Source organism: Sediminihaliea albiluteola (assembly GCF_014077625.1).
Classification (GTDB): domain Bacteria; phylum Pseudomonadota; class Gammaproteobacteria; order Pseudomonadales; family Halieaceae; genus Sediminihaliea; species Sediminihaliea albiluteola.
Window position 1 is genome coordinate 288,358 of sequence record NZ_JACFXU010000013.1, and the last position, 57,671, is coordinate 346,028.

At 52.0% G+C, this 57,671-nt stretch carries 46 protein-coding genes and 3 tRNA genes (2 of these 49 only partly in view); 28 read left to right on the top strand and 21 right to left on the bottom strand.

The annotated features are described in order from the left end of the window. From ribB to H2508_RS02385, 3 genes are all read right to left on the bottom strand, one after another. Positions 1–568: the 5' portion of a 3,4-dihydroxy-2-butanone-4-phosphate synthase gene (gene ribB / locus H2508_RS02375; protein ID WP_182168795.1), read on the bottom strand. It extends 554 nt beyond the left edge of the window; the window shows 568 of its 1,122 coding nt (coding positions 1–568); the start codon lies at positions 566–568; the stop codon falls past the left edge of the window. An 8-nt stretch (positions 569–576) separates the two neighbouring features. After that, complete coding sequence (locus H2508_RS02380; RefSeq protein ID WP_182168796.1) at positions 577–1,761, bottom strand: thiolase family protein; 1,185 nt, start codon at positions 1,759–1,761, stop codon at positions 577–579. A gap of 121 nt (positions 1,762–1,882) precedes the next feature. Next, complete coding sequence (locus H2508_RS02385; RefSeq protein WP_182168797.1) at positions 1,883–2,890, bottom strand: GlxA family transcriptional regulator; 1,008 nt, start codon at positions 2,888–2,890, stop codon at positions 1,883–1,885. Between the two features lie 118 nt (positions 2,891–3,008). Between H2508_RS02385 and H2508_RS02390 the strand changes: the two genes are divergently transcribed. Next, positions 3,009–4,868, top strand: a complete 1,860-nt coding sequence (locus tag H2508_RS02390) for a beta-ketoacyl synthase (protein ID WP_182168798.1) — start codon at positions 3,009–3,011, stop codon at positions 4,866–4,868. Positions 4,869–4,959: 91 nt separating this feature from the next. On the opposite strand, the gene H2508_RS02395 is transcribed toward H2508_RS02390, so the two are convergent. After that, the gene (locus tag H2508_RS02395) at positions 4,960–7,254 is read right to left on the bottom strand and encodes a TonB-dependent receptor (RefSeq protein WP_182168799.1); all 2,295 of its coding nucleotides are present in this window, start codon (positions 7,252–7,254) and stop codon (positions 4,960–4,962) included. Positions 7,255–7,601: 347 nt separating this feature from the next. Between H2508_RS02395 and H2508_RS02400 the strand changes: the two genes are divergently transcribed. The 5 genes from H2508_RS02400 to H2508_RS02420 all read left to right on the top strand — a co-directional run bounded on the left by H2508_RS02400 (position 7,602) and on the right by H2508_RS02420 (position 11,948). Then, complete coding sequence (locus H2508_RS02400) at positions 7,602–8,480, top strand: FkbM family methyltransferase (protein ID WP_235964700.1); 879 nt, start codon at positions 7,602–7,604, stop codon at positions 8,478–8,480. A gap of 69 nt (positions 8,481–8,549) precedes the next feature. Next, a complete protein-coding gene (locus H2508_RS02405; protein WP_220463557.1) occupies positions 8,550–9,116 on the top strand; it encodes a nitroreductase family protein in 567 nt (188 codons plus the stop codon). A 49-nt stretch (positions 9,117–9,165) separates the two neighbouring features. Next, positions 9,166–9,978 carry a crotonase/enoyl-CoA hydratase family protein gene (locus tag H2508_RS02410; RefSeq protein ID WP_182168800.1) on the top strand — a complete coding sequence of 271 codons (813 nt, stop codon included), beginning with the start codon at positions 9,166–9,168 and terminating at the stop codon, positions 9,976–9,978. Between the two features lie 42 nt (positions 9,979–10,020). After that, positions 10,021–10,953, top strand: a complete 933-nt coding sequence (locus tag H2508_RS02415; protein WP_182168801.1) for a peptidyl-prolyl cis-trans isomerase — start codon at positions 10,021–10,023, stop codon at positions 10,951–10,953. Beyond that, positions 10,950–11,948 (top strand): HupE/UreJ family protein, encoded by a 999-nt coding sequence (locus tag H2508_RS02420; protein ID WP_182168802.1) that lies wholly within the window; start codon positions 10,950–10,952, stop codon positions 11,946–11,948. The genes H2508_RS02415 and H2508_RS02420 overlap by 4 nt, the downstream gene beginning before the upstream one ends. Before the next feature lie 31 nt (positions 11,949–11,979). On the opposite strand, the gene H2508_RS02425 is transcribed toward H2508_RS02420, so the two are convergent. Beyond that, on the bottom strand, positions 11,980–12,771 hold the full coding sequence (locus tag H2508_RS02425) for a hypothetical protein (RefSeq protein WP_182168803.1): 792 nt from the start codon (positions 12,769–12,771) through the stop codon (positions 11,980–11,982). Positions 12,772–12,836: 65 nt separating this feature from the next. On the opposite strand from H2508_RS02425, the gene H2508_RS02430 reads away from it, so the two are divergent. Beyond that, positions 12,837–13,622: an alpha/beta fold hydrolase gene (locus H2508_RS02430; RefSeq protein ID WP_182168804.1), complete on the top strand. Its 786-nt coding sequence runs from the start codon at positions 12,837–12,839 to the stop codon at positions 13,620–13,622. A 139-nt stretch (positions 13,623–13,761) separates the two neighbouring features. Next, positions 13,762–14,088 (top strand): DUF3301 domain-containing protein, encoded by a 327-nt coding sequence (locus H2508_RS02435; protein WP_182168805.1) that lies wholly within the window; start codon positions 13,762–13,764, stop codon positions 14,086–14,088. 18 nt (positions 14,089–14,106) lie between these two features. On the opposite strand, the gene H2508_RS02440 is transcribed toward H2508_RS02435, so the two are convergent. Both H2508_RS02440 and queD read right to left on the bottom strand, forming a co-directional pair. Then, entirely contained in the window at positions 14,107–14,739 is a 633-nt protein-coding gene (locus H2508_RS02440) for a LysE family translocator (RefSeq protein ID WP_182168806.1), read from the bottom strand. A 1,243-nt stretch (positions 14,740–15,982) separates the two neighbouring features. Further along, positions 15,983–16,339, bottom strand: a complete 357-nt coding sequence (queD, locus tag H2508_RS02445; protein ID WP_182168807.1) for a 6-carboxytetrahydropterin synthase QueD — start codon at positions 16,337–16,339, stop codon at positions 15,983–15,985. Between the two features lie 194 nt (positions 16,340–16,533). On the opposite strand from queD, the gene H2508_RS02450 reads away from it, so the two are divergent. The 4 genes from H2508_RS02450 (at position 16,534) to H2508_RS02465 (ending at position 20,961) form a co-directional block, all read left to right on the top strand. Further along, positions 16,534–16,609 (top strand) — tRNA-Val (locus H2508_RS02450). Between the two features lie 60 nt (positions 16,610–16,669). After that, positions 16,670–16,746 (top strand) — tRNA-Asp (locus tag H2508_RS02455). A gap of 390 nt (positions 16,747–17,136) precedes the next feature. After that, on the top strand, positions 17,137–18,117 hold the full coding sequence (locus H2508_RS14960; protein WP_235964718.1) for a PEP-CTERM sorting domain-containing protein: 981 nt from the start codon (positions 17,137–17,139) through the stop codon (positions 18,115–18,117). 324 nt (positions 18,118–18,441) lie between these two features. Then, positions 18,442–20,961, top strand: coding sequence for a TonB-dependent receptor (locus tag H2508_RS02465; protein ID WP_182168808.1), 2,520 nt, complete (start codon positions 18,442–18,444; stop codon positions 20,959–20,961). Positions 20,962–21,110: 149 nt separating this feature from the next. On the opposite strand, the gene H2508_RS02470 is transcribed toward H2508_RS02465, so the two are convergent. Further along, entirely contained in the window at positions 21,111–23,639 is a 2,529-nt protein-coding gene (locus H2508_RS02470; protein ID WP_182168809.1) for a TonB-dependent receptor, read from the bottom strand. Positions 23,640–24,097: 458 nt separating this feature from the next. On the opposite strand from H2508_RS02470, the gene lipA reads away from it, so the two are divergent. Next, a complete protein-coding gene (lipA, locus tag H2508_RS02475; RefSeq protein ID WP_182168810.1) occupies positions 24,098–25,084 on the top strand; it encodes a lipoyl synthase in 987 nt (328 codons plus the stop codon). Between the two features lie 27 nt (positions 25,085–25,111). Further along, positions 25,112–26,038, top strand: coding sequence for a 1-aminocyclopropane-1-carboxylate deaminase/D-cysteine desulfhydrase (locus H2508_RS02480; protein WP_182168811.1), 927 nt, complete (start codon positions 25,112–25,114; stop codon positions 26,036–26,038). A 20-nt stretch (positions 26,039–26,058) separates the two neighbouring features. Here the strand turns inward: H2508_RS02480 and H2508_RS02485 are convergent, their stop codons facing one another. Next, complete coding sequence (locus tag H2508_RS02485) at positions 26,059–27,000, bottom strand: DUF1853 family protein (protein WP_182168812.1); 942 nt, start codon at positions 26,998–27,000, stop codon at positions 26,059–26,061. Positions 27,001–27,036: 36 nt separating this feature from the next. Here H2508_RS02485 and H2508_RS02490 point away from each other — a divergent pair, with 36 nt between their 5' ends. The 5 genes from H2508_RS02490 to pepN are packed head-to-tail and all read left to right on the top strand — an operon-like array spanning position 27,037 to position 32,608. Beyond that, on the top strand, positions 27,037–27,921 hold the full coding sequence (locus H2508_RS02490) for an NAD(+) kinase (RefSeq protein ID WP_182168813.1): 885 nt from the start codon (positions 27,037–27,039) through the stop codon (positions 27,919–27,921). Further along, positions 27,921–28,778 (top strand): rhomboid family intramembrane serine protease, encoded by an 858-nt coding sequence (locus H2508_RS02495; protein WP_182168814.1) that lies wholly within the window; start codon positions 27,921–27,923, stop codon positions 28,776–28,778. The genes H2508_RS02490 and H2508_RS02495 overlap by 1 nt, the downstream gene beginning before the upstream one ends. A 54-nt stretch (positions 28,779–28,832) precedes the next feature. Beyond that, positions 28,833–29,087, top strand: a complete 255-nt coding sequence (locus H2508_RS02500) for a YeaC family protein (RefSeq protein WP_182168815.1) — start codon at positions 28,833–28,835, stop codon at positions 29,085–29,087. 17 nt (positions 29,088–29,104) lie between these two features. Continuing rightward, a complete protein-coding gene (locus tag H2508_RS02505) occupies positions 29,105–29,938 on the top strand; it encodes a DUF2797 domain-containing protein (RefSeq protein WP_328799293.1) in 834 nt (277 codons plus the stop codon). Positions 29,939–29,947: 9 nt separating this feature from the next. Further along, the gene (gene pepN, locus H2508_RS02510; protein ID WP_182168816.1) at positions 29,948–32,608 is read left to right on the top strand and encodes an aminopeptidase N; all 2,661 of its coding nucleotides are present in this window, start codon (positions 29,948–29,950) and stop codon (positions 32,606–32,608) included. A gap of 29 nt (positions 32,609–32,637) precedes the next feature. Here the strand turns inward: pepN and H2508_RS02515 are convergent, their stop codons facing one another. From H2508_RS02515 to H2508_RS02540, 6 genes are read right to left on the bottom strand one after another with little or no spacing between them, the layout of a single operon-like run. After that, on the bottom strand, positions 32,638–34,350 hold the full coding sequence (locus tag H2508_RS02515) for a BatD family protein (protein ID WP_182168817.1): 1,713 nt from the start codon (positions 34,348–34,350) through the stop codon (positions 32,638–32,640). Continuing rightward, complete coding sequence (locus H2508_RS02520) at positions 34,334–36,175, bottom strand: VWA domain-containing protein (RefSeq protein ID WP_235964721.1); 1,842 nt, start codon at positions 36,173–36,175, stop codon at positions 34,334–34,336. Before H2508_RS02520 ends, H2508_RS02515 begins: the two co-directional genes overlap by 17 nt. Beyond that, on the bottom strand, positions 36,172–37,209 hold the full coding sequence (locus tag H2508_RS02525; protein ID WP_182168818.1) for a vWA domain-containing protein: 1,038 nt from the start codon (positions 37,207–37,209) through the stop codon (positions 36,172–36,174). Before H2508_RS02525 ends, H2508_RS02520 begins: the two co-directional genes overlap by 4 nt. Continuing rightward, positions 37,206–37,691, bottom strand: coding sequence for a DUF4381 domain-containing protein (locus H2508_RS02530; protein ID WP_182168819.1), 486 nt, complete (start codon positions 37,689–37,691; stop codon positions 37,206–37,208). The genes H2508_RS02525 and H2508_RS02530 overlap by 4 nt, the downstream gene beginning before the upstream one ends. Before the next feature lies 1 nt (position 37,692). Beyond that, positions 37,693–38,634 carry a DUF58 domain-containing protein gene (locus H2508_RS02535; protein ID WP_182168820.1) on the bottom strand — a complete coding sequence of 314 codons (942 nt, stop codon included), beginning with the start codon at positions 38,632–38,634 and terminating at the stop codon, positions 37,693–37,695. Between the two features lie 10 nt (positions 38,635–38,644). Continuing rightward, positions 38,645–39,601: an AAA family ATPase gene (locus tag H2508_RS02540; RefSeq protein ID WP_182168821.1), complete on the bottom strand. Its 957-nt coding sequence runs from the start codon at positions 39,599–39,601 to the stop codon at positions 38,645–38,647. Positions 39,602–39,903: 302 nt separating this feature from the next. Here H2508_RS02540 and H2508_RS02545 point away from each other — a divergent pair, with 302 nt between their 5' ends. After that, complete coding sequence (locus H2508_RS02545) at positions 39,904–44,748, top strand: NAD-glutamate dehydrogenase (protein ID WP_182168822.1); 4,845 nt, start codon at positions 39,904–39,906, stop codon at positions 44,746–44,748. Positions 44,749–44,808: 60 nt separating this feature from the next. On the opposite strand, the gene rmf is transcribed toward H2508_RS02545, so the two are convergent. Together rmf and H2508_RS02555 are read right to left on the bottom strand one after the other, a co-directional pair. After that, positions 44,809–45,012: a ribosome modulation factor gene (gene rmf, locus H2508_RS02550; protein ID WP_182168823.1), complete on the bottom strand. Its 204-nt coding sequence runs from the start codon at positions 45,010–45,012 to the stop codon at positions 44,809–44,811. Between the two features lie 234 nt (positions 45,013–45,246). Then, on the bottom strand, positions 45,247–45,651 hold the full coding sequence (locus H2508_RS02555) for a secondary thiamine-phosphate synthase enzyme YjbQ (protein WP_182168824.1): 405 nt from the start codon (positions 45,649–45,651) through the stop codon (positions 45,247–45,249). Positions 45,652–45,854: 203 nt separating this feature from the next. Between H2508_RS02555 and H2508_RS02560 the strand changes: the two genes are divergently transcribed. The 3 genes from H2508_RS02560 to H2508_RS15285 all read left to right on the top strand — a co-directional run bounded on the left by H2508_RS02560 (position 45,855) and on the right by H2508_RS15285 (position 46,807). Beyond that, positions 45,855–46,307, top strand: coding sequence for a nitroreductase family deazaflavin-dependent oxidoreductase (locus H2508_RS02560; protein WP_182168825.1), 453 nt, complete (start codon positions 45,855–45,857; stop codon positions 46,305–46,307). Positions 46,308–46,484: 177 nt separating this feature from the next. Next, positions 46,485–46,561, top strand: a tRNA-Arg gene (locus tag H2508_RS02565). A gap of 81 nt (positions 46,562–46,642) precedes the next feature. After that, on the top strand, positions 46,643–46,807 hold the full coding sequence (locus tag H2508_RS15285; protein ID WP_182168826.1) for a diguanylate cyclase domain-containing protein: 165 nt from the start codon (positions 46,643–46,645) through the stop codon (positions 46,805–46,807). 48 nt (positions 46,808–46,855) lie between these two features. Here the strand turns inward: H2508_RS15285 and ilvB are convergent, their stop codons facing one another. Both ilvB and H2508_RS02580 read right to left on the bottom strand, forming a co-directional pair. Further along, complete coding sequence (ilvB, locus tag H2508_RS02575; protein WP_182168827.1) at positions 46,856–48,724, bottom strand: biosynthetic-type acetolactate synthase large subunit; 1,869 nt, start codon at positions 48,722–48,724, stop codon at positions 46,856–46,858. A 235-nt stretch (positions 48,725–48,959) separates the two neighbouring features. After that, positions 48,960–49,679: an SIMPL domain-containing protein gene (locus H2508_RS02580; RefSeq protein WP_182168828.1), complete on the bottom strand. Its 720-nt coding sequence runs from the start codon at positions 49,677–49,679 to the stop codon at positions 48,960–48,962. Positions 49,680–49,934: 255 nt separating this feature from the next. On the opposite strand from H2508_RS02580, the gene H2508_RS02585 reads away from it, so the two are divergent. Further along, a complete protein-coding gene (locus H2508_RS02585) occupies positions 49,935–51,386 on the top strand; it encodes a catalase (RefSeq protein ID WP_182168829.1) in 1,452 nt (483 codons plus the stop codon). A gap of 99 nt (positions 51,387–51,485) precedes the next feature. Here H2508_RS02585 and H2508_RS02590 read toward each other — a convergent pair whose 3' ends face one another. Further along, positions 51,486–51,695 (bottom strand): cold-shock protein, encoded by a 210-nt coding sequence (locus tag H2508_RS02590; RefSeq protein WP_182168830.1) that lies wholly within the window; start codon positions 51,693–51,695, stop codon positions 51,486–51,488. Between the two features lie 727 nt (positions 51,696–52,422). Between H2508_RS02590 and H2508_RS02595 the strand changes: the two genes are divergently transcribed. Then, complete coding sequence (locus H2508_RS02595; protein ID WP_182168831.1) at positions 52,423–54,093, top strand: sodium:solute symporter family protein; 1,671 nt, start codon at positions 52,423–52,425, stop codon at positions 54,091–54,093. Further along, complete coding sequence (locus H2508_RS15290; RefSeq protein ID WP_220463558.1) at positions 54,093–54,227, top strand: putative transporter small subunit; 135 nt, start codon at positions 54,093–54,095, stop codon at positions 54,225–54,227. Before H2508_RS02595 ends, H2508_RS15290 begins: the two co-directional genes overlap by 1 nt. 191 nt (positions 54,228–54,418) lie before the next feature. On the opposite strand, the gene H2508_RS02600 is transcribed toward H2508_RS15290, so the two are convergent. After that, positions 54,419–55,075, bottom strand: coding sequence for a peroxiredoxin (locus tag H2508_RS02600; protein WP_182168832.1), 657 nt, complete (start codon positions 55,073–55,075; stop codon positions 54,419–54,421). 389 nt (positions 55,076–55,464) lie between these two features. Between H2508_RS02600 and H2508_RS02605 the strand changes: the two genes are divergently transcribed. Both H2508_RS02605 and H2508_RS02610 read left to right on the top strand, forming a co-directional pair. Further along, complete coding sequence (locus H2508_RS02605; protein ID WP_235965019.1) at positions 55,465–57,390, top strand: transglycosylase SLT domain-containing protein; 1,926 nt, start codon at positions 55,465–55,467, stop codon at positions 57,388–57,390. After that, positions 57,390–57,671 carry the beginning of a TIGR04283 family arsenosugar biosynthesis glycosyltransferase gene (locus H2508_RS02610; RefSeq protein ID WP_220463559.1) on the top strand. 471 nt of this gene lie beyond the right edge of the window, so the window shows 282 of its 753 coding nt (coding positions 1–282); the start codon lies at positions 57,390–57,392; the stop codon falls past the right edge of the window. Before H2508_RS02605 ends, H2508_RS02610 begins: the two co-directional genes overlap by 1 nt.

Below are 57,671 nucleotides of genomic sequence, written 5' to 3' on the forward strand. Positions count from 1 at the left end.
CCATTCGCAGCTGGTGTTTGGCGGCAAACTTTTCCAGCTGAGGACGGCGCGCCATCGTGCCATCTTCATTCATGATTTCGACTATCAGCGCAGCGGGCTCAAAGCCTGCCATGCGTGCTAGGTCAACGCCGGCTTCGGTGTGTCCAGCGCGGCGCAGAACGCCGCCGGGTTTAGCGACCAGCGGGAAGATATGGCCAGGCTGCACTAGGTCGGAGGGCTGGGCTTTTGCCGCCACTGCCTGGCGCACTGTGTGGGCGCGCTGCACCGAGCTGATACCAGGGCCTTTGCGCTCAGCTGCGTCTATCGATACCGTAAAGTTGGTTTCGTGCTGTGAGCGGTTGTCTCGCACCATTAATGGCAACTGCAGCTGCCGAGCGCGCTCCTCAGTGATCGGCATGCAAATCAAACCGCAGGCTTCACTGGAGAAAAATGTGATGATCTCGGGGCTTACTGCCTCTGCAGCGATGATCAGATCGCCCTCGTTCTCACGGTCTTCGTCATCCATCAAGATGACCATTTTTCCGGCGCGTATGTCGTCCAGAATGTCTGGTATGCTGCTCAGTGCCATAGTCAGGATTACCCGATTAACTCAATGCCGATGGCGGTGGCTTCGCCACCACCGATGCACAGAGCGGCTACGCCGCGCTGTTTGCCCAACTGTTGCAGGGCGTACATCAAGCTGACAATGATGCGCGAGCCAGTGGAGCCAATAGGGTGGCCTTGGGCGCAGGCGCCGCCGTGAATGTTAACCTTAGCGTGATCTAGGCCCAGTTCTTGTATGGCCAGCATGGTCACCATGGCGAAAGCTTCGTTGATTTCAAACAGGTCGACATCCGCTGCGCTCCAACCGGTCTTCTCGAACAGTTTGTTTATCGCGCCGATGGGTGCAATGGTGAACTCCGAGGGCTCTTGGCTGTGGCGACTATGGGCCACAATGCGGGCCATCGGGTTGAGGCCACGTTCTTTGGCTTCTTTTTCACTCATCAGGATCAATGCGCTGGCGCCGTCTGAAATAGAGCTGGCGTTGGCTGCAGTGATGGTGCCATCTTTAGCAAAAGCAGGGCGCAGTGTGGGGATTTTTTCTGGTATGGCTTTGTGCGGCTGTTCGTCGTCTTCTACAACTACTTCGCCTTTACGTGTTTTGATGGTTACGGGGGCTGTTTCAGCTTTCAGAGCACCTTCTTCGATTGCTCGCTTAGCGCGAGACAGTGATTCGATAGCGAAGGCGTCCATCTGTTCGCGAGTTAGGCCGCGCTCGTCAGCGGTTTCCTGAGCAAAACTGCCCATAGCTCGGCCTGTGTAAGCGTCTTCCAAACCGTCTAAAAACATGTGGTCGTAGAGCGTCTTGTGGCCAGTGCGAACACCGCCGCGAGCGCCGGGGAGTATGTGCGGTGCATTGCTCATGCTTTCCATACCGCCACAGACGACAACCTTATTGGTACCGGCAACAATGCTGTCATAGCCGAAGATCGTCGCTTGCATACCACTGCCGCAAAGCTTGTTTAAGGTTACGGCGCCGGCGTTTTTAGGAATGCCTGCACCGATAGCGGCCTGGCGCGCAGGGCCCTGCTTTAGGGCCGCGGGCAGCACACAGCCCATAAAGACTTCATCGATTTCTGCCGCATCTACACCACTGCGAGTAATGGCTTCAGCAATAGCAATAGAGCCCAGTTCGGTGGCGGAGACTTCTGAAAGGCTGCCCTGTAGGCCACCCATGGGGGTGCGGGCACCAGCGACGATTACGACTGCGTCATTACTCATAATAGGGGTCCGTTAGCTAGGTTGACTTGAGCGTGAGAACCGGCGAAATATGGCGGCCACGCCTTAGAAATAGGGCGATCATTTAGCCACAGAACAGGGGTTTTCTCAAGTTGAGAGCGCACTAAAGCGAGGCCTTGCTGGTCTCTTGCGGATCGAACAATTTGCCTCTCGCCGCTTCGCGGTAACGCATTGGGCTGACACCGGTATGGCGCCGGAATAACTGCGAAAAATAACTGGCATCTTGTAGGCCTACTTGCCAGCTGACTTCACCCACCGATAAGTTGCTGCGGCGCAGCAAATCTTTGGCGGTGGCAATGCGTAAACTAGTTAAATAATCCTGGGGGCTGTTGCCAGTGGCTTCGCGAAAGCGTCTATTCAGCGTGCGGGTACTGATCTGTAAGCGCTGTGCTAGCTGCGGAAAGTTAATCCCTGTTGCCATTTGCTCCTGTATCGCTTGCTGGGCCTGCAGGACAGTTTCATCATGATGTGTGTTGGACTGTGTATTTTGATAGGCGGCGGCGCGAAATGATTGCCGTATCTCGGGCGAGAATTGCTGCTCGACTGCTCGGGAAATGCGCGGGCCAAACCAAATTTCGACTAAATGGACCATCAAGTCAGCGATCGAGTTAACGCTGCCAGCGCAGTAAATATTGTCGCTTTGGGTAATTAGGTGACGAGTCTTTAATTGCACTAGCGGGTAGCGCCGAGCAAAGCGCTCAAAGAAATTCCAATGGGTCGTCGCCGGTTGATGATCTAATAGACCGGCTTCGGCAAGTAGGGTGCTAGCCGTACCCACTGAGCAGATTCGCGTGCCGCGGCTGGCAATATCGGCCAGTAAAGGGAGCCAGGGCTCGGCGCTGCGTATAGTGGGCAAGGGATTGCGCCAAATGGCCGGCAAAAGGAGCAGATCCAGTGGCGGCAGCTGGTCAAAGCTGATGCTGGGCTGCAGCTCGACACCACTGGCTAGGCGTATTGGTTCAAGGTCGGGGCCTGCCAACAGAAAGCGTAGCTGGGTTTGGCCGCGACAGCTGACACTGGCCAACTGGCTGGCGGCTTGTAGAATTTCCATTGGCAAGGTGACGCTGGTGGCAAGTGCGTCAGGATATAACAGTGCGGCGGCAGTAAGCATCGATAAGTTCCTTTGATCATTAGGCCAAAATACCACATAAAATGTCTTAAATAACATATTCACTCCTGAGCGCTAGGCGTACACTTGGCGTCTTTAAATTTTGTGATGGGTGGTGGTAATGAGTACTCAGCGCTTGCCGGTAATTGTCGGCTTTGGTGGTATCAATGGCGCGGGGCGCGCATCGGGGCATCACGCCTACCGGCGTATGGTGCAGTCCGCTTTGCCAAGTAAAGAGCGAGAGAAAACTTTCGCCGCTTTGGCGCAGCTAATGGGCTTGCCGGACAGTAGTGAGCAGCAGTTTATTCTCGATCACACTTTAGTGCGCCGTATTGAGCAGGGACATTTTGATGTCGATGCGGTGCCCTGGAATAAGCGTTTTCCGACCAAGGGCGAGGGCAATACAGCCCGCTTTGAGATTAAGCGTCAGTACTTGCCTGATGTGATTCCCCCCACTTGGACAGTGACACCTATATCCGTGACTGATGTATCAGTGGAGATCAGTGGGCCGCAGGATTTCCTATTGCCCACTGAGCGAGAGTTTGAAGTTAAAGCCGCTGGACAGTTACCCACAGGCTTTGAACCCGGCAAGCTCTATCAGTCTCGCAATCACCCACGTGGCCTGCAAATGATGGTTTACGCTGCTTCCGATGCCTTGGGCAGCTTGGGCCTTGATTGGCAGTATGTGGCCAGCAAAGTAGCGGTAGACCAGGTCAGTGTTTATGCCGGTAGTGCCATGGGTCAGCTCGATGGCGCTGGCGCTGGGGGGATGCTTAAGGCGCGCTACAACGGCCAGCGCATCACCTCAAAGTTTTGCCCTTTGAGTTTGGCTGAAATGCCGGCTGACTTTGTTAACGCCTACGTCTTGGGTAGCCTGGGTTCTACTGGTGCCTCGCTTGGGGCCTGCGCGTCTTTCCTCTATAACCTGCGTCAGGGTATCCATGATATTCGCAGTGGCCGTGCTCGCATTGCTTTTATCGGTTCAGCCGAAGCGCCGATAAACCCAGAAGTCATGGAAGGTTACGCAGCAATGGGTGCCCTGGCGAGCGACAAGGGCTTGCGTGAACTGGATGGCATTGCCGCTGGCACTGAGCCCGATCACCGCCGTGCTTGTCGTCCTTTTGCTGAAAACTGTGGCTTTACCATCGCCGAATCAGCGCAGATGTTGGTGTTGTTTGATGATGAGCTGGCTATGGAGCTCGGTGCCACCGTATTTGGTGCTGCCACTGATGTGTTTGTTAACGCCGACGGCTACAAAAAATCCATTTCTGGCCCCGGAGTCGGCAATTACATCACGATGGCCAAGGCCACGGCTGCGGTGCGGGCTATTATCGGAGATAAAGCTTTACGCAGTGGCGGTTTGGTGCAGGCTCATGGTACCGGAACACCGCAAAACCGAGTCACTGAATCACGAATTTTGAGCGAGACCGCCAAAGCCTTTGGCATCGATCGCTGGGCGGTTGCCGCGATGAAGAGCTATTTAGGCCATTCACTGGGTTCGGCTTCAGGTGATCAAGTGACAGCAACCTTGGGGGTGTGGCAGCACGGTCAGATACCAGGCATTTCCACTATCGAACGCCTAGCTGATGATGTTTGTAGTGATCATTTGGACTTTGCTATCGAGCACCGAGCTATCGATCCAGCTCAATTGCATTACACTTTAATAAACTCCAAGGGCTTTGGTGGCAATAACGCTACGGCTACTTTGCTCAGCCCAGATCTGACTCGTCGTATGCTCAAGGCACGTTATGGCAAGAGCCAGTGGCAGCGTTGGGAAGCGGCTAACGCCGAGGTCTTAGAGCGTCAGGATGAGTATGATGAAGCGATGATTGCTGGTCAGATTGCACCAACCTATCGCTTTGACCACGGTGTTTTAGAAGACGAAGACGTGGTTTACGCTCAAGGTGAAATGCATGTTGGGGGCCATCGAGTAGACTTAAATCCCGAGTCGCCTTTTGCGGACATGCGCTTAGAAGAGTAGTCCCTAGTAAACGCAGCGGGCTTAAAGAGTAGCAAAACCAAAACGGCGACCCTAGGGTCGCCGTTTTTAGTTGTGGCTTAAGGCAGCAGTGTTATAGCTTGTAGGTGACCTCCAAGCCTACGCGACGGCCCGCTGTTAGCGGAGAGAAAGCCCCGCCTAAAGGGATGCCCGCGATATCATCGGGTAGCTGAGTATCCCCGCCCTGTTTCACGGTATTGAGCAGGTTGTCGCCATAGATGGAGAACACCCAGTGACCGCCGGCAGTGTGGAAGTCAAAGCCCAAATTCAGGATTTTTTGCTCATCGATTTCACCGAGGTTGTTATCGGTGAAGTAAGATTTATCCCGATACGAGTAGCTAATCCGCGAGGTCAGGTAGCCCAAGTCAGCAATGGAGAGGTCGTGGTTTAGGCCAAGGGTATAGGTTAGCTCCGCGGCGCGGGGCATATCCAGTTTCTTGTCCAGCGAGTTGATCACGCCATCGCCATTCAAGTCATAAGTGACTTTATCGTATTTAGGATCGAGTACGCCGAGTGAGGCAAAGCCAACCAAGCTATCGGTGATGGCGTAAGTGCCATCAATTTCTAGCCCGAGTATGGTGGCTTCGGCAGTGTTGCGGATTAACTGAATTACTCCGATTGGGCCGGGCAGGTTGATTTCCCGCTGCATGTCATCGACTTCGTTGTAGAAGGCAGCGACGTTTAATTTACCGCGTCCAAAGCTCGACTTGTAACCCACCTCAAAACTGGTGACCGTTTCCTGATCAAAAGGTCCTGGGGTGTCAGCGGGGTCAAAAGAGGTGTTGCGCATATTGTAACCGCCGGAGCGCGTTGCTTTACTCCAATGGGAATAGAGGTGCGCCTCATCGGAGAGGTTGTAGGTCACGCCGACTTTGGGTGAGAGGCTGTTCCAGCTGTCATCGTCCCGGAAATCATAGAAGCAGTCCCCTGTGGTCACGATATTACAGGGGCTGTTGATGTTCTTACTTAAAGAAGCAATTTTTGCTTCCTTGTCTTCTTCGGAGTAGCGCAGGCCGGCGGTCAGGGTCCAGGTTTCATCCAAGTCATAGTCTACCTGGCCGAAAATAGCTCGAGTGTCGACTTTCATTATGCCACCACCGTCAAACTGGGCGCCTGGGGCTACGCCACCGGTAGCGATCCCGGCCAGTTCGCGGCGCTCATGGTAGGCAATGTCGTTAGTGAACCAATAGGCGCCGACGGTGACGTGAGCTTTATCAGCAAACAGGCCGTTATAGCGCAGTTCGTTCGAGTACTGCTCAGTTTCAATCCAAGCGGGTGCGTGGAACAGCCACACTGGCTGTGAGTCGATGTCACTTCGGCTCAGTGCTTCGTTATCGCGCCAGCCAAAGATATTGGTGATAGTACCGTTACCAAAGCCGATATCCCAGTTCACTTCTGCGGTAAAGGAGTTGGTTTCGCTGTCTTGAGAACCTTTCTCGTCGATCGACACGTTAAATTTATCGCGCTTGCTCTCATAATAAGCCGGTGCCACACCGGAGCCGTTGACGTGGCTTTGTGAGACCGGGCCATCGCCTTTGATATCGGTGTGCTCGTAGCGCAAGGTCACAATAACATCATCGCTAGGCGTCAAAACCACCACGGGGCGGAACATCTTTTGCCTGATTGCACCGATCTCTTGGCCATCAAACTTGTTGTCAACAAAGCCATCGTCATCATTGAGATAGGCGGTTAGTTTAGCCGACATCCAGTCGCTCACCGGGCCACCAACACTGCCCATTAAGTATTGGTTAAGGCCGCCTTGAGGGCCTTTATCGACCGCCGCACGAACAGTCACTTCCAGCTCATCACTAGGCCGTTTGGTGTTCATCAAAACAGCACCGCCAGTCACGTTGCGGCCAAATAGTGTGCCTTGTGGGCCTCGCAGTACCTCAATACTCTCGATATCAAAGGTATCAAACACAACGCCGCCGTTAGTGCCCATGTAAACGCCGTCGATAATCAGGCCAACAGTGGGGTCAATGCCAGGAATTGAGCTGTTAATCCCCAGCCCTCGAATAGAGAAGTTAGCTGTACCGCGGATTGTGCCGACGTCATCGAGAGCCACGTTTGGCATACTGACCGAGAGGTCATTGAGGTCGCGTACTTTTAATGCTTCTAATTGCTCGGAGCCAAAGGCTGATATAGCCATTGGTACATCTTGCGAGCCCTCAACGCGTTTTCGTGCGGTCACAATAACTTCTTCTAGCATCAGCGCTGCTGTGCCACGCCGAGTCTCCTGAGCCTGAACTTGGCCAACTAAGGTGCTAGAGATGACTCCTGAAAGTGCGATAGCGCCGACCGACCAACGCAAACTAGCCAAAGTGGCAGCGAGTGGCGTCTTGCGGCTGGGAAGTGATTTATTATTCATGGTCTAACTCCCTGTTTCATGTTGTGCTTTTATAGTTTTTATCAAACTGAAATAGTCAGAGTCAGCAGTTTTTAGTTAATGTGCCTAAGCACTGACTGACTACAGACCTTCTTAATACCAGCTTAACAATGAACATACCATAGACTCTGTCAGAATTTGCGAGCTATTGCTCAGTCTTTAATGTAACAAAGTACGCTAAATCTATGACGAAGTAGCTTATTTTGCTTGCATTTGGCAAGTAGTTGTTGAAGGAAGCTCGCCGATAAAGCATATGTTTTATGCCTCAGCTAGCCTTTCAATAAATCATTCGGTATACAGGAAAACTGCCCTTTGCTTCTTGAGCGCCCATGAACAACTCTACCGATAAGATCAGTCCATTTTTTAGCGAGCCTGCAAATACCTCGACCGAATCCATCAAAGCCCAGCAGTATATGGTGGACTTGCGAGTGCCGGGCTTAAGTCGCTCAATTAAGCTGCAAGTACACGGCCCACATGATCGCTGTATTTCACGGCAGTTAATTGAGCAGGGTATTTGGGAGCCTTATGAAACACAGTTGCTTTTAGGCTTACTAAAGCCCGGGGATGTGTTTGTCGATGTCGGCGCTAACATTGGCTACTTTACGGTCTTGGCGGCTGAGCGTGTTGGCAGTAGTGGTAAAGTGTTTGCCTTTGAGCCGGCTCCAGATAATTTTGCACTCTTGCTAGCCAATGTTCGTGACAATGGCTTCAATGATCAGGTGGAAGCCCTTGCCGCGGGCCTAGGCTCGGAGTCTGTTGAGGCCAGGCTTCACCTGAGTGAAGACAACCTGGGTGATCATCAACTTTTTGCCACAGAGCAAGCTCGGCACAGTGTGCCGGTATCTTTGTTGTGCGGCGCGCAGTATTTAGCTACGCGCCTGTCTCGCATCGATATGCTAAAGGTTGATACTCAGGGCTTTGAATTTCAAGTAATAGAAGGTTTGTTACCACTGTTGCTGTCATTAGCTCAGCCGCCACAGATTCTGATCGAACTTACGCCGCTCTCGCTGCGTCAAGCCGGCAGTAGTGGTCGAGCCTTAATCGAGCTACTAGCCAAGCTGCAACAGCCTTGGTGGATTGTGGATCACATCGAACACCAGCTGGTGGCCAGTGATGCTGCGGCACTCGCTCAGTGGTGTGATAATGTCGACGCCTGTGCAGGCGATGCCGGCTTTATGAATATTCTTGTTGGGCCGGGACTAGTGTGAGGCAAGTCATCCCGTTTTGCTGATACCATAGTGCTTTAAGTCATTTTGTTATTTTAGAGGCCCTAATCGATGGCTGCTTCCAGCATGCTTTTAGACTTCCTACAACAGCGTAATTCTGCCCCTCGTCTTGATTCACCCGCTCCAGATGCTGTCGCGCTACAGCAAATGATTCGCGCTGCTACGCGAGTACCTGATCACGCTTGGCTGCGCCCCTGGCGTTTTATTAGTGTCGAAGGTGATCGGCGCAAAGACTTGGGTAAAGTATTTGAGGCAGCCTTATTAAAACGCGAGCCTGAGGCAGCAGAAAATGTCCGTGAAAGAGCGCGCAATGCGCCGCTGCGGGCACCATTGATACTGGTTGTGGTGACCCGCATTAGCGAACACCCCAAAGTGCCCAGCGTAGAACAGCGTAAGTCAGCAGCCTGTGCAGCCTATGCTATTTTATTGGCGGCCGAAGCTCAGGGGTTTGCCGGTGTGTGGCGCACCGGTGACAACGCCTATGATCCTGATGTAATGGCCGCTCTTGGATTAAACGAAGATGAAGAAATAGCTGCATTTATTTATCTTGGTACTAGGGATGGGCGCAGTAAGGCAATACCCGAACTGTCTCCCGAGGACTTTCACAGCCGCTGGTGAATGCTGTCACTTGAATGGCAAAAGCTAACTTGCAGAAGAGACACTAATAATGATCCCACAATTTGACACCTTAGCTCTAAGCATTGATCAGCATGTTGCAACAGTGCAGCTGAACCGGCCGGATAAGGCCAATGCTATGAACCAAGCCATGTGGCAGGAGTTACAGGATTGTTTCGAGTGGCTCGATGAGGAGCCTAAGGTGCGGGTGGTTATTCTGGCTGGTAATGGTCGGCACTTTTGCTCGGGCATAGATCTGGCAATGTTTAGCGATCTCACTGGCGAGGCCACTGAGCCGGCTCGACGCTCTGAATATTTGCGCCGAAAAATTCTGCGTATGCAGGATAATTTAACGGCGCTGGAAAAGTGTCGGAAACCGGTGATAGCAGCAATCCACAATACCTGTATCGGTGGCGCTGTCGATCTAATCTGTTGCTGTGATATGCGCTATGCCTCGGCCGATGCACACTTTTCTATTCGCGAGATTGATATTGGCATGACTGCTGATGTCGGCACCTTGCAGCGCTTACCACGTCTGATTCCGCAAGGCGTAGTGCGCGAGTTGGCCTATACCGGTCGCAGCCTTGAGGCCGAAGAGGCTCAGCGTTTAGGTTTTGTAAACGGCGTCTATGCCGACCAAGAAGCGCTTTATGAGGGCGTTCAGACAATTGCTCGCAGCATTGCAGAAAAATCGCCATTAGCGATTCGCGGTACTAAAGAGATGTTGCTCTATGCACGTGATCATTCGGTGCAAGATAGCCTTAATTACGTAGCGACTTGGAATGCAGGCATGTTGAGTGAAGCCGACCTGATGGCCGGGGTGAGCGCACAAGCGGCGAACAAAACCGCTACTTTTGAAGATTAAGTGTTACTGGCACTGCGAGTCTAACTAGTCGAGATCTTTTCAATGCCATTGCCTGCCTGGCTGAAGCGCCCGTGGCTACATTTTCTATTGCTGGGCACTGCGCTATTTATCTTGCAGCGCATGGCTTTCCCCGATCCCCTGCCTGTTGTGGGGCCGCTCAGCGAACAGCGCATGGCAGCATTGCAGCAGCAGTGGTTAGCAGCTACTGGAGCGCCAGCGAGTGCAGAGCAACTAAAGCAGCTAGTGGCCCGGGAGCTGGATCGAGACATGCTATTTCAGCATGCCTTGTCACTCGATTTACACCGCCATGATGCGGTGGTGTTTCAACGCTTGCTACGCAATATGCACTTTCTTCAGCTAGCTGGTGATCGCAGCGACCAAGAGCTGTATCAGCAAGCTTTAGAGATGCGCCTGCATCTCGGTGATGAGGTGGTTAAGCGCCGCATGATTCAAGTGCTAGAGCAGTTGTTATTATCAGCTAATCCTCCCGCCCCGCTTAAAGAAGAGGAACTGCAGGCAGCCTTTGTCGAGCGTGCTGAAGAACTGCGCCGGCCGCCGCGATACTCCTTTGAACAGCTCTACTTTGCGCGACAGCGAGACGCAGACATTGCCCAAGTGATCACGACCATAACCGAGCAGGGCTTAAGTGCAGGTGAAGCGCGCGAAATGAGTTCTCCTTTTTTACCGGGTTATGTCTTTAAGCATCAAACTCCTGAACAATTGGCGCGGCATTTTGGCGCCGCCTTTGTGATGAACTTTCAGCAGGCGGGGCCGCAGGCAGGGCAGTGGCTGGGGCCCATTGCCTCGGTTTATGGACAGCACTACCTGTGGGTGGAGTCTATTGAGCCCGCTCGAGAGGCCAGCTTGGAAGAAGTACGTGCAGAGCTAGAGCGGGATATTGCTGCACAACATCAAGCTGAGGCATTGGCCAATGCCGTCGCCCAACTGCGTCAGCACTACGAGCTGCGGCTATGACAGCACTGCGACGGCTTAGTTTTTTGCTGCTGTTTTTATGCTTGGCTCTGCCAGCTCAGGCCCACCGCTTTGCGCCCTCGTTATTAAAAGTCACAGAGATCGATAGTACTCACTACAGCTTGGTATGGAAGACGCCGATTCAGGCGGCCAGTACTGTGCCGATGCGGCCCACTTGGCCGGCAAGCTGTGACGTTATTTCTGCCAGCCCAGCGCAAGATGAAGGCACTGGTCGGGTTATTAGTTGGCGTTTGTCTTGCCCTGATTTAGGCGGCGATGGCCTTGTTGGCCATCGCTTAGGAGTTGAGGGTTTAGAGCCTAATCAAGCCTCAGCAATGGTGATGGTGACGCTGCGTGATGGCCGTCATTACCAGCAGGTGCTCAATGGCGAAAAGCCCTCGTTTGTGATCCCTGCCGAGCCCGGTTCAGTCCAGGTGATGAGCGATTACATTGTGCTGGGTGTCGAGCATATCTGGGGCGGGGTCGATCACCTGATGTTCGTTTTTGGGCTCTTGCTATTAGTCGGTAGCGGCATGCCTTTGTTCTGGACCGTGACCGCCTTCACGCTTGGCCACAGTATTACCTTGTCGCTGGTTACTTTTGGTTTATTTGACTATCCAGTGGCGCTGGTGGAGTTCAGCATTGCCTTGAGTATTTTTGTGCTGGCGCTGGAGTTGACGCGCGAGCACGGCTTGGTGAGGCGCTATCCCTGGTGGTTGGCAGCTGGCTTTGGTTTATTGCATGGCATGGGTTTTGCCGGTGCGTTAGCTGAAACAGGGCTGCCGCAAGCCAATGTGCCGCTGGCTTTATTGTTCTTTAACCTAGGTATCGAAATAGGGCAGATTGCCTTTATTTTACTGGTCTTGCTGATTTGGATATTTATCCGCCGACCTTTGGGGCCGCAGTGGTCGCGAAAGCTAGTGCCTGTTCCAGTGTATCTCTTGGGTAGTTTATCGGCGATGTGGTGTATTCAGCGGGGGCTGGAAGTGCTTAGCTGACCGAGTGGAGCGCCCGGTCAGCGAGTGCTGCTTACTTGGCTTTGCCGGGCCAGTCTTTGAATGGAATGAAGGGATGAAAGGCCAGTTGGATGCCTTCCATAATGTAGGCGTCGTTTTCAAGCACGCTGCGGCGCCGTACATAGCCACCCTTTGACGAACGAGTGTCAATGGCGTCAGTGGCATCCAAGCCACCCCGGCTGGCGAATAGGCGCTTCAATTCAATATCGTAAATGCTAATTTGTAGGGAGGCGACCGCGGCGGGTTGGTTCCAGTCAAAAGCGGCTGAGACGCCGGATCCTGGACCCTGTAATGAGGGTCTGCGAGTGACGCCATCCCAGCGCGCTAAGTGTTTCATGCCACCGTTGAAAGGCACTTCAAACTCAACAATATCGGTAAAGACAAAGGCATCTAAGTCGCTAGTTTCGCGCAGTTGATCCCGCACGCTTTGCATGATTTGCACAAAGCTTTTCATGTTGACTTTAGCCGTTGTGGGGTCGACTGGGTCACCGTAAGCTCGCACCGCAGTATTCCAGTGCTGCTTGAAGAGCCGCTGGGGCAGTACTTTATAGCCTTTACTTTTTAGGTAGCTGCTGACTTGGCTGTCGACTCTGGGCTCGACTTTTTGTAAATAGTTGCGTGAGGGTGCACCCAAGTTCACGTGGGGAATGATCACCGTCTTGACCTTGGCTGCCTCAATCAAGGGCTTATCGATTTCGTATTGAAATACAGTGGGGTTGTAAGTGGGGGTACTGCTACAAGCCAGTAGCAGGGTGGCAGCACCAATGATGCAGCCAAACTTGATTAAACCTTGGAACAAACGCATGCGAACTCCTGATCCGTTATAGTGGGGTGCATGGTAGCAAAATCTCTGGGAGGAGACAGCGAACAGTGAGTATTGAGCTTTATTCTAGCAGTGCCGGTAGCGGGCCGAATGTGTTATTGCTGCACGGGCTATTTGGTATGGGAAGTAATCTTGGCGCCTTGGCGCGGGCCTTGGAGGATAGTTTTTGCGTACACAGCCTAGACCTACCCAACCACGGTCGTTCCGAGTGGATAGAGCAGATGAGCTTGGAGCACCTTGCTAGCGCTGTGCAGGGCTGGGCCGAGCGCAAGGGGATGACAGCGCTGAGCTTAGTTGGGCACTCCCTTGGTGGTAAGGTTGCGATGCGTATGGCACTGGACAATCCCGCACTTGTTACTAGTTTGGTGGTGGCTGATATCGCCCCCGTGGCTTATCCCCCAAGGCATGCAGCGGTGTTTTCGGCTTTAGCGGCAGTGGCAGAAGCTGGTCCTCGCTCGCGGCGAGAAGCGCAGGACTACATGGCTCAGTATATTGAAGAGCCTGGCGTCAGACAGTTTTTGTCTTTGAGCCTGCAGCGCGATCAGCAGGGCCTGTACCGCTGGCGTTTTAATCGAGAAGGCCTAGAACGTGATTACGGGGCAGTCCGTGACACACTCGTTTCGATGGAGGCTTACACTGGACCCACTCTGTTCGTTAAGGGTGAGCTGTCTGACTATATTAAGCCTCAATACAAAGAGGCCATCGAAGCGTTGTTTCCTAGGGCCCAACTGAAGGTCATACCCAACACTGGCCACTGGCTCCATGCCGAGCAGCCACGCTTGTTCAATGCTGTGGTTAAGCGCTTTCTCACAGAGTCTAGCGCTGAGTCCTGAATCAATATCGGGGCTGCTGGCTGAGGCTTAGCTTTGCTGGCGCTATGACCTAGCTGTCGGTATCCTTCTAGCCTAAGCACGGCTTGTTATAGCTGCTTTTTCTGTGCCCAGCACACTAAAAACTGGAGTTGTCCCGCTCATGTATTTCAGTCTCGGAGAGATTCTCGTCGCATTCCTATTTGGCGGCTTATGCCTATATTTCTTGGCCGCCATCAGAGTGCGCGAGCTAGCTTTGCAGGCAGTTCTCAGGGCGGGCCAGCGGGATAACTTTCAACTTTTAGATCAGTCTGTACACATTAACCGCTTGTCTTTGAGTCGTAATGAGTCGGGCAAGTGGCAGGTATGGCGGCAGTATCGCTTTGACTATAGTTATGATGGCGTGGCTCGTGACCAGGGCTTTGTCATCATGCTGGGCCAGCGATTGGAAGCTGTCATCGTCAACGAGCCGGGACAGACTCTACACTGAAGTGGCTTTGAGCATGGGCTAAGCCCATGTAAAGAAAGGCCCTAGGGCGCGCCACAAAACACTAGCACCCAGAGCGATTAACACGGTAGCAAATAGAGCATCGATCAATCGGGGCTTGGCCAGTATGTGTTTCAGCATACTGCGTCGCGATACCAGTGCTGCCACTAAGCAATACCAGCTCCCGTCGGTGATACCTACGGTAGCGACCATAATGACTTTCATTGTGACTGTGAGCTCGGGGCCCAGAAACTGGCTGAATAGGGCCAGCATAAATATCGCTAGTTTTGGGTTAAGGAAGGCCACCAAGAAACCGCTGCTAATTGGGCCACTGCCTACAAGTGGCTGAGCGCCTGTGTTTGAGCCCTTAGGTGCTTTGCGCAAAGCCTTAATACCTAGCCATATTAAGTAAGCAGCTCCACTTATCTGAATTGCGCTGAATAAGCTGGGAGACTGGCTGATTAAGAGGGCTAGTCCGGTGACCGTTAACAAGGCGTATAGGGCTACTGCGCTGCCGTGAGCAATCGCGCAGTGGAGTCCGGCACGGAAGCCTAGCTGCATGGCATTGCTCATTACCACTGCTAAGCTTGGCCCGGGTGAGATTGCCCCCAACAAGCAAATACTGAGTAGCGACAGCCACTGACTAAATTCCATAGCTCTCTCAATGTGGCGAGGGGTTCTTGTGGGTATTGATAGGTAAAACGCGCGAAGTCTAGCGGCTAGCCGAGCTGCTGACTAGAGCCATTTGCTCATTCAGGTATGCAATACCGGCGAAGCGCTTTGTAACACTGTGCTAGCGAGGGTTTTCCACAAAATCTGTGGATAAGTCAGTGTGTATTTTGTTTAAGCCTAGCCTGAAGCGCATAACCATCAGCTTTCCTATAAATTGATCAAAAATCAATCAATAGTAAAAACTACAATAAAAACAATAGCTTACAAGTATCTCTTGACATTGCTGTTTCACATTATGGCCTAAGCTGGCGGTCTTGACCTTGGGTCAATGCTGTGTGTATAACATTTTGAGTTGTGCTACCAAAAGTAACTCACCGCTGCAATCGGAAACATGATTAATGTTCTGCCCAGCACTAAAAAAGCAGCCATCATTTTTAGCCCTTATTCAATAGGCTTTACTCGTTTGTCAACTTAGCTTGAGCTTGTTACCACTTTGTAACAGCGATCTTGGCTGCGCTGCGCTGTCTTTGCTGAATCGCTGATTACCTGAGTAGAGATAGCTCAAGCTAGTAGCCAAACTCGCTTAAAGGCCGCTGTTGTAGTCAATATGAGCTCACTGGATTTATATTAAAATGCTGATGCCAGCATTGAGAGGATGCATGGAAACATTTCCCCATGCTCAAAGATGGGCAAATTATCATTAGCACTTTTATTTAGCATCAAAGATAGGAACTTTGATCCGCCTTTGCGCAATGCGCTCTAAAGTCAAACCTGGCTTGCTAAAAGGAGGAGGGCGCAAGCCGCGAGTATGGTGAATGCTATCCTGCTAGCGCTTTTCCACAAAATCTGTGGATAAAACAGTGTGTATTTTGTTTAAGCCTAGTCTAAAGCGTGCATTCATCGGCCTCAGCCCCAGCTGCTCAAAAAACGAGCGATAATAAAATATTGAATTAAAACAATAAGATAGCTTGATTGCTTAATAATTGAGCATTAAATCAAGGCTTCTAGTGATAGCAAGCACTTCGGCCCTAGCAGGTGTGCATAAAAAATTGAATCCAAAAACAAATATATTTAGTAGCTGCAAGTAAAAGATCTTTACTGGCCAGGCTTACTAGAAGAGTGAGGCCCTCCAGGGGCCTCGTTGGTTAGCCCCTGTCTGTATTATCGTTATTGAGCTGTGATTTGCCTCGCTGCGGCTATTAAGCCATTGATGGGCCAAAATCGATTAGTCGCCGCGATAGATACAGCCTGAAGTACAGGTTTCTCGGATTTCAACGGCACTCAATGTGGGCAGTGAGGGCTGTAGTTTGCGCCATATCCAGCGAGCAAGATTCTCGCTGGTGGGGTTTTCTAGGCCAGGTATGTCATTGAGGTAGTAATGATCGAGTTGTTCCAAAATGGGCTTGAAGGCGGTTTTTAGATCGCCAAAGTCCATTACCCAGCCACTCGGCTCTGCCGCTTCGCCGCTTACTGTTAAGCGCACATGGAAGGAGTGGCCGTGAAGGCGGGCGCATTTGTGTCCAGGTGGCACATTCGGTAAGCGGTGCGCAGCCTCAAAATGAAACTCTTTAAAAATTTCCATGCCTTATCTCGTGCTATCAGTGCTAGGGACTACCCTTTTTGCCATCCTGAATCGTGGCGCAGGGCGAGCTGAAATATTACTACTAGTTACTACAAAACGCCTGCTGTCTTGAGGATTTTAAATATTTTATAAAAATATCGGACAAAGGTTTGACAGCCCTAAAATTATCCCTATAATGCGCATTCTCGATTCGGGGGTGGTTAGCTCAGCTGGGAGAGCATCTGCCTTACAAGCAGAGGGTCGGCGGTTCGATCCCGTCACCACCCACCATTAAAAATCGAGACTTTACCGGTTCCAAAATGGATCTGAGTATAGTAAGATGTCTACCGTGGAGCGGTAGTTCAGTTGGTTAGAATACCGGCCTGTCACGCCGGGGGTCGCGGGTTCGAGTCCCGTCCGCTCCGCCACATTCCAAAAGGGCAGCTACTTGTAGCTGCCCTTTTTTATTATCTGCAGCTGGCGTTTTTTTAAAGCTCAGTCAAGTTGCAGAGCTCCAGCAGCAACTTTCTCAGCACAGCTTTTTTTATTTCCTTTCGCCTATTCGACACAGTGCGCAGATTCGTTTTCTGTGGTCGCAGTTGTGGGCCCTCGGCTAGCTATGCTCAAGCTAAGTCCAATAATTAAGTGTCAGGAAATTTTACAAAGAGCGTGCATTAGAGAGCTTCTCTCTTTCTAATAAGTGTGTAAGTGATTGTTAGTAAAGCACTTGTTGTTGTTTGGCACATGCTTTGCTTAATTTGCTGTTGCAGTACTCAGCATAAGTACATTTGTTAAGTCCCTTTATAGAGAGAACAATTATGACCACATCAGCTAAGGCCGCCGGCCAGGTGGCTGCGAGAAAAATGCAGATCGGGCGTGGAGCCTTATTGGCGTCGACCTTTGTGCTAGCCACCTTTGCATCCGAAGCCACTATGGCTGCGTTAGTTTCCAATAATAATTGCAGTATTCCTGGTGTGAACACTTTCACAGTTGATCGCATCAATGTGACGGCAAACTCCAGCTACGATGATGGCGCGCAGGTTTGGGCGACAGGTGGTCAAGGTCTCAGCGGCGTCTATAGTACCTGCCGTGGTTTTTATGATGGCAATGATAAAAACGATGGGCATGTCGGTGGCGTTGCGCAGCCCAAGAGGAACATCGGCTGGCGGGATGATGGCCTGTTGAACTTTGTTGAATTTGACGGCTTGCTAACAGGCTCTCAGAGCACTCAGGATATTCCGGGCAATACGGCCACTGATGACCCTGGCTGGATTCGTCTAGGGGAAGCGGACACAGACAAAAAAGAAGACAAAGACAGTAAGGGCATTAGTTACGCAAGTATTATCTATGACACGAGCCCGAATGGCTTTGAGATTGATTTAGGTGAGTACCTCGAGTTTTCGATGGACTTCAGTGAGGCTGGAACTTGGTCATTGAAGGTTGATCCAGATTTCGTCACTCTTGGTCAGCAGAGGCTGGGCCTTGATGCCTTTGATCACCTGGCATTTGTGGTCAAGCAAGGCAATAAGAGCGGTAAGCATGGCCCTGAAGGCTTTGCTGTCTATGATTTTAATTTCCAACAGTTTATCGATCAAAATATTCTGGACCAATCAACCGCCTATAACTTTTACGGTAGTTTTGATTTGACTGGCATCCATGGGACGGGCTTCTCACATGTCAGCGTTTGGGCGCGAGACCCAGTGACAACGGCGACCAATGTGCCAGCTCCAGCGACCCTTGCTCTCTTCGCTCTTGGCCTGTTCGGTCTTGGCTGGTCAAGACGTAAGCAGAAAGCCTAAAGCCTAAGCTAGACTCTCTATCTAGTCAGGCCGTCTGATCACTCTGTCCCCCTCCCAAATGCGGACAGTTTGCTTGGGCGGCTTTAAATCCTGAATCCTTTAGTTTGAGTGCAGTCTTTCTGGCTGTACTCTTTTCTATTTTAAAGCGCTGCTGCTGCTCCGTGTTGCAATGAGTCACTAGTATTGCGATATCGACTTGGGTACATTGCTTCGTCCCATTTATTAGCTCAATTTCTAACAATCCAAGAATGTAAAGCAGTTGCCGGTGCTGATGGTAGCCAGAGGCAGCGATCGCTTGTGTGAACTAAAAGAGAGAAAATTACCATGCTCAAGCCAACTAAGCTTATTCCACACCCTATTTCAATTGCCCTTGCATCACTGGCCTTTAGCGCGAGCTTGCCTGCTTTTGCTCAGGGTACAGCCCTTGAAGAGGTTATTGTCACTGCAGAAAAGCGCGAGGCGGGTGCTCAAGACACCCCGATTTCCCTGGTGGCACTCAGTGGCGAGAGCCTTGATCAGCGCGGTATTACTAACACAGAAGATTTACTGAAAAACATTTCCGGCTTGGGCGGTAACATCGCTCCGGGCTCACGTGGTGCTACGGCCATCTCCATACGAGGGGTCTCATCAGGTAACCCCGGTAACATCTCACTGGATCCCGCTGTGGGCCAGTACATTGATGGCGTGTACGTGGGGAAGTTGGCCGGCAGCGCAATGGACGTTGCAGAAATCGAGCGTGTCGAGCTGCTGCGTGGCCCCCAGGGGACTTTGTATGGTCGTAACTCCACCGGCGGTGCGATTAACTTCATTACTCGCAAGCCAACAGGGGAGTTTGGCCTGCGAGCTACTGGCAGTCTCGGCAATAAAGATTATGTTAGCGGCAAGCTGGCCTTAGACCTGCCCGCAGTCGGTACCGTGGGGGAGGGGCTCGGTGAGTTTGCGCTGAGCTTGGGCGCCCAGAAACGTAAGCGTGATCCATTTTACCGCAACGAGGCTGGTGGCCGCGGTTTTGATGACCTTGACCGTGAAGCCTATCGCTTAGCCCTGCGTTGGACGCCCAGCGATGATGTGACGGTTGATTACAACTATGACCGCAGTAAGCTGGACGAAAATATTGCCTTACAGCAAGTGGTTGCTTTAAACCCATTGGACGCCGCAGGTCAGGTTTCTCGCTTGCAAGGCTTGCAGGGTACGCTGGCTGCGGCCCGTAAACTCGCTCAGAATCCGGGTGCTGACCCGCGTATTAGCTCGCGTTGGATTCCTTCTATAGAGAAGACCATTGCTGCTTACGAGGCGCGCGTTAATGCTGGTGAGGGTCGAGCTAGCCGCGGCGGCGCGGATTTTTCTCCTGTGGCCGATACTACAGTGGATGGTCATTCGCTGACCCTGTCTTGGGATGCGGGTGATATGGGTGCTTTGGGTGATGTCACCTTTAAGTCGATTACGGCTTATCGTGAACTAGAAACCTACATGTTTGGTGATATCGAAGACATAGATAGCCGCCTCGACAGCAATGGTGTGGGTGCTATGGGAGATCTGGTTCACCTCACTTTGGGGCAGCTGTACGCTCCGAGCTTCGGCTATTCCTATCCCTTAGTAGATAGTGTGTGGCAGGGCATTGATGAGCTTGGTGCCTATCACTCAAAGCAAGATACCACTTCAAAGTATGAGCAGTTCTCGCAGGAGCTGCAGATGGTGGGTGCCACAGACCGAGTCGACTACGCTCTGGGGCTGTACTACTTCGACGACCAATCCAATTATGATCGCCATGCAGTCTTCTCAGCACCCTTGGCGGGTACAGGCTCTCAGAGCTATGAGTTGACTACCGAGGCATGGGCGGTCTTTGGGCAAGCCACCTGGCGGCCTGAGATCTTGGATGATCGTCTGTCGCTTACGGCTGGTTTGCGCTATACCGAAGAAAAGAAAGAAATCGATTATGATTACTCAGAGTCAGCATCTATCTTTAGCTATACCCCAGCCCGCGCCATAAGTAACGACGAAAACTTCTATAACACAAGTGGCAACATTACTTTAGCTTATCAGTTGAGTGATGAGGTCAACACTTTCCTGCGCTACGCCACCGGCTACCGCAGTGGCGGCTTTAACGGCGAAGTCTTTAACAACCCCTTTGGTGAAGAAACTATTGAGCAATGGGAGCTCGGTATTAAGAGCGACTGGTGGGATAATAGACTACGGGTTAACGGCTCGATTTATACTTATGTCTATGACGACCTTCAGGTCAGCCAGATCAAGACCGATGAATCAGGCGCGACTACCTCGTTAATCTCTAATGCGGGTAAAGCGGATCGTTGGGGGGCAGAGCTGGAGATTACTGTAGCGCCGATTGCAGATATGGTGGCGGGCTTGTCCTATACCTATATCAATGGCGACTACGACGAATTTCCCGATACCTGTGGCACCGCTGTTCCTATACAGTGTATTAGCGGTAAGAAGGATGCGCTGCGCGCGGCCTCGCCTGCTAACCAGTTAAATGCATTTGTCGACTACACTTTCGCCAGAACCTCTATTGGTGAAGTCACCGGTTTCTTGCAGGTTAACTGGACGGATGAGTGGGCAGAATCAGCGCTTTGGACGGGTGTTGTTAATGATCAGCCGCATCATTATCCACATCGGATGATGGATGAGCGCACCTTGCTGAGTGGGCGCTTGAGCCTCCAGCAGATTCCAGTTGGCGATGGATTGATGCGGGTCTCTCTCTGGGGTAAAAACCTCTTAGATGATGATTACCCAACTTTCTCGATCAACTTCGGGGCATTGGGTATTGTGACTGAACAGTACGGAGACCCTCGTACCTACGGCCTAGAAGTCAGTTACGAGTACTGATTTAACAGCATTAATAGCTGAGATACTGCGGCGGCAGCACTGAGTGCTGCCGCCCTTTTTGTATCTTTTGTTTGCTGTTTTTAACAATTACCAGGAGCTTAAACAAAAAAAAGCCGCCCAGAGGGCGGCTTTAGCAGCTAACTATTAGCTTAGTACTCGTAGCTGAGCTCCAAGCCATAGGTGCGAGGCGGTGCATATTGCTCTGTGATCAGACCCAGAGCGCCCAAGTTGATAGCGAATGTTGGGTAGTCATCATCCAGCAGGTTTTTACCCCACAGTGTGACTTTGAACATGCCATCGCCAGCAGGGATGTCCTGCAGACTCAAGCGGGCGTTGACCACGGTTCGCTCATCCATGCCCTGTTTGTCATAAATGACGGGTTCGCCATTGATGTTGCCAGACCACAGGGAGTTTTCAGGGTAGGCATCCTGCCAGTTAACCTGCAGGTAGCCAGTAAAGTCACCGAAGTTAGTACGTGCAAAGACGTAGTCCAGTGAGGCGCCTACCTGGTTTCCGGGGGAGGAGCGATGGGCGTTTTTGCTGCCATTGATGCAAGTATCCTGGAATTCGCCAGTGCCGCAAACATCGGGATACTTTTCAAAGTCGCCATTGATATAGGCGTAGCTGAAGCCAACAATCAAGTCTTCAATCGGAGCGGCCAAGATCTCCAGTTCGCCACCCCAGCGCTCGGCAGAGCCGGCGTTGGTGAGCAGTGTGGTCGCGGTGCCGTCATCGGTCTTAACTTGGCTGACCTGAAGGTCATCGTACTTGTAGCCGTAAATCGCGCCGTTGATCCGCAGGCGTCTATCCCACCAGTCGCTTTTGAAGCCGAGCTCGAGTTGTTCGATCGTTTCTTCATCGTAGGTGTTGTCGTACTGCTCACCGTTAAAGCCACCACTGCGGTAGCCGGTGGCGTAGCGCAGGTAGGTGTTTAGTTCGTCAGTTGCCTGGAAGGCCACAGTAAAGTTACCGCTAGTGTTGCTGAAGTCTTTACTGCGACTGACCGCTCTAGCGGGTGTGACGCCAAAGGGTGACACCACTTCACCGTAGTCGTAGTCAATTCTTTTCTTTTCTTCGGTGTAGCGCAGGCCGGCAGTTAGGGCTAAGCGGTTATCGAACCAGCCCGGTGTCCATGTGGCCTGAGTAAAGGTGGCCCAAGCGTAAGTGTCGCTGTAATAGCTTTCATCTACAACACCGCCTAAAGGTGCAGCAAAGACCGCATCGCGCTCGAATGCGCCTTCATCCCAAAAACGGTAGTAGCCCAAGACATAATCCACTGTTTCGGTGGTGCCGATCATTTGTAATTCAAGCGACTTCTGCTCGTACTCAGTGCTGGTGTTTTGATTAGTGTGGTAGGCGCCGAGGTTATCAATACCATCCCACAGGGCATCAATCGGCAAGAACTCTGTGGGGATGCCCAGCTCGTAAGCTGCGCCATAAATCTGGCCCAGGGTGCTGTGAACCAAACTGTTCATGGCGCCAACACCATTACTGTCAAGGCTCGAATCGATGTTCTCGATATCACCATATACGAATGTTTCGAGCTCCCGTTGAGCCGCGATGCCGCGGAAGGTTACATCTCCCAGAGCACCCATATCACCCGCATCGAATGTCAGGGTGAGTGCATGACCGTCAGAGTCGTTTTTGGAAAGCGGTGTGAAGTCAGCCATACCGCTGCTAGCACGCCCTTGGCCGCGAGCCTGTGCTTGCTCTAGGCCGCTGATGGTCTGCTGCAGGGAGGGAATCCAGCGCTCACTGATACGCGGGTCAGCAGCGGGAATTTGCGCCCATCCTTGAGCTGCGCCCAAGGTGCCACGCAAGCCATCTAGCATGCTGACATTGCCAGCTGCATCTAATGGGTTCAGACCGACTACTTGCTGCATGGCGTTAACTTCATCGAGCTTGCTGTTGTCATAAGCGTAGTCGACAACAAAGTTGTCAGTGACGTTCAGCTGGGCTGCGAAGCGCCAAGCCTGGCGGTCCATCTCGTCGAAATCATCGCCGCCGGGGCTTTTGTTCTTGTACAGGCCATCGCGCAGGCGTGTCTGGTAGCCGAAGTTTACGGCCAGTTCACCCAAGCCTTCGCCCACTTGTCCGACCGAAGGCAAGTCCATGTTGACCTTGAATTGGCGGTAGTCATAGTTGCCGACGCTGGCGGTGGCGCGTAAGCCAAACTCACCAGTGGGCTTGCGGGTAATAAAGTTTACTGCGCCACCGGTGGAGTTACGGCCGTAGAGCGTGCCTTGTGGACCGCGCAGTACTTCTATGCGCTCCAGCTCGGCAACATCCATTGCGGAGCCGGCTTGTTTGCCGACAAATACGCCGTCAATGTAGATCCCGACAGCGGGGTCTAATGAAATATTGTTAGGTGCACCGCCAGATACGCCGCGCATATTCAGCGAAACAGCTGCTCGCTGGCCCGGGGCGTCGTAACCAGACATACCAGCGATTTGACCGATAAGGTCTTCACTGTTTTCGATGCCTCGGTTTTCGAGATCTGTAGTGCTCAGGGCAGTAATTGAAATAGGGGTTTCTTGGCTGGACTCCTCTCGCTTCTGGGCGGTTACTACGACCTCCTCAAGAGCGTGGCCCTGCGCCATAGTCATTGGAGCGGCGGGTATCGCTAATAGAGAGATGGCCATCGCCAAGGGGCGTGGATTAAAACAGCTTTTTTGCATGTGGGCCTCACCTAGTACTGTTATCGCCGCCCTTAGGGCAGGCGTTTTTATGAAGAACTTTGTAACTTATATTATGTCATGGAGGATTTTCATTCCATTTGGCACGGTACCCCTGCAGTCGCTCCTAAGCCATGACATTTACAGTCACGCTGGCGACTACTGGTATTAATAGTAATACCGTTGCTCGGATATCTTAGCATTTTGCTGCGATGGCGGGATAGTTGGGGGCTAATAGTTGTCTGTGGGCGCTTCTGCGAGTGCATCACTTAGGGATGGCTATGGCGATCCGAAGGCGCAGAGCAAAGCCCTGCACTTCCTCAGCTAGGCCTGTAACACTACAAACTGTGAATTTTCGTTGTGCAGCCCCCGAAGGCTTGGTTTCCGCTATAATTAGGCCATTCATTTTCCTGATTAGGCCGCCTTTTATCTAGGGGCCTATAGAGTGACAGGGTCCGTTTATGGCAGACAGTAATCTTATCCCTTCAGTGCAGATCCACAGCGGTCAGAAGTTTGTAAATGACCGCGGTATCACTGCCATTAAGGACGGGATAAAAGCCCGTAGTAAGTCGTCGCAGCGCTTGCCAAAGCCTGATTGGTTACGCATTCAGGTCAAAGGTGGCCCAGTTTATGACGAAGTGAAGCAGATCGTGCATGAGCATCGCTTGGCTACTGTTTGTGAAGAAGCCAAATGCCCCAATATGAGTGAGTGTTGGAGTGCCGGAACTGCCACTATTATGCTGATGGGTGATGTCTGTACCCGTGCCTGCCGCTTTTGTGCGGTCAATACGGGCAACCCAAAGGGCTGGCTCGATCCAGAGGAGCCCGCCAACACGGCCCGCTCAGTTCAGCTAATGGGCTTGCAGTATGTCGTGTTGACCTCAGTGAACCGGGACGACTTACCTGATGGTGGGGCCGGGCATTATGCGGCCTGCGTGCGTCAAGTTAAGCAAGACAACCCAGGCACTGCTGTGGAAGCCTTAACGCCTGACTTTTTAGGGGTTTTGGCTGATGTAGAGACGGTGGTCAACTCCGGTATTGAGGTTTTTGCACAGAACGTTGAGACCGTCCGACGTTTGACCCACCCGGTGCGTGACCCCCGGGCTAGTTACGATCAGACCCTTGCCGTATTGGCGCACGCCAAAGCCCACCGCCCAGAGGTGCTGACTAAAACCAGTCTGATGCTGGGCTTGGGCGAGACCGAGCAGGAAATCCTCGAGACGATGGATGATCTGCGCCGCGCTAATGTTGATATTTTAACCTTTGGGCAGTATCTGCAACCCACCGCTAATCATTACCCCATTGAGCGCTATGTGACGCCACAAGAGTTCGAGCAATATCGTTTGTGGGGCTTAGAGCGCGGCTTTTTAGAAGTTGTGTCAGGTGTGTTTGTGCGCTCGAGCTATCGTGCGGAGCAGGTGCTGCAGAAAAATAATGTGGGGCTGTAAGCACTACTTACTCAAGCTGAGCTAGCCTTGCCATCGTTTATTTGGCAGCGTATTGATAGTGCGCCCCTTGGCGCTGAGCAATTGCTGGGCTTCAATGTCCTGCGGCTGGACCTCATGCATGGTCTGGCACCGGGCAATAAGATCTTCAAACTTGAGCCCTGCATTGCTGACGCCAAAGCTAAAGGCTTTCGCCGCTTGCTGTCTTTTGGTGGAGCCTGGTCGAATCATCTGCATGCGCTAGCGGCCTTGGGGCAGCGACATGGCTTAGCTACTGTGGGTGTGGTGCGAGGCGAGCCCGATGGTCCACTGAGCGCGACCCTAGCCGAGGCCCAAGCTGCGGGTATGCAATTGCACTATCTATCGCGAACAGCCTACCGACAGCGCCACGAAAAGGTATTTCAAAGACAGCTATTAGCACGCTATGGGCCGGCCTACTTGATTCCTGAAGGTGGTGACTGCCTCTTGGGCGCTAGTGGATGCATGGCTATTGGCGAGGAGCTGGCTCGGCAGATGCCAAGCGGTGCAAGCATTATCTTGCCGGTAGGCACAGGTACAACGCTAGCCGGTATTGTTGCATCCTTGGGGCCCGCTTATCGGGTGATCGGAATCTCTGCCTTAAAAGGAGCGCTGGATACGGCATCTCGCGTCCAGCGGCACCTAGATCAAATAGGGCATAGCCGCGATAGGGCGGCCTGGGAAATCTGTCACGATTATCATTGTGGTGGCTTTGCGCGGGCCCCCGTTGAGCTGCGTGAGTTTTTGCTGTCAATGGAGCAAAGCAGCGCTATTCCCTTAGAGCCGGTGTATAGCGCTAAAGCGCTGTTGGCTGCGCAAAAGCTCTTAGCCGCGGGACAGCTCGACCGCTCTAAGCCGCTGGTGTTTATTCATACTGGCGGGCTGCAGGGCAGACGAGGCTTTGACTGGCTGTCCGATCAAGGATCAGTCCTTCAGTAGACTGCTTTGGCTGAGGCTGGTTAATTGGGCCAGTCGGCATTCACCACAAAAAAACGTCGCTGCTCGCGGCCCTCTGGGTCAAGCTCGGCGATCAATCGCGGCCGTTGCTGTTCGCTAAAATGCGCTTGCAGAGTATCCACTAAGGCCTTTCTTGATAGTTTTGTATCAGTGGCTTGCGCAACGGCGGGGCTCAACCAGCGCAAGCGTTCTAGCTCAATATAGAGTGTATTAGCATCTAGGGCTGTGGGCAGATCGCAGCAACGGTACCAGCGACAGAGTTGGCGCTGAGGGTTAAAGTCTTCAGGCGGCGGCAGGGGAGAGCTCGCCGATTGAAAGAGGTAGCCTTTGATGTCGACTTCTCGCAGGAGAGAATCAATGCCCAATTCGCGCAGTAGGGCTTTGGCCTGAGGCCGCTCCGATAGGCGGATTTGGTGCTGCATCAAACGCTCTGTTTTAATGTCCAAGCGGTCGCGGTTATTTGGCCCGAGCCATTGGTAGCTATGGCTTGTGGTCTTATTAGGGGCTAAGCTGCCGTAACTTAAGTAAAATTTGACCGCCAGTTCGAGATGGACGTGCTGGCGACGTTGATGACAGTAATACAAGCAATCGAACTCACCGATAGTACGCTTTTCGTTGTATACGGGCAGGTTGTTGGCCACTAAGTCAATGAGAGGGTCCTGGCCTAGAAAAAAATGCCAGAGCCGCTCGAAATAGAGCCCTAAACGCCGACTCGGTGCGGCAGCGAGAAATGCCAGCAGTTCGTCGGGCTGCTTATCCAATGCTTGCAGCCAAGACAGGCGCTCGGCGCTGAGTTGAAATTGCGTGTTGACGACCTCCCTTGAGGCCGCTGTTGGCCGCTGGTTTAGCACGATTGGCGGAGAAAAACAGGCCCAGGCCAGATCGCGAACAGCTTGTTGTCGATAGTGCTGTGGCGTCATACATACGCTCAATGAGGCTTTCATGGTTATAATACCAGTCCATTTAGCTTGGGAAACACTATGCAGCCATCTTTCAAGCGCATTGGCTTAGTCGGCCGTAGCCAGCACGAAGGAGTACAGCCCGTACTAGAAGAGTTGGTCGGACTCTTAGGTCGACGGGGACTTGAGGTTGTGCTCGAGGACCGACTCGGCGAGTTACTCCCCAAGGGTGATCACAGTCTCGCGACACTCGATGCGATCGGAGAGGATGCCGATTTAGTCATCGTGGTTGGCGGTGATGGCAGTCTGCTGAGTGCTGCCCGGACCTTGGCCCGCTATGAGACGCCAGTCTTGGGGGTTAATCGCGGGCGTTTAGGCTTTCTTACCGATATCAGCCCAGATGAGATAAGCCAGCAAGTGCCGGCCGTATTAGATGGTCACTTTACCCGCGAACGCCGCTTCTTACTGGATGCCAAAGTGACTCGCGATGGCAAGACCGTAGGGCGTGCCGACGCACTTAACGACGTGGTGGTTAACTCTGGTACCTCGGCCCAGATGATTGAGTTTGAGCTCTCCATTAACGATACTTTTGTCTATCGTCAGCGTGCTGACGGACTAATCATATCCACTCCAACAGGCTCAACTGCTTACTCACTCTCTGGTGGTGGACCTATTATGCACCCTACGCTAGATGCTGTGGTGTTGGTGCCAATGTTTCCTCATGCCTTGAGCAGCCGCCCGATTGTGGTCGACGGAAACAGTGAAATTCGTATCCACATACTGGATCGCAACCGCATTCACCCACCAGTGACCTGCGATGGTCAGGTAAATATGACTGCCAGGCCAGGCGACTGCGTGGTGATCAGTAAAAAGCCGCATCGCTTGACGCTATTGCACCCCATTGGTCATAGTTTTTACGCCAGCTGCAGAGACAAACTGCGCTGGAGCAACGCCTTGGTTAATTGATGTCACAGTCCTTTAAAGCTTTAAGCGTAAATGTCGATGAGGATTTGCGCCCGCTCAGTGTTGCCTTATTTCAACGCGGTGTGCGACATCGTATCTATGAAAGTCATGGTCAACAGGTGCTTATGGTCGCTGATGAGGCCCAAGTCGATGAAGTTGTGCACTTGTATCGCGCCTGGCGGGCGGGTGAGCTGCGTATTGAGCTAGAGCCTCGTCAGCCACCAGCGCCCCGGGCTGGTGTAACAGAACTGGCGCGTCAGGCCCCGGTGACTTTGCTGTTGATCCTACTGAGTGTCGCTGGCTTCTTATTGGTCTACCTCAATGCGCCGCTAGCACTGCTGTCCTTGTTTACTTTTACTCCCTTCACACTCAGCGCTGGGCAGGTATTGTTTGAGCCGCAGGGCAGTGAGTATTGGCGACTTTTGACACCTGCCTTCCTGCATTTTGGCTGGTTGCACATTGTGTTTAACAGCCTGTGGATGTGGGAGTTAGGCGCTAAGGTTGAGCGAGCTTTGGGCAGTTTAAATATGCTGGGCTTGTTTGTCGTAATAGCGGTCGTCTCCAACTCGGCCCAGTACCTCTTTGGTGGGCCGGCTATTTTTGGTGGGATGTCTGGTGTGGTCTATGGCCTGCTGGGCTTTGCTTGGTTGGCAGGGCAGCTGCAGCCCGCCTGGCAGATACAGCCCCGAGCAGGGATCATGTTGTTTATGGTTGGCTGGCTGCTTATCTGTGTCTTAGGTGTGGTTGAAGTGCTAGGTTTTGGCGCCATTGCCAATGCTGCGCATATCGGCGGACTCCTCAGTGGCGCCGTCCTAGGTGCCGCTTTTGGCGCGCTGTCGCGGCTATCGGGCGACAACTAGGGGCTATCCCCGCTATAATTATTCGCTTCGCTCACCCTCAGTCGGGCTGCCCCAATGGACTACAACACACTGATTGAAACCCTATCACCAGAGATCTATCAAAAGTTAATGCGCGCTGTGGAGCTGGGCAAATGGCCAGATGGTCGCCCCTTGACTGCCGAGCAGCGCGAAACTTGTATGCAGGCGATGATTGCCTGGGGCAAGTTGCATTTACCCGAAGAGGAAAGGATCGGCTATATCGACCTGGGCCATAAGGCTGGCGATGTCTGTGATGATCCAGAACCTACGCCGCTCAACTGGCGGGATTAATTAACAAGGAGTTTTAGGTGGCCCAAGAACTGGCAGCAGGTGCGCTGCGCAAAATGAAAACGGCACTGGAGTCACCGGTGCAGTATCAAATGGTCTTTGGTGGCGAGCTGCTCCCTATTAATGACTTATTGGGCCAAGCGGTGCAGCTGGAGTTTTCAGGCCAAATCAACTGTATTCACTGCGACCGTAAAACTAATAAAAGTTTTAGCCAAGGTTACTGCTACCCCTGCTTTAAGCGCTTAGCTCAGTGTGATACCTGTATTATGAGCCCAGAGCGCTGCCATTATCACCAGGGCACCTGCCGTGAGCCTGAGTGGGGCGAAGCCAACTGCATGATCGATCACATTGTCTATCTGGCCAACACTTCTGGTCTGAAGGTCGGCATCACCCGCCACAGTCAGATTCCTACCCGCTGGATGGATCAGGGCGCCACTCAGGCCAAGCCAATCTTTAGGGTCAGTAGCCGCTTGCAGTCCGGCCTAGTGGAAACGGTTTTCAAAGCACATGTGGCCGATAAAACGAGTTGGCAGGCGATGCTGAAGGGCTCGGCAGAAGACCTTGACCTAGAACAACAGCGCCAGAACTTACTCGCTGAATGCGCGGCTGATATCGAAGCACTGCAACAAGAGCATGGCTTGCAGGCTATTAGGGTGTTGGAAGATCAGGCAGAAGTGCGAATTGAATATCCTGTGCTCGAATATCCGAGCAAAGTGAAGTCCTTTAACTTAGATAAGACAGCGACAGTCGAGGGCACCCTGCTGGGTATTAAAGGTCAGTATCTCATCTTTGATACTGGCGTCATCAATATGCGTAAATACGGCGGTTATCACATCGCTTTGTCACAGCTCTGAGGTAATTTCATGCGAGATGCACAACCACGCGCTACATTCTTACAGGAGTACCAGCCACCGGCTTACTTTATCGAGCGCACGGAGCTGGCTTTTGATCTCTACGAAGACTACACCACGGTGTTGGCCAACTTGCACTGCCTGCGCAATGCGGATAGCACAGCGGATAACTCACTATTCTTACACGGCGAAGAGTTGGAGCTGCAATCCCTGGCGATTGATGGTCGCCCCTTAGCTGAGGATGAATATCAAATCAGTGACAAGGGCTTGCTGATACACCGTGTGCCGGAGCAATTTGAGCTCAGCATTGGCACCCGCATCTTGCCGCAAGACAATGCTTCGCTGGAAGGCTTATATAAGTCGAACAAGATGTTTTGTACTCAGTGTGAAGCTGAGGGCTTTCGTAAAATCACTTATTACTTGGACCGCCCCGACGTGATGTCGGAGTTTACGGTGACGATTGAGGCTGAGCAGGCTCGCTACCCGGTGCTGTTGAGTAATGGCAACGCGATCCACGAAGAAAGTTTGGCCAATGGTCGGCACCGAGTTAGATGGCATGACCCCCATCCCAAACCGTCCTATTTGTTCGCCTTGGTGGCTGGTGATTTGCACTACATCGAAGATCACTTTCACACTATGGGTGGTCGCGAGGTCTGCTTGCGCATCTTTGTGGAAGCAAAAGATCTCGGTAAATGCCAGCACGCCATGGATTCGTTGAAAAAATCTATGCGCTGGGACGAGGAGGTCTACGGCCGTGAATACGATCTGGATATCTTCAATATTGTTGCCGTAGACGACTTCAATATGGGAGCGATGGAGAACAAGAGCCTTAATATATTTAATAGCTCCTGTGTACTGTGCAGCCCAGAAACAACCACCGATGCTGGCTTTCAGACCGTGGAAGCCATCGTGGCTCACGAGTATTTTCACAACTGGTCGGGCAACCGAGTCACTTGTCGCGATTGGTTTCAACTGAGTTTGAAAGAAGGCTTTACGGTGTTCCGCGATGCCGAGTTCTCTGCGGATATGGGCTCTCGCACGGTCAAGCGGGTAGCTGACGCCACAGTGCTGCGCAGTCATCAGTTTGCCGAAGATGCCGGCCCGATGGCCCACCCTGTGCGGCCTGAGTCCTTCATAGAGATTTCTAACTTCTATACCTTAACGGTGTATGAGAAGGGCGCTGAGGTCGTGCGCATGATCCACACTCTGCTGGGAGCAGAGGCCTTCCGCCGCGGTTCGGATCTGTACTTTGAGCGCCACGATGGCCAGGCGGTCACCTGTGAAGACTTTGTGCGTGCAATGGAGGATGCCTCGGGTGTCGATCTCACACAGTTCAGGCGCTGGTACTCGCAAGCGGGTACGCCGCTTGTAACAGTGCGTGATGACTATGATGCAGAGGCTGAGCGCTACACTCTGACAGTGACACAGAGCTGTCCTCCGACACCGGGGCAGCCGCATAAGGAGCCCATGCTGATTCCACTGGCGATGGGCTTGTTGGGCGAGGCAGGTAATTTACCGCTTAAATTAGCAGGCCAAGCGCCCGATGCAGAGACTGCGGATAATACTTCTACCGTCCTGTTGCTGAGTGAGCCAGAGCAGCACTTTGTCTTTGAGCAGGTGCGCGAGCGCCCGGTACCCTCTTTGCTGCGTGGTTTTTCTGCACCAGTGCGTTTGGATTATAACTACAGCAGGGCAGAGCTCTGCGCCCTCATGAGCCGCGATGATGATGGCTTTGTGCGTTGGGATGCCGCCCAGCAATTGGCTTTGTCGGTATTGGATGAAATACAGCAGCAATTGACTGATGGTCAAGAGCCATCGGTTGACCCCTTGTATTTGGATGCTTGCGCTAGCTTGTTGGCAGATACGAGCTTGGATCCGGCACTGGTCGCCGAGATGCTGCGCTTGCCCACCGAGTCTTATCTCGCTGAATTAGCGGCGGCAGAGGGCGCTGATGTTGAGTTGATCCACCGGGCTCGTGAAGCACTTGAAACAGCACTTGCCCAGCACGCAGAAAGCCAATGGCTCGACGCCTATCGGCGCTCAGTGGTCAATGCCCCCTATGCGCCGGTGGCGGAGCAGATCGCCGCGCGCAGTTTGCGCAACCTCAGTTTGTATTATCTGGCATGTGCTAAAGCGCAGCATATCGGATTGGCTCAAGCACAGTATGCTGCAGCAACTAACATGACCGATCGTCTTGCTGCACTGCGTGTGATTAGCCAGCGCGGCACACAACAGCAGAGCGATGAAGCGCTAGATAGCTTTTATCGTGACTGGCAGCATGACTCATTGGTCATCAATCAGTGGCTGCAGTTGCAGTCAGCGATGCCGGGAGAGGGGGCTTTAGCGCGGGTGCGTTCACTGATGGATCACGAAGCCTTTGATTTACGTAACCCCAATAAAGTGCGGGCCTTGGTCGCGGGTTTTAGCAACAATAACTCGCTGCAGTTCCACCGCCCCGATGGCGCAGGTTACGCTTTCCTAGCGGAAGTCATTGAACAATTGAATACCCGTAACCCCCAGATAGCGTCGCGCTTGCTAAATCCACTGACTCGCTGGCGCAACTATCGCCCCGATCGAGGCGAGCTGATGAAAGCGCAACTCGAAAGGCTGGCGGCACTGCCGGACTTGTCGGTAGACGTTTATGAGGTGGTTAGTAAGTCTCTACAAGACTGAAGCTCTAGTTGCGTATCGAGTCGCTTTACTCAAACTCCAGAGCTAGGGTAAAGCGACAGTTGTTCTGCAGGCGCAGTACTTTTTCCACGGATCTTTTTACGCAAAGCAGTGACGCAGGTGGCGAGATCTTGCCCCTGCCACTGGCTGTTATCGCTGGCATAGAGCTGTCGGTTAAGCCTATCAATTTCGTTGCTGAAGTCGTGGTCGCCACAGTGCGCGGCGAACTCTTCTAATGAGGCTGGTGCTGGGCCCTGGGGGTAGAGATGCTGCGCCCATAACAGCAGAGCTTGGCGTGTTTTCTCCGCTTGGTTAGCTGCGCAGGCCGCTAAAACTTTTTTATAGCTGCTGCTCTCGTTCGCCGGCGAGGCTGAACGAGTTAAGCTTTGTGCGGGACTGACTCGCTTGGTCTTGCTGGAGCGCCATAGCCACAGGAGTGTTGCCAGCCAGCCGATGCTGGAGCTGATCGCTAAGGCTTGCCAAAACAACAGCTGATTGCTGGCTGGGGCGCTGCCCCCAGCTACAGTTTTTATTGCCACTGTAGGGTCAGCTACTTGTAGGCTGTCTGGACCATCTGCACTACTCTCACTAAGGCCTTCGGCAGCGCTTACGCTGATGTCTCGGCCCGCTAGAACCGCTTCTCGCAGGATGCCTGCTTCGGTATCCCACCAAGGTATACGGATTTCTGGAATGTGATAATTGCCAGCGGCAGTTGGCACCAGTGCAGCACTGTCTTGCCTTTGTCCGACAAGACCAGTGCTCAATTCGCTTTCCATAATCTCAGGCTGGTCGGGGTAATATTTCAGGCCCGCTGTAGAGGGAAATAAAACAGGGGGAAGCTGGGCCCCTTGCAAGCCTTCGGCTACGAGCTGAATACTGCGTGTGGTGGATTCGCCAGCGCTTAATTGCTCTGGCGGTGACGACCAGCGTTCAATAATTTTTAGATCTTTGGCTGGCAGCCAGGTTGCCTGGGCCGGAAAATCTTCTGGGCGCGGTAGTACATCGATACGCAAGGCTTCACTATTGCGGCGAACGAGACGGCCCTGGGCGCGATTGAACATACTGCGTTGGGGCAGGGCTTCTCGGGCAGAAAATGTTTGTGCAGGTATTTCCAATGTGCCGCTTTGTTCGGGAAATATGGCGTAGCGGATTTCGTGTACTAGCCAAGGCCTACCATTCACATTGCGCTGGAAGGACTGTTGCTCCAGTTCTTTAACAAAGGCATTGTCCAGTTTTAACTCGGTGACGCTGCGTGAATCGAGGTTGATCGATTGCTGTATTCTCAGCGTGAGTAATACTTGCCCTTGTACATACACGGACTCACGATCTACTTCGGCTTCAAATACCACGGCTTGATCACCACCGGGTAATTCAGGCGGCTCGCTGACTTCTACGCTGATGGCATTAGTGCGTGCAGAGCCGGAAGATAGCGCAGGAATTTGTAGCGTGCCGACACGTTTTGCACTCAGATCAAGAATTAATTGGCGGGTTTGCGAGCGTCTGCCATTAATAATGCTAATGCTGCTGTTATTAGAGCGCTGCAGAATACTGAAATCTTGCTCGAGTTCGCTGAGCTCTATACGTCCTAAGTCTTCGTTGCCAGTGGCAGAAATCACCAGGCGTAGCGTGTCGCCAAGGGCCACTTGATGGCGATCAATCTGAGCTTCCAAGGCAGCCTGTGCGCTGCTGCACAGTAGCAGCAAAGCCAGCACATATAAATACAGTCGCTTACCAGTAACTTTCATTGTTGGGCTTAATTCCCTGCTGTTGTCGTTGACGGCTTTCGTAGCGAAATTTTTCTCGCAATAACCCCGAAGGGTCATCGGGTACGCGGCGTAGCCATTGCTCCATGGCCTGATCGCGCTCTGCTTGTTCTGGGCTGGCCTGAGCCTGTTCTTGCTGTGCTCTGGCCTCGGCATCTTCTTGCTGTGCTTGTTCCTCTGGCTCTTGGCTAGCCTTGTCAGCTTCATCATTTTGCTCAGAGTCCTGATCCTGGTCTTGTGCTTGCTGCTGGGAAGAATCTTGTGGCTCGTTCTGTTTTGACGCTTGTTGTTCGCTTGGCTCATTGTTTTGCTGAGCATCTTGGGAGTCTTGATCTCCTTGGGACTGCTCTTGATCTTGCCCTTGATCTTGATTCTGCTGTTGATCCTGATTGTCAGCATCCTCTGAGGATGAGTCCTGCTGCTCTTGTTGTTCTTGCTGCTGCTTCAGTTGCTCCAAGAGTTCAATGTTGTTTTGTGCATCAGCCTGATCGGGCTTAATTGCCAGTGATTGACGGTAGGCTTCTATGGCTTGATCGAGCTGGCCAGAACGGGCTAAAGCATTGCCGCGGTTATACCAATCATCAGCGGAATCGCCACTGGAGAAATTCTCCACGGCGGCTTCGTAGTCACCATTTTGGTAGGCAGCCGTCCCGGCCCAAGCCGGATTATCAAACAGTTGCTGGGCACGCTCGAGCTCGCCTTGCTCTAGGGCGCGCACACCCTGCTGGTCAGCTGTCAGCCATAGACTATCCCAGCTCTGCGCCTGGGCACTGTGTGGCTCAAGGACGAAGAACAAAGGCACTAAAGTAAATAGGAGACCACGTCTAAATAGCACTAAAACCAGCGGTAACAAGAGCAGTACCAAGAAATAGCCTTGATCTTGCCAGTGATCAGCACGGCGACTAGAGCTTGTTAAGCGCTCCTGTCCGGGCAGTAATTCGTTGTTGGCTAAGGCCGCTAGATCCTCCGGGTTCATTGCCAATTCCAGTGGCAGATAACGGCCACCAGCCCGGCGCGCTAGCTTGGTGAGGGATTCGCTATCGAGCCCAGGCATGACTATCGCGCCCTGGCTATCTTTGACAAAGCCACCGCCGGGTAGAGGGAGAGGGGCGCCATTGGCCGTGCCCACGCCCATTACTATCAATTCGGCCCCCGCATCCTGCACAGCCTCAGCAATGGAGCTAGTTTGGCTCGCGCTCACTCCATCGGTCAGCAGTACTATGCGGCCGCCGATAATGCCTCCGGATTTCAATAGCTCTAATGCGAGCTCAATAGCGCTCTGGGCATCACTGCCAGGTACCGGCATCATGTCGGGATTTAGCGCCGGTAGTAAGTTAATAATTGTAGGGTGATCATCAGTCAGTGGGGTTACCACGTGGGCGTCACCGGCAAAGGCGATTAGGCCAGTCTGTCCCTCATCACGCTCTTGCAGCAGGTCGATAATGTTCTGCCGTGCTCGGTCAATGCGAGAGGGTGCTACATCAGCCGCTTTCATTGAATAGCTGAGATCGAGCACAAGCAGCAGAGCCGCCTCCCGCTGATGAACAGGTTGCTGAATTTTGCTGACACTGGGCCCGACCAGGGCGACCACTGCCAGTAGCCAAGCGATTAATATCCAAGGCAGATAGTTACGCTGACGAATGGCCGCCTGTTCACCGACTAAGTGCTGCAGCAATTCAGGCGCGATCACTGAACTCCAGCTACCGGCGCGTTTGCGGCTATACCACAGCGCTATAAATAATACCGCGCAGGGCAATAGTGCCCAGAGCCATTCGGGCCGCATTAGATGAAGGCCGCCAATAGTCATGCTTTGTTTCCTGTAATGCGGGGGCTGCGCAACAGGCCGCTTTGCTGGCAGCGGTATAGGGCGAGAAAAAAGCTCAGCAAGAGAGCGACTGCTAATGGCCAGTGCGCTAAAGATTGACGGGGTCTAAACACCGAAGCGTCTTGCTCTACTGGCTCCAGTTCATCCAGCATTTGATAAATAGCTGCCAGTTCTTTTGGATCGCGAGCTCTGAAATAACGCCCGCCGGTTAACTGGGCAATCTCGCGCAGTGCCTCCTCATCCATGTCGGCAGAGGGATTCACTTGGCGGCTGCCAAAACTGGAGCCAAACAAGCCCGGCATGGTCATCTGGTCAGCGCCGATACCAATGGTGTAGATCCGAATATCGAGGTCCCTTGCTAAGCGCGCTGCCTCTAAAGGCTGGACGGAGCTGGCGTTGTCTTGCCCATCGGTGAGCAGGATGAGTACTCGGCTCTGTGCGGGGCGTTCTTTTAGGCGCTTAACGGCTAAACCTATGGCATCGCCAATCGCTGTCTCTTGACCGGCAAAGCCAAGCTGGGCCTCTTCAAGAAAACGCTGCACAGTGGCAGTGTCAAAGCTCAGTGGCGATTGAACATAAGCGTGACTGCCGAATAATATCAGCCCCAAGCGGTCGCCCTGGCGGCGCGCAATAAAATCAGCTCCGACAGCTTTAACAGCATCGATACGGCGTACATAGCGCTGGCTGACCTGCATATCTTCGATGCGCATACTGCCGCTGAGGTCAACAGCGAGCATCAGGTCGCGGCCGCTGTTGGGTAATTCGACCGGGTCACCAATCCACATGGGGCGAGCCGAGGCGATCAGTAAGCAGATCCACAGCAGACTCAGAGCAATTAGTGCCAGGCGCCCAGAGCTTGCTGTAGTGCTTGCGCTGCGCTCACTGAGCTGCTGCCACTGATCAAAGAAGGGGGCGCGCAAGGCCAGCTGCTGGCTGCGCGTGGCAGGCAATAGGCGCCGCAGCAACCAAGGTAAAGGTAGCAGCAGAAATAACCAAGGCCATTGCCATTCAATCATGAGGCGGCCCTATGTCGTAAAATCCATTGTTTTGCACTGCGGTGCAAGTGTTCTATCTCAGCCGGCTTAACAGCGCTGTTTTTTGCATATAGCTGGGTGTTTAGGCTCTTGCTAAAGGCCTGCTGGTCGGGCTTGGGGTTAGTCTGCTGGAGAAAATCTAGCCAAGCCTGGCCGCTAAGTGCTGCTACATCTCGCTGAGGAAAACTGCGCAATGCTACGATCTTGAGCAAGCGGTTACATTCATTCAGGTAAGGCAAGTGCTCATTAGCAGCGATTGATTGGTAGCAGTTCTCTAACTGGGCCACTGCAGTGCGGCGATAGCGGCGCCGGCGATGGCGCCGCAGAAGCAAGTAGAGGCCACTGAGCACTGCCACTAAGAAAAGTATTGCCAGTACCCACCAGCCCGGAGCGGGGGGCCACCAATGTGGATCGGCCGGTAGGCGAAGCGGGGCCAGTTGTGCTAAGGGATCTTGTGATTGCATGCTAGCGTCCCTCCGCGCCGTAATAGCGCTGTAACACAGCAAAAGGGGAGTCGCTTGTTGACAGCTCTAATAAAGGAATCCCAAGCCGCTGCATACTGGCTGTTAGATTGTCTGCTCGGATACGGGCGCTTTGCGCATAGTTTTTGCGCAGGGTTTTATCAGCGGTATTGAGCTGGGTGCGTCTTTGGCCATCGGTGACCGCATAGAGTCCGGCTTGAGGCAGTTCGCGCTCCAGCGGGTCAGAACAGGCAAAGGCCGTTATCTCGGTGTGTTGAGCTAGTTGATAGAGGTGCTTTTGTGCGCGAGTTTCATTTGCACCCTGAAAATCGCTGATCAAATAGATACTGCTGCCTGGCCGCGCCACATGACGTAGTTGTGACAGCATGTCGCTGAAGCTATTCGCAGAATGGATATTTTTCAGTGGCAGTAGCTGATTGTAATGAGCGATTTCTGAGAGAATCGCCAGCACTGTTTTACGGCTGCGGCGAGGGCGAATCTCGCGGTGTTGCTGCTCGTTAAATACTAGGGCACCTACGCGATCGCCGTTAGCTAATGCGCTCCAAGCTATTAAGCTGGCTATATGCGCAGCGAGCACCGATTTGAAACAGTGCTGTGAGCCAAAAAACTGGCTGTTGCGCTGATCAATAGCAATCAGTACAGGGCGCTCCCGTTCTTCGCGGAATAGTTTGGTATGGGCGTCGCCGGTTCGTGCAGTCACGCGCCAATCGATACTGCGAATATCATCTCCAGGCTGATAGGCGCGCACTTCTTCGAAGTCAATGCCACGGCCGCGGAAATTACTTTTGTTGGGCCCAGCCAGTGCGCTCAGGGCACGTTTTCGTCGCCATAGCTGCAGCTGCACAGCATAAAAACGCTGTGCGATCAGAGTGGCCAGATCGACATATGCGCCAGTGGCGGGTTGCTGCATCTTATTGGCTGGCATGCTTGGCTGCTCAGGCAACGGGTACTAAAGCGGTCAGTTCACGGATCACTTGGTCGCTAGTGACACCATTGGCTTCAGCTTCGAAGCTCAGAATTAAACGGTGCCGCAAGACGTCAGCGGCGACTGCTTGCACGTCATCGGGGCTGACAAAGTCCTGGCCTTTGAGCCAGGCGTGGGCGCGGGCACAGCGATCGAGTGCGATGGTGGCCCGAGGGCTGGCGCCGTATTCAAGCCACTCTGCCAGTTGGGAGGAGTAGGCAGAAGGATCACGTGTGGCGACCACGAGCTGCACAATGTATTCCTCCACCGCTTCGGCCATATGCAGAGCCAGTACCTCAGAGCGAGCGGACATCACCGCCGCCTGGCTGAGTGAGGGCGCAGCTTCGGTGTTGTGCTGGGCTGCTTCAGCCCGAGTCAGGCGCAATATGTCCCGCTCTGCTTGAGCGTCGGGATAGCCGACTTTAACGTGCAGTAGGAAACGGTCCAGCTGGGCTTCCGGTAGTGGATAGGTACCCTCCTGCTCAATGGGGTTTTGGGTAGCCATCACCAGAAACAGCTCCGGCAGATTGTAGGTCTTGCTGCCTACACTAACTTGCCTTTCTGCCATGGCTTCCAGCAGAGCAGACTGAACCTTAGCTGGCGCGCGGTTGATTTCGTCTGCCAACACTAAGTTGTTAAACACGGGTCCCTGTTGAAACTCAAAGCTTCCCGTTTGAGGGCGGTAAATTTCGGTGCCTGTCACATCCCCAGGCAGTAGGTCTGGCGTGAACTGAATGCGATGGAATGAGCCTTCAAGACCATCAGCCAGCGCTTTGATAGCCCGGGTTTTGGCCAGTCCAGGGGCCCCTTCCACCAATAAGTGGCCATCGGCGAGCAGGGCGATAATTAGCCGTTGCACCAAATGGGCTTGGCCAATAATTTGCTGGCTGAGCCAGTGTTCCAATGCTTTAAGGTCTGCGCTTGCCACGCTGTCTCCTATCGGGTCGCTATTTGTTATTGGGCTCGGCAGGGTGCCGGGTGTTGGCATAAAGGCAATGTGGACACCGAGCCTGCCAAGAGGCCGCATTTTAACTAAGCCCAGTTGCTAGGGCCACGGCTTTTCCAAAAGCCTTATGTGGACCCCTCTGAGACTCAATTGCTGTGCAAAAGTTCCAGCCGCAACAGGCTACAGTCACAACTCATTTGGGCTAGACTATCTCTGTGAGATAACAGAGCTGGCTGTGCCCGCTGGGGGTGCAGAGGCGTCCATTACAGGAGTTGAGAACCCCGATGGCCTGGGATGCACTGAAACAAAGTTTACTCAAAGACTTAGCCAAAAGAATCGAGAAGCGCAGTGATGTTGCGCACCGTCAATCACTGCATAATTTGGCGGCGGTATTTTTAAGTCGCTTTGCAGCTGAAGATATGCGGGGGCGCTCGGTAGAGAATCTTTACGGTTGTCTTTACGGTTTGCTGCGCTTTATGCACAGCTGGGACAAACCAGAGCCTAAGGTGCGGATTTTTAATCCGGAATTGCAGGGCCATGGCTGGGAAAGCAAGTACACCGTGGTGGCGGTGCTGTGCCGAGATATGCCCTTCTGTACAGCCTCGGTGCGAGGTGAGTTGAACCGGCGCAATATCCGCATTCACACACTGGCCAGTTGTAATGTGGTCACCGAGCGCGACTCAGATAATGCTTTGCTCTCTGTAGTGGATGACCAAGAGAGGGAAGATGATTCCGTCTCTCAGGAAAGTTTACTGTATTTTGAAATAGGTCGGCACTCGAATCCCGAAGAGCTAGAACAGCTGCGCAGTACGCTGACGGCTATTTTGTCTGAGGTCGCCCTTGTCGTAGACGACTTTCAAGAGATGCGGCAGCGCCTCGATGAGACCTCCAGCTTGGTTGAGGCGAGCAAGTGTATTGATGCCTCAAATCGAGAGGAAGCTCTGGCCTTTTGCCAGTGGTTGCGTCAAGACCACATGACATTTCTTGGCTATGAATACTTGAGCGTGCAGCGCAGCGGCCCTGGCTTCGAAGTAAAAGTTCAAGATGAGCTCAGTCTGGGCTTGTTGCGTGAACGTACTACGCACGGAGTTAAGGACTTAATCTCCGATCTTAATACCATGTCACCCGAAGAGTTGCAGCGCCGTCAATTGAGCTTTTCAAAATCTAGCCTGCGCTCCCGCGTTCACCGCTTAGCCTATCCCGATTACGTCGAAATTAAAGCCTACAATGATCAGGGTGAAGTGATCGGACAGCACCGTTTTATCGGATTATTTACCTCGACTGTTTACACCATGAACCCTTCGCTGATTCCGATTTTGCGGCGCAAGGTGGAACAGGTCATGGAGCTGTCGGGCTTGGAGTACGACGAGCACGATGGCCGCGAGTTGATGCGTGTGCTGGAACTATTCCCGCGCGATGAATTATTTCAATCCAGCGTCCGCGAACTCTATGACACCGTGGTGGCGGTTAACCAAATTCAAGAGCGGCGCCAAACCCGATTGTTTGTCCGCAAAGATGTGCACGCTAAGTTTGTAAACTGCCTCGTTTACATGCCCCGGGACCGCTATAACACTGAGCAGCGAGTCAAGATGCAAAACATTTTGAGCAGCGCTTTTGGTGCCGAAGAATCTGAATTTACCACACACTTTACAGAGTCCATTTTAGTGCGTTGCCACTACGTGCTGCGCGTCGACCCCTCCAATCCGAGGGACTACGATGTCAACGAAATAGAGGAGCAGATAGTGCAGGCCACACTCGCTTGGGAAGACCGCTTAAGGATCCGTTTAGTAGAAGAGTTTGGTGAGGAGCAGGGCGAGCACCTAGCGCGCAATATCGGCTCTGGTTTCCCGCCAGGTTATCGGGATGATTTTGATCCACGTGTTGCCTTGATGGATATTCGTCAGATTCTCTCATTAAAGCCCGGCAACGAACTGGTCTTGCGACTGTACCGGCTGCTGGAAGAGGGCGATGAAAAGTTACGTCTGCGTATCTATCACAGCGGCGACTCTCTACCACTGTCGGATATCATGCCTATCCTAGAGAATCTGGGCCTGCGGGTGGTTTCGGAGCGCCCCTATGGTGTGCGGGCTGCCGATAGTAAGCGTTACTGGATTCAAGAGTTTAGTCTTATTTACTCTCTAGTAAAAAATATCGACCTTGAGCAAGTGCGAGATGATTTCGAGGAAGCCTTTACTCGTATTTGGTTTGGCGAAGCCGAAAACGATTCATTCAACCGCCTCTTGTTGGGTACTCAACTCACCTGGCGTGAGATTGCTCTGCTGCGCGCTTATGCGCGCTATTTGAGGCAGATACAGTTCTCTTACAGTGTTGAGTACATTGCTGAGACCATGGCTAACCACCTGTCTCTCACTGACCATGTGATGGAGCTTTTCCTGACCCGATTTTCGCCAGTGTTCGATGGTGACGAGGGCTGGCGGGCCCAGCGCGAAGAAATTGTTGAAAAACGTATTTTGGATGCTTTGGAGCAGGTAGAAAACCTCAGTGAAGACCGTGTTATTCGTCAGTTTATTGCGGTGATTAAGGCCACCTTGCGCACCAACTTTTTCCAAGAGGGTGAGTCGGGCAAACTCAAACCTTACTTCTCCTTCAAATTGAATCCGCAGGCTATTCCGGACATGCCGGCTCCGGTGCCCATGTATGAGATTTTCGTTTACTCGCCCAGAGTTGAAGGTGTGCATCTGCGCGGGGGTAAAGTCGCTCGCGGTGGTCTGCGCTGGTCAGACCGCCAGGAAGACTTCCGCACCGAAGTCTTGGGCTTAGTTAAAGCACAGCAAGTGAAGAACTCCGTGATTGTCCCTGTAGGTGCCAAGGGCGGCTTTGTCGCCAAGGCCTTGTCGGCAGATATGTCCCGCGATGAAATTCAGCAGGAGGGCATTGAATGCTACAAAATGTTTATTCGCGGCCTCTTAGACATCACTGACAACCGAGTTGAGTCGGGTATTCAACGTCCATCTCAGGTGGTGGCAAAAGATGATGAAGACCCCTATATGGTTGTAGCGGCCGACAAGGGAACGGCGACGTTCTCGGATATTGCCAATGGCATAGCAGCTGAATATGACTTCTGGCTCGGTGATGCTTTTGCCTCGGGTGGCAGTGTTGGCTACGACCACAAAAAAATGGGCATCACCGCCCGCGGTGCCTGGGTCTCTGTACAGCGTCATTTCCGTGAGATAGGGATCGACGTGCAAAATGAAGACTTTACAGTAGTGGGTATTGGCGATATGGGCGGCGACGTGTTTGGCAACGGCATGCTGCGTTCCAAGCATATCCGCTTACTAGCCGCCTTTAACCACATGCATATTTTTGTTGATCCAGACCCCGATGCAGCGACCAGCTATACAGAGCGTGAACGGCTGTTTAAATTGCCGCGCTCAAGTTGGGCCGATTACAACAGTGAGTTGATTTCAGCTGGTGGCGGCATCTTTAACCGCAGTGCTAAGTCGGTGGTTATCAGCCCTCAAATGAAGGCTTGTTTCGATATTGAAGAAGATCACCTAACGCCCAATGATTTGATTTCGCGAATATTGCAGGCTCGAGTAGATTTGCTGTGGAACGGGGGCATTGGCACCTATGTCAAATCCAGCCTTGAGTCACATATGGATGTGGGTGATAAAGCCAACGATGGCGTTCGTGTCAACGCTAATCGTTTGCGCTGCCGTATCATTGGTGAGGGCGGCAACCTCGGCATGACACAATTATCTCGTGTGGAATACTGTCTCGGCGGTGGTCGTTCAAATACCGATTTTATTGATAACGCCGGCGGGGTCGATTGTTCTGACCACGAAGTTAATATTAAAATTCTGTTGAACGCGATAGTAGCCCGCGGTGATCTGACAGAGAAGCATCGCAATGAGCTGCTAGAGCAGATGACCGATAGCGTCACTCAGTTGGTACTTAAAAATAATTACCGCCAAACACAGGCTATCAGCTTGGCCGAACACCAAGCGCTTGACCGCAGTGGTGAATACCAACGCTTTATTAGCGATCTCGAATCAGCAGGGCGATTGAGTCGAGAGCTAGAGTTTATCCCTAGCGACGAGGAGTTGGCTGAGCGTCGCGGTCATGGCAAGGGCTTAACGCGACCGGAGCTCGCCATACTGGTGTCCTACAGTAAATCGATGCTTAAAGAAGAGTTAATTGCATCTGACCTTGGCGTGGATCCGCACCTCTCACATTCAGTGGCATCGGCATTCCCCTCAGAGCTAGTAGAGCGCTATGGCGAAGAATTGTTAGAGCACCGCTTGCACCGTGAGATTCTTTGCACCCAGGTTGCCAATGATATTGTCAACCGCATGGGGCTGACTTTTGTAGAACGTCAGCGCAAAGCTACCGGCGCCTCGGTGGCGGATGTCGCTAGAGCGTATACGGCTATTATGGAAGTGTACGCCATCGCCAAACTCTGGGATGAGATAGAAGCGCTCGATAACCAAGTCGATGCTAAGGTGCAGCTGGACATGATGTTGCACCTGATACGGCTAGTGCGGCGCGCAGTACGCTGGTTGCTGCGTAACCGTCGTCACCAATTAGCGCCGAGTGCCAGCATTGCTGAGTTTGGCGAAGGTGTGGCTGTTCTGCGGCAGTCGATCCCAGATCTACTGCAGGGGCGCCTCTTGCAGCAATACCAGGTGCTTGAGAGTCATTATCGTGAGGCCGGTGTCAGTGAGGATTTGGCACGACAGGTGGCTAGCGCAGTACAGTCTTATACCGCACTAGGGATTATTCAGGCCTCTAGCGAAACAGCTGCGCCCTTGCGGCAGGTAGCCGAGCTCTACTTCTACTTAGGTGAAAAACTGGAGCTTGACTGGTTCAGCGGCCAGATACTCAGTAGCAAGATTAATAATGAGTGGCAGGCGATGGCCCGCGATACTTATCTTGAAGATCTTGAATGGCAGCAACGCACCCTGGCAGTAGGCGCTTTGAGGCACATGGATGATCAGGGTGATGTCGAAGCTTGTATTGGGCAGTGGGCTGAGCAGGAGGCGGTATTACTAAAACGCTGGCGTGAAATGCTGAATGAGCTTCACACCACGACTGCGCCGGACTTTGCCATGTTTGCCGTGGCCAACCGTGAGCTCTTAGATCTTGCTCAGAGCAGTGTTCGTGGCTGACCCGGCAGATAGTTAAGTGGGTTTTCTAATGTTGCCCTGTTGTCTCAGTAAGTCTTGAGATTACAGGGCGCGGAGTTTGTGCACGCCTGACACTCCGGTCAGGCCGTCCCATTGATCACTGCGGCCTTCACGCCAGCCAGATATCCAGTTATAACGCTGTTGCTCATTCGCGTGCGGACAAAAATCCTGACTGCGACCGGATACTCCGGCCTGATAGCCACGATCATAGGCCCTGCTGCTCATGTCGCGTTTCTGTCTTCTCATAAGAACTTGCCTCCATTGGCAATTGGACACAAAATCCGCCGAGTGAATCCCTGCACCTTGAGCGCAGAGTGCTCGACGGTTTGTGGGTCTGTTACCCGTATTGCGTCTTAAGTTATATAACAATACAGCGAAGCGGTGCCCAAAGGCACAGTTCCATCAAAGCAGAGGCTATCCATTAAGTCGACTAACCTTTTGGAATAAGCACGGGCCTTGATATAGCCTTCAATGTAGATATTAGGGCAATTGCACAATAACTTGTCTTGTGCGCGGCCCGTGGCGGTGTTCCCAGAGGTAGATTCCCTGCCAAGTGCCAAGCATCAACTGGCGATTTTGAAAGGGAATGCTGAGCTGAGTGGCGGTCAGAGCTGACTTAATATGAGCCGGCATATCATCACTGCCTTCTAGCGTGTGGGTATACAGTGGGTCCTGCTCTGGAACCAAGCGGTTGAGCCAATTTTCCAGGTCGCTGCGTGCGCTGTCATCATAATTTTCTTGGATTAACAGGCTAGCGGAGCTGTGTCTGATAAACAGCGTACACAAACCCTCATCCTCTGTTGATTGCTTAAGTAGTGCGGCAACTAATTCGGTGAAAGGCTGCAAGCCTTGCCCGCGCACGGAAATATTAAGTGTTTTAATCAAACTGCTTTACTCTGTGTGGCTTGTTGTATCGTAAAAGTGACAGGGCTGTTATGGTCCTAGGTGACCGTCATGATAAAGCTGGGCTAGTTTGCTGTATATGCTAACACCAAGCCCTTCAATATCAGCTAATCAGTGCTCAGTCGTAGAGCGACTTCGAGCTTTGAATTCATTGTATAAGTTTAAAACTGTTGAGGGCTAAGAGTATGAAGCAAAGCATTTCAGAGAATCTGCCAGACTGGATTAAAGATCACCTGACACGCTATATCGAGAGTGATGGTGAGGATGGCCATTACTGGGATGCGACCCTAGGCGGCGGCGAAGGCATGATTACCACCTTATTGCTCACAACTCTCGGTCGAAAATCAGCTGAACCTTTAACTATCCCCTTGATTTATGGCAAGGCAGGGGATGGGTACTGTGTCATTGCCTCGAAGGGTGGCGCTCCAGCGCATCCGGCATGGTTCCTCAACTTGGAAGCAAACCCAGAAGTACATGTTCAGGTAGCGGCTGATAAGTTCAAGGCCAAAGCACGTGTAGCAGTGGGACAAGAGCGCGAAGCCTTATGGCAGCAGATGGTCGATAGTTACGCGCCCTATGCTCAGTATCAAGCTGCCACCGAGCGCCGTATTCCTGTTGTGGTATTAGAGCCACTATAAGCACAAGTGATGCTGGCTGAGCTTTTCATTAACTGCGATTTTCTTGCCTCAGGTTTGCGGATTGCAGCGTAGTAGCACTGTTACTACCTGTTACGCTATTACAGGCTAGGCTAATTGCAGATAGAAACTTGCCATGGCAAGAGTCACTCAGCATAATGCGCAACTTCTTCAGCTCAGCCGCCCGTAGCTCAGCTGGATAGAGCAATCCCCTCCTAAGGGATAGGTCGCAGGTTCGACTCCTGCCGGGCGGGCCAAAACCCCAGTAAAATCAACTGCTTGTCTTGGCGACTCCTTGCTAACTTTTGTTGGTAGTGGCCAGTTAGTGGCCAGACAAAATGCAGGGCTTCAAGGCGCTGCATAGTTATCGGGTGGTAGGCATTTCTATCTACCCTAGAGATGGCGCAGATGTTGACACCCTAATCAGAAAGGTAGACGAGGCGATGTATGCTGCTAAAAATAGCGGTAAAAACGCTTATCACTCTGCCAGTAGTCATTGCTAGCTCTTACTTTATTAAAAGCTGTCTTTGTAACAGGTCGTCAGTCCTTGTTTAAATATTACTGCCTTGCTGTTCGCTGTTTGCGCCGGCTAAATCCTCATCACTCATAATGATGTCGTGATAGCTGCCACCAGCGGGAATCATCGGATACACGTTTTCTTCGGGGGCTACGATGACGTCGAGCAGGTAGGGTTCATCCGGGTCGGCGAGCATACGGGTAAAGGCGGCGTGTAAGTCTTCTTTGCGAGTTACCCGCGCTGAGCTGACTCGGTAACCTTCGGCTATTATTAAAAAATCAGGGTAGATATCTTCCTCTCCATCAGCTTTTACTGAGCAGAATGGGTCTGAAAGTGAGGAGCTGGCGCGGTTTTTTTGATAAATCATGTCTTGCCACTGCCGCACCATACCCAGCCATTGGTTATTAATAACGACTACCTTGACGCCCAGTTTAAAACGATGGCAGGTGGCTAATTCATGTACGGTCATATTCAGCGAGCCGTCGCCATCAATGTCAATAACGCAGCGCTCAGGAAAGGCAGCTTTGGCGCCGATGGCGGCGGGTAAGCCGTAACCCATAGTGCCAAAGCCTGAGCTGCTTAAAAAAGATCGGGGTCGGGTTGACTGATAGTGCTGCATGGCCCACATCTGGTGCTGACCAACACCTAGACTGACGATGGCATCGCCTTTAGTGATTTGTGACAACATAGCTATGGCAAATTGTGGGCTGATAAGATCGCTTTGCGGTACAGGATAAGGCCAGTCTTGTTTCCACTTTGTTACCTGCTGGCACCACTCGCGTTGCTGGCATGCTTCACTGCCAGCAACTAATTGCTGCAGAGCTAGGCGAACGTCAGCACAGATGGGCAGGGTGACGGCTTTGTTTTTATTGAGTTCTTTGCGATCTATATCAATATGGATGATGCGCCCGTCTTGTATAAACTCCTCTACATTCCCAGTTACTCGGTCGTCAAAGCGCACCCCTACGGCAATAACCAGGTCGGCTTTATTGATCGCGGTGTTGGCGTATTTAGAGCCGTGCATACCCAGCGTATGCAGTGCCAGTGGGTGATCTGGTGGAAAGCTGCCGTGGCCCATTAAAGTCGTCGTTACGGGTATTTGGCACAGTTGTGCCAGTTCTAATAATTCGGCCTCGGCCTTGGCGCTGGCAATACCGCCGCCGGCATAGAGTACGGGGCGCTGCGCCTCTTTTATCATGCGCAAGGCCTGTTCAAGTTGCGTTGGGCTAATACGGGCCCGAGCTGGCTCGGGTGGCTCTATTACGGCAGGAATGCGGGGAGGGGTGTAGTTGCCCTCCGAGTCCCGGGGGTAGTGTTGTTGTATATCTTTGGGTATGTCTATCAAAACCGGGCCAGGGCGATTGCCGCCGGCAATGGCAAAGCTTTCGCGTACAATTTCAGGAATATCGAATACTTTGCTGACGAGATAGTTTTTCTTGGTGATGGGTTCAGTAACGGCAACGATGTCGACTTCCTGAAATGCATTCTTGCCCAATAAGTGGCTGGGGACATTGCCGGTGATACAGACAATACCCACTGAGTCACTCATGGCATCGGCAATACCGGTAACCAAGTTGGTGGCGCCGGGTCCCGAGGTGGCTAGGCACACGCCAACTTTACCCGTGCTACGGGCAAAGCCCTGTGCCGCGTGAACAGCGCCTTGCTCGTGTTCTGTGCGAATACAGCGGATGCCAAATTCGGCTAGCACATCGAAAATTTCAAGATTGGCGCCGCCGGGGTAGCCAAAAATCAGATCAACGCCCTCGGCTTGTAATGCCTTGGCCAAGAGCTGTGCGCCACGTAGTGCAAGGTTGCGCTGTTTGGCACTAATGTCGCTGAGAGCGCTGCCGCTGACTGTGCCTTGATTGGCGTAGGTGACATCATCCACGGAGTGATTAGTCATAGAGAGTCCTGTTATGAGCAAATTGAGGGCAGCTTGGAGACCGCCTGAGCTTCATCTGTATGATGCGGGCTGCCTTAAATACCTCACTGTTGGCGCGAGAGCGCATGTGTTGCAGCAATTACCCACAGCTCAACAGCCATTCTGCCAGCAGCTACAGTTGTCTATTACTCTGCAAAAGCTTGCTAGTACTGTAGCGAATCACAGTGATTTTAGCAGTCTTCAGTAGCCTGCTCACTCAGTCAGACAAATAATATTCGACCGTTGAAACCACCCGAATCTTCTTAATGTGGGGGTTGTTTCTATCGCGAGGGCTGATACTAAATTGTCCCTGAGAGGCTTTCTTGATTTTACCCAGTTTGCTATCAGAGTCTTTAGCAAATTTTTGCGCCACTTCTCTGGCTTGCCGAGTGGCCTCTTCAATCATTTCAGGTTTGATTTTGTTCAAGCTGTTATAGATATATTCAGTTTGTGATTCGTAGTCGCCAGCGGTGAAGACGATACCTTGTTTTCCGAGATCAGAGAGTTTGCCCATTACAGCGCGCACAGTTTCTATCTTTGTTGAATAAACAGTGACCGTTTGCATCGCCGTATAGCGGAACTTGGCTTGGTCATTACTGCCCCATTGTTGAGCAGATCTATCGGTGATGGCTGGTGATGAGAAGCTTATTTCATCAGCTGAAATGCCATTTTTGATTAGAAAGTTTCTTATTTTTAAGGTGTTGTGATCGATTAAATTGTACAGCTCTTCAAGGTCGTTACTGGCCGCGCTAAATTGGATTGGCCATAGCACAATATCTGAGCCAAGTTCTCTTTCTGAGAGACCTTTGACGGTGACGCTTCTCTCAAACTGTTTGACCTGCACCGCGGCATTGCTCAGTTGATAACCCAGAGCAGCTAAGCCAATGGCAATAAAAAAACCTAATATTAACGCGCTACCGGTATTGATTTTCGACATCTTTAGTTCCTCTAGATACTGCGTTGCCAACTGTGTATGTTGATGGACCTAGTATGGAAAGTACTGCACTGGCTATGAAAATGTTGTAACAGCTTACTCCAAACAGCTGGAGTGCAGTGTTGTAAGCTGCACAGCACTGTCATTAGACCGCCAGCTAAGAATACATGTACTTCCACTATTATAAAAACTAAGCTGCTAACTGCCCTATATCAGCGTGATTTAGTCTCAATCTAAGTTTGAACAAGGAGCCACACCATGACCGATAAGCCAAAGTTGACCTCCGTCTCAGGCTGTCCCATCGCCAACAACCAAGATAGTGTCACAGCCGGTCCTCGCGGGCCGATGCTGTTACAGGATGTTTGGTTCTTGGAGAAGCTGGCGCATTTTGATCGTGAAGTGATTCCAGAGCGCCGTATGCATGCAAAGGGCTCCGGAGCTTTTGGCAGTTTTACTGTTACCCACGACATTAGTAAGTACACAAAAGCAGCTTTGTTTAGCGAGGTGGGCAAGCAGAGCGATATGTTTGTGCGTTTTTCAACGGTTGCTGGAGAACGTGGTGCAGCTGATGCTGAGCGCGATATTCGCGGCTTTGCCATGCGCTTCTACACCGAGCAGGGCAACTGGGATCTAGTGGGTAATAATACGCCGGTATTTTTCTTTCGGGACCCGCTCAAGTTTCCAGACTTGAATCACGCGGTTAAGCGCGATCCCCGGACAAACTTGCGCAGCGCAACAAATAATTGGGATTTTTGGACTGGTCTACCCGAGGCATTACACCAGGTCACAATTCTGATGAGTGATCGAGGCATTCCAGCTTCCTACCGCCATATGCATGGCTTTGGCTCTCATACCTTTAGCTTTATTAACGCGGATAATGAGCGCTACTGGGTTAAATTTCATTTTAAAACCCAGCAGGGCATTAAAAACTTGAGTGATCAAGAAGCCGCTGAGCTGGTCGGCAGAGACCGCGAAAGCTCACAGCGGGACTTATACGAAGCCATTGAGAATAAGGACTTCCCGCGCTGGACCATGTATGTGCAAATTATGCCGGAAGCCGAGGCCGCGACCGTGCCCTACCACCCATTTGATTTAACCAAAGTGTGGCCAAAAGCCGATTACCCCTTAATGGAAGTGGGTTACTTTGAGCTGAATAAAAACCCAGAAAACTATTTTGCGGATGTGGAACAAGCAGCGTTCAACCCAGCACATATTGTTCCAGGCATTGGCTTTTCACCTGATCGTATGCTGCAGGGCCGCTTGTTCTCTTATGGTGATGCGCAGCGCTATCGTTTGGGCGTGAACCATTCTCAGATTCCCGTGAATACGCCGCGCTGCCCATACCACAGCTACCACCGTGATGGCGCTATGCGGGTAGATGGTAACCAAGGCAGTCGCTTGCACTATGAGCCCAATAGCCAGGGTGAGTGGCAGGAGCAGCCAGATTTTTCCGAGCCGCCTTTGGCTTTAGAGGGCGCGGCTGATCGCTTTGATTACTGGGCAAGCGAGCCGGATTACTTCAGTCAGGCTGGCAATTTATTTCGTTTGATGAGTGCCGAACAACAGCAAGTGCTGTTTGAGAATACCGCAAGGAATATGAATTCTGTGCCAGATGAGATAAAGCTTAAGCACATCCATCATTGCATGCAGGCTGATCCGGCCTATGGTGAGGGTCTTGCTAAAGCCTTAGGGCTTGAAGTAGCTGTCTGATAGACAGTTCTCTAGTTGCGGCTGGGAACTTGACTGATTTTTAGGCACAAAAAAAGGCAAGCTATGACAGCTTGCCTTGATCAGGGAATACTTTAGCTATTAGATAGCTAGAATATTCTCAGCTTGAGGGCCTTTTTGGCCTTGAGTTACAGTGAACTCGACCTGTTGACCTTCAGTCAGTGTTTTGAAGCCAGAGCCGGTGATGGCGCTGAAGTGTGCGAAAACGTCTGGGCCAGATTTTTGCTCAATAAAGCCAAAACCTTTTGACTCGTTAAACCATTTTACGGTGCCAGTAGTTGTATTAGACATAACAGATTATCCTGTAGATAAATATAAAGTTGCCTTCATGAGGCATGAATAGCGGGAAAAATAGACTAAGATTTAAAACTACAAGGACGAAGAACTACAAGAGGCGACGCGATGGAGAATATAAAAACAGGTTTACTTTCTAGCTGCGAACAAAGATATAGGTAGTTAGGACTTAAGTCAAAGGCTTTCTTGTAAATAATAACATTAAGCAGTGAGCCCTTTTTTATTATTAAGCTATGCAGTCCGCTTTGTAGGCATTGAGAGCAGTTGCTTAGCCTCAAAAGATCGCCTGTTATACCCCACAGAAGACCTCGCTCTCTGCAGAAGAGCTATTTTCATCGTACTCTAAGGATATGTCGCCCTGTTGATTGTGGTCGATTATGGTATCCTCCTGCCCCAAAGTTTTCAGAAGGTGGCTTTAAGGCCCTGATAAAACTGAATAAAACTGTTATTAAATGTTTTTTGGCCGGCTAGTTTTTGCTTGTGTCGCTTGCTTTTTTATTCGATAGCGAAACGTTTAATTATTGTGACATCTAAGGATCTTGCTATCTGTTTGTCCATTTCCGGGTCCCTAGTTCGCCTGATTTTAGGCTGAATCTTCCTTCTGTTGCTGCTTTATGTGGCGCTTTGCTGCGCTGATTAGACGAGTGTTGGTCCATCACTGCCGGCCGATAGCAGTGTTTTTGCTTGCTGGCGGCGGCTAGTTATACCCAATGGAGGTTGAGGTTTGAACGAGAACGGATTTACTCAGTTTTCAACAGTCACCGTGCTGTTGCTACTGCTGGCCTTCTATGGCGGCACCTATTTGTTGACCTTGTTGATCCGTAAAGACAAAGAGGACACGGCCGGCTTTATGGTTGCTGGGCATCAAGTGGGCTTTGGTATGGGGGCGGCCAGCATGACGGCGACCTGGATTTGGGCGGCGTCTTTTTATGCCGCGGCGACATCCGGCTACACCTATGGCGTATCGGGGCCGATTCACTACGGCCTTTGGGGCGCTTTGATGATTCTGTTTATCTATCCTTTTGGCCGCCGCTTCCGTCAATTGGCACCTAATGGCCATACCTTGGGTGAGCTGATTCATGCGCGACACGGACCCTCGAGCCAATTGATCCTAGCGGGCTCTAATGTCTTAGGCAGCATCATCAGTTTGATGGTGAATTTTACCGCAGCCGGTGCCTTAGTGTCGGTCTTGTCGCCGCTGTCCTTTCAGGCCGGTGTGCTAATTGCAGGTGTGGGCGTTTTGTCCTACACCTTGACCTCGGGCTTCAGAGCCTCGGTTTTTACTGACTTTGCCCAATTGATTGCTTTGATGGCCATTGCAATCGTTATTATCCCTGCAGTGTTATTTTCAGCTGGGGGGCCGAGCATGATGGTAGAGGGGCTAAGTCGCATGACGGATGAGCAGGCCAGCATGCTTTCAGTCGACGCCATCATGAATCAGGGAGCACCATTTTTTGTTGCCGTGCTAGCTTACGCAATCGGCAACCAAACAATTTCTCAGCGCCTGTTTGCGGTGCGTAAGAAAAACATCAAATCGACCTTCCTGACTGCAACACTTGGTTATGGTGCTATCGTGATCGGTTTGGGGATGATTGGTCTGATGGCTTTATCGGTGGGTATTGAGCCTATTGATGGCAATATGAACAACTTAATCCCGCAGATGGTTTCCACCTATCTACCGCCTGTATTCGTGGCGCTGTTCTTTATATTAGTTATTGGCTCGCTGTCTTCTACAGCGGATTCCGATCTCTCAGCCCTGTCTGCGATTATGATGGCTGATGTGTATGGCAAGAATATCGCTAAAGATGATCCTAATCCTAAAGTAATGCTGCTGATAGGGCGGGTGACAATGATTGTGGCAACAGTCGCCGGCCTAATCTTTGCCAGTTTCTCGCTCGATATTCTGGTCATGTTGGTATTTGTGGGCGCGCTATGGGGCTCAATTGTTTTCCCAGTGATCATTAGTTGCTTCTGGAGCAGGGTGTCAAACGCTGCCTTTACCTGGTCGGTTCTGGTTGCCATGCTGATGTTCTGTATTGCGCGATTCGAGCTGCTAGAAATGAGCGGTCTGACGGTGCAGCTCTTTGAATTCCTCGCCTCTGTTGGGGCTTCAGTAGTGATTGGCCTGATGATCTTTGGTTTCTTTGGTCGTGCTGCAGGCTTGTTAGCGGGTGCTTTGACACTTGTTGCGATGCTGGTATTTGCTACAGGTTTCTTGCGCGATTATATGGTGCTGGTTGCTTCGTTGACGGCATATGGTACTAGCGCGATTGTTTGTACTGCGATGACGCTACTCAGCAATGAGCGCTTTGACTTTGATTTAATTAAAAAACGTGTCGGAAATTACGACGACATTGCAGAAGAAAACTCTGCCCTAATACCGGAGGGAGTATAATGAGTAACGAGTTGGTATATGCCACTTATATTCTTGTTTGGCCTGCCTTGTCCCTAATTGTTCTATCAGTGATTTGTGGCGCGGTGATTAGGGACCTTCGCAAGGCTCGAAAATCAGATGATGATTTAATTTAGGGCGCGCTGTTGCGCTCGATACTGTGTGAGCTCTTGCTCAAATAGTAAGGACGGCCAATTTTAGCGCTCGAAAGTGGGCGTTGGAGATGGGCCTTAAGAAAATACTCTTCACAAAAAAAAGGCGGCAGGAGCGCGCTAGATGATGCGCCCCTGCCGCCAATCCCTATTGGATCGAAAGTGCTTGCGCTAAATTACTTGCTGGGTGCTTTGGCGAAGCGCAGATAGGGCAGTTTAATATCTAGTTCGCCAAACTTCTCCTTGGCCTGTGCATCGTCGAGGCTTAGTGCAACTATCACATCTTCACCAGGAACCCAGTCAGCTGGGGTGGCGATCGCGACACCATCAGTGGTTTGGATAGCATCTAAAGCCCGCAAAATTTCTGCGAAGTTACGACCTACCGACATGGGGTAAGTCATGGTCAGGCGAATTTTTTTGTCAGGGCCAATGATAAATACGGTTCGTACAGTCGCGCTGTCTGCAGGTGTTCTGCCGTCGGGTAGGTAAGCCTCTGCAGGTAGCATGTTGTAGAGCTTAGAGACCTTCAGTGAGGTATCGTCAATGATCGGGAAGTCGGCTTGAGTGCCAGCAAAGGCTTCAATGTCGCGCACCCATTTTTTGTGATCATCGACACTGTCTACCGATACACCCATGACCTTGGTGTTGCGCTTATTAAACTCAGGGACAAGTTTGGCGACTGCAGCGAACTCAGTGGTGCAGACCGGGGTAAAGTCCTTGGGGTGTGAAAACAGAATAGCGTAGCTATCGCCAATCCAATCGTGCAGTGACAGCTCGCCGGCGGTGGAATCCGCTGTAAAATCTGGTGCAATATCATTAATTCTAATAGCCATTGATAAAGTCCTCTTTAGTCATAAGCCAATAGCTGAAACGCTAGCATTGCGCTGCGTAAGCAGGTTGGGGTGTTGATGGGGTTTTTATAGACCGACTGCATATTAGGCAGTGCTCGCCTTCTTTGCAGCATATGGTGCCATGATTACATCTACTAATGACAGTTTCGGCGCCAATAAGTTCCCTATAAGTACATCGAAAGCTCTATGAGAGGGGTTTATTGTCAGCTGATCAGCTAATTTTGCTCCACTGTGCGACTAGGCTTAGGCTTTTTGCTTGCGCTCCCTTGCAATCACTGCGGTGGCGTATCAATCTATCGGCCATTATTGTCGGTGCGGGTCGCCGGCATATCTTTGCTTTATTTTTTTGAGGTGGAACCCCTTTGCGCTACATGCTTAGTGTCATTTACCTTAGCTTGGTCACAGTATTAAGCACTGTTGCTTTATCGTCTCATGCGGCCACAAGCCTTGAGCATTATCGCAGCCAATACAGCGAAGCTTTAGAGGCACTTAAGCGGGGGCGAAATACAGATTATCAGCGACTGCGCTCTAGCTTAGATGATTACCCTTTAGCTATTTATCTTGATTATCAGGACCTGCGTCGTAACTTAGCATCGCTGCAGCTATCACAAGCACAAGATTTTCTGCGGGCCAGTGAGGGTTCCCCGCTTTATTTGCGCTTCTTATCGGCTTATCTCGACCAGCTTGGCAAACAGCGACAGTGGCAGAGCTTTTTAAGCGTCATGCCGCAAGAGCCCAATAGCATCGAACTGAAGTGTTATTACTTTCGTGCTCGTTTGGCTAGTGGTGCCAAGGATGTCGCCTGGGAAGGGGCTGAGAGTCTTTGGGTTTATGGCCGTTCACGGCCTAAAGTCTGTGATCCGCTGTTCGATGCCTGGATAAAAGATGGGGGCCTTGATGATCGCATCGTTTGGACTCGTATGCTCAATGCCTTTGATGCACGACAGTCTTCATTAATGCGCTATGTGGGACGTAAGAGTAGCGAGGCCTTGAGGCCCTGGTCGGACAAGTTGCAGCAGGTCTACGCCCACCCAGAGCGTATGCGGCAGCTGTCTTTGTCCGCTAAAAGTGCTTATGCCAGTGATATTGTTAGCCATGGCTTGGCCTATTTAGCGCGTTATAATCAGGCTATGGCAATTCGATATTGGCAGCAGTATCAGTCTGAGTTGAGTTTTAGCTTGCCGCAACAGCGCAAGATTGAAGCTGCTATTGTGCGCCACAGCCTTTTTGCTAAAACAGTCGATAATCTGGACTGGGTAGATCAAGCCCTAGCTCGCCTTAAGCAGGATGATTTAGTCGAGATCCGTTTGCGCTTAGCTCTGAGCAAGCAGGACTGGGCAGTCGTTGCTCAAATGCTGCCTCTGCTCTCAGAACAAGCTCGTGATGCCAGTGTGTGGCGCTATTGGCAGGCCTATGTCTGGGAACAGCAGGGCGAGAAGGCCCTTGCACATCAAGCCTATTCTGCGCTGGCAAAGGAGCGAGATTATTACGGCTTCTTGGCGGCCGACCGGCTGGGCCTAGCTTACAGTTTCAATAACAGCAGTGTTGCCCTGTCAGACTTTGAGCGTGACAAATTATTGAGCTCGGCTGCTGTACAGCGCATTGTTGAGTTGCGCTTCCACGAGCAAATCAGCAACGCTCACTCTGAGTGGTATCAGCTGACCCTCGCTACAGAAAACGACTATCTGCTGTCTTTAGCGGTACTGGCACAGAGCCAAGGTTGGCATCGCATGGCCATTGATGCCGCCAATCGAGCCAAAGCTTGGGATGCATTAGCGCTGCGTTTTCCCATGCCCTATGAAGAGACTTTTATGCGCTATGCTACGCAGCGCAAGGTGGCTGGCAGCGAACTGCTCGCGATTGCGCGACGAGAAAGCGCCTTTTATCCTCAGGCCCGCTCACCGGTAGGCGCTCGCGGCCTGATGCAGATTATGCCGGCCACGGGTCGCGAGGTTGCTAAGTCACTAGGTGTGGCGCATCGCGATACTGCGCTCTATGAAGTGGAGCATAACGTCCTACTAGGCAGTGAATACTATCGTCGCTTATTAGAGCGCTTTAATGGCAATCGAATTTTTGCTTTAGCGGCTTATAACGCTGGTCCAAGTAGGGTGGATTTATGGCGGCGCAGTAGGGCGAAGATTGCTGTGCCAGCAGAGGTCTGGGTTGAGACCATTCCCTATCGTGAGACACGCAACTACGTACAGGCGGTATTGGCTTATAATGCGGTGTTTCGCCACCAGCGAGGGGAGCAGCCCGGGCCTTTGCTCAATGCCAGTGAGCGCGGCTTAAGCTACTGATGATGCCGCAGTCTGTAGCGCTAAAAAAGGCCAAGGATTCAGCTTGCGCAGCTCCAGCACCGCCCGCTCAGCCCTGCGCCTTGCCTTATAGTATCGTGATTCCAGTGCTCAATGAGGCGGAGGCTCTGTCTCAGTTGTTAGCCAGCTTGCGTCAGCAATGTCCTTCGGCGGAGATATTGGTAGTCGATGGTGGCAGTGCTGACGACTCAGTCAGAGTGGCGCTTCGCGGCGCCGATCAGGTCTTGCTCAGTAAGCCTGGCCGGGCACGGCAGATGAATCTG

Excerpts from the sequence above, each read along its gene's own strand:
- H2508_RS02420 (WP_182168802.1), top strand. The coding sequence starts at position 10,950 with ATGACAGCACTGCGACGGCTTAGTTTTTTGCTGCTGTTTTTATGCTTG.
- H2508_RS02515 (WP_182168817.1), bottom strand. The coding sequence starts at position 34,350 with ATGAAAGTTACTGGTAAGCGACTGTATTTATATGTGCTGGCTTTGCTG.
- H2508_RS02580 (WP_182168828.1), bottom strand. The coding sequence starts at position 49,679 with ATGTCGAAAATCAATACCGGTAGCGCGTTAATATTAGGTTTTTTTATT.
- H2508_RS02605 (WP_235965019.1), top strand. The coding sequence starts at position 55,465 with ATGCTTAGTGTCATTTACCTTAGCTTGGTCACAGTATTAAGCACTGTT.
- H2508_RS02470 (WP_182168809.1), bottom strand. The coding sequence starts at position 23,639 with ATGCAAAAAAGCTGTTTTAATCCACGCCCCTTGGCGATGGCCATCTCT.
- H2508_RS02535 (WP_182168820.1), bottom strand. The coding sequence starts at position 38,634 with ATGCCAGCCAATAAGATGCAGCAACCCGCCACTGGCGCATATGTCGAT.
- H2508_RS02600 (WP_182168832.1), bottom strand. The coding sequence starts at position 55,075 with ATGGCTATTAGAATTAATGATATTGCACCAGATTTTACAGCGGATTCC.
- H2508_RS02380 (WP_182168796.1), bottom strand. The coding sequence starts at position 1,761 with ATGAGTAATGACGCAGTCGTAATCGTCGCTGGTGCCCGCACCCCCATG.
- H2508_RS02590 (WP_182168830.1), bottom strand. The coding sequence starts at position 51,695 with ATGTCTAATACAACTACTGGCACCGTAAAATGGTTTAACGAGTCAAAA.
- H2508_RS02465 (WP_182168808.1), top strand. The coding sequence starts at position 18,442 with ATGCTCAAGCCAACTAAGCTTATTCCACACCCTATTTCAATTGCCCTT.
- H2508_RS15290 (WP_220463558.1), top strand. The coding sequence starts at position 54,093 with ATGAGTAACGAGTTGGTATATGCCACTTATATTCTTGTTTGGCCTGCC.
- pepN (WP_182168816.1), top strand. The coding sequence starts at position 29,948 with ATGCGAGATGCACAACCACGCGCTACATTCTTACAGGAGTACCAGCCA.
- H2508_RS02435 (WP_182168805.1), top strand. The coding sequence starts at position 13,762 with ATGTATTTCAGTCTCGGAGAGATTCTCGTCGCATTCCTATTTGGCGGC.
- H2508_RS02440 (WP_182168806.1), bottom strand. The coding sequence starts at position 14,739 with ATGGAATTTAGTCAGTGGCTGTCGCTACTCAGTATTTGCTTGTTGGGG.
- H2508_RS15285 (WP_182168826.1), top strand. The coding sequence starts at position 46,643 with ATGCAGGGCTTCAAGGCGCTGCATAGTTATCGGGTGGTAGGCATTTCT.
- H2508_RS02500 (WP_182168815.1), top strand. The coding sequence starts at position 28,833 with ATGGACTACAACACACTGATTGAAACCCTATCACCAGAGATCTATCAA.
- H2508_RS02395 (WP_182168799.1), bottom strand. The coding sequence starts at position 7,254 with ATGAATAATAAATCACTTCCCAGCCGCAAGACGCCACTCGCTGCCACT.
- H2508_RS02585 (WP_182168829.1), top strand. The coding sequence starts at position 49,935 with ATGACCGATAAGCCAAAGTTGACCTCCGTCTCAGGCTGTCCCATCGCC.
- H2508_RS02560 (WP_182168825.1), top strand. The coding sequence starts at position 45,855 with ATGAAGCAAAGCATTTCAGAGAATCTGCCAGACTGGATTAAAGATCAC.
- H2508_RS02425 (WP_182168803.1), bottom strand. The coding sequence starts at position 12,771 with ATGCGTTTGTTCCAAGGTTTAATCAAGTTTGGCTGCATCATTGGTGCT.
- H2508_RS02545 (WP_182168822.1), top strand. The coding sequence starts at position 39,904 with ATGGCCTGGGATGCACTGAAACAAAGTTTACTCAAAGACTTAGCCAAA.
- H2508_RS02530 (WP_182168819.1), bottom strand. The coding sequence starts at position 37,691 with ATGCAATCACAAGATCCCTTAGCACAACTGGCCCCGCTTCGCCTACCG.
- H2508_RS02490 (WP_182168813.1), top strand. The coding sequence starts at position 27,037 with ATGCAGCCATCTTTCAAGCGCATTGGCTTAGTCGGCCGTAGCCAGCAC.
- H2508_RS14960 (WP_235964718.1), top strand. The coding sequence starts at position 17,137 with ATGACCACATCAGCTAAGGCCGCCGGCCAGGTGGCTGCGAGAAAAATG.
- H2508_RS02525 (WP_182168818.1), bottom strand. The coding sequence starts at position 37,209 with ATGATTGAATGGCAATGGCCTTGGTTATTTCTGCTGCTACCTTTACCT.
- H2508_RS02410 (WP_182168800.1), top strand. The coding sequence starts at position 9,166 with ATGATCCCACAATTTGACACCTTAGCTCTAAGCATTGATCAGCATGTT.
- H2508_RS02405 (WP_220463557.1), top strand. The coding sequence starts at position 8,550 with ATGGCTGCTTCCAGCATGCTTTTAGACTTCCTACAACAGCGTAATTCT.
- H2508_RS02485 (WP_182168812.1), bottom strand. The coding sequence starts at position 27,000 with ATGAAAGCCTCATTGAGCGTATGTATGACGCCACAGCACTATCGACAA.
- rmf (WP_182168823.1), bottom strand. The coding sequence starts at position 45,012 with ATGAGAAGACAGAAACGCGACATGAGCAGCAGGGCCTATGATCGTGGC.
- H2508_RS02520 (WP_235964721.1), bottom strand. The coding sequence starts at position 36,175 with ATGACTATTGGCGGCCTTCATCTAATGCGGCCCGAATGGCTCTGGGCA.
- lipA (WP_182168810.1), top strand. The coding sequence starts at position 24,098 with ATGGCAGACAGTAATCTTATCCCTTCAGTGCAGATCCACAGCGGTCAG.
- H2508_RS02390 (WP_182168798.1), top strand. The coding sequence starts at position 3,009 with ATGAGTACTCAGCGCTTGCCGGTAATTGTCGGCTTTGGTGGTATCAAT.
- H2508_RS02495 (WP_182168814.1), top strand. The coding sequence starts at position 27,921 with ATGTCACAGTCCTTTAAAGCTTTAAGCGTAAATGTCGATGAGGATTTG.
- H2508_RS02385 (WP_182168797.1), bottom strand. The coding sequence starts at position 2,890 with ATGCTTACTGCCGCCGCACTGTTATATCCTGACGCACTTGCCACCAGC.
- H2508_RS02400 (WP_235964700.1), top strand. The coding sequence starts at position 7,602 with ATGAACAACTCTACCGATAAGATCAGTCCATTTTTTAGCGAGCCTGCA.
- ilvB (WP_182168827.1), bottom strand. The coding sequence starts at position 48,724 with ATGACTAATCACTCCGTGGATGATGTCACCTACGCCAATCAAGGCACA.
- queD (WP_182168807.1), bottom strand. The coding sequence starts at position 16,339 with ATGGAAATTTTTAAAGAGTTTCATTTTGAGGCTGCGCACCGCTTACCG.
- H2508_RS02415 (WP_182168801.1), top strand. The coding sequence starts at position 10,021 with ATGCCATTGCCTGCCTGGCTGAAGCGCCCGTGGCTACATTTTCTATTG.